Origin of the sequence: Bacillus sp. FSL W8-0848, assembly GCF_038007805.1 — a bacterium.
In the GTDB taxonomy this organism is placed as follows: Bacteria; Bacillota; Bacilli; order Bacillales; family Bacillaceae; genus Bacillus; species Bacillus glycinifermentans.
In genome coordinates this window covers 114,202-170,846 of the sequence record NZ_JBBOYB010000002.1, presented here as the reverse complement: position 1 = coordinate 170,846, position 56,645 = coordinate 114,202, and the positions used below count along the sequence as shown (strand labels likewise).

The following is a 56,645-nucleotide window of genomic DNA, read 5'->3' as shown; positions in this document are numbered from 1 at the left end:
TTTTGAAAAAGGTATAAATCGTCCCTTTTCCGACATTTGCGAGCTTTGCCACAAGATCCATTGTCGTCGCTTTGTATCCGAATTGCGTAAACGATTTTGTGGCCGCATCAATGATCAGTGCTTTCCGATCGATGGTCATGTTTTCTCACCCCAAAAATGACTATTTGAACATTTCGGTCATTAAGTACAGAATGTAATTTAACATATCCAAATGTAAAATGCAATGATTTAAATTATATTTTTTCCATTTTCAGACTCCGATTATGTGAAGCCGCAATATAAGCCAAAATAAAAAAGCCGCCGTTTTGATTGGCAGCTTTTTGCGTTTTTTATTCAAATAAATGGGCAAGCACGTCCTTTACGGCCTGTTTGCCTTGGTCGATGCAATCCGGGATTCCGACGCCTTCGAAAGAAGCGCCCGTCACAAAAATGCCGGGATATGACGCTTGAAGGCCTTCTCTTACTTCTTTGATTCGTTTTTTGTGGCCGACGTGATACTGCGGCATGGCTTCGTTCCATCTCGTGATACAGGTCATTTCCGGCTCGCCTTCGATTTTCATGATCCGCTTCAAGTCCTCGAGCACAATTCTGACCATTTCATTGTCAGACTGCTCGACGACGGATTCATCCCCCGCTTTTCCGACATATGCCCTAAGCAGAACTTTGCCTTCCGGCGTCGTATGGGGCCATTTTTTGTTCGTCCACGTGCAGGCGGTAATGGAAAAATCGCTGTTTCTTGAGATCACAAAACCCGTGCCTTCATGCTCCATTTTAACGGCATCCTCAGGAAAGCCGAGCGCTACATTGGCGACAGACGTTGAGACCATCTCCCGCATGCCTTTAAGCCAATCCTCGTCTGGAAACATCGCCGAAATCGCTTTATGAGGAGCCGCGATGACGGCAGCATCGGCATGAAGAACAATGCCGTTGTCAAGCTTGAAGCTGTAATGCTGACCGCGTTCAATGCCGACGGCCTTGGTGCCTTTGTAGATTTTCGTCAGCTCGAGCTGTTTTTCCAGCTCTTCGACAATCGTCTGCAGGCCGGTTTTCAGCGTCTGAAACTGTCCTTTCTTTTTCACGGGCGCCGCTTGCTTGCTTTTATTGCCGGCCGATTTCTTCATTCCGAGAATGAGGCTTCTATGCTTCTGCTCGGTTTGATAAAACTGCGGGAACGTCGACATCAGGCTGAGGCGGTCGATATCTCCGGCATAAATGCCTGACAGGAGCGGCTCAATCAGGTTTTCAACCACTTCGCTGCCGACGCGCCTTCTGAAAAACTCGCCAAGCGACTGATCGTCCTGCGGTTTGCTGGCCGGCAGCACCAAGTCCATCCCTGCCCTCAGTTTTCCCTGCAAGGAAAACAGCCCGGTCGTCAAAAAAGGGCCGACTTTTGTCGGAACGCCCATGACAGCCCCTTCGGGAATCGGATAGAGCGTTTCATTTACGAGAACATAAGACTGGCCTATCGCATTGTTCACAAGCAGATGCCCCAGCCCCAGATCCTTGACAAGCTGAGGAGCGCTCTGTTTTCGTTCCAAAAACGAGTCCGGTCCCTTCTCAACGATATAGCCGTCTTTATGAACGGTCTGGATCTTTCCGCCTAGTCTCGGGCTCGCTTCAACAAGCGTCACTTCGGCGGGGAGACCGTTCTTCTTGATTTCCCTCTCCAAGTAGAAGGCGGCGGCCAATCCGGTGATCCCGCCGCCGATAATGACAATCTGCTTACGTTCTCCACTCATATAAAATCGCCTTCTTTACTGTTCTTTCTCCAATCGTTTTAATACGACGGACGCCAAAGCATCGATAAACTGCGGTTTCGCATTCGGCATGTCCGGTCTGTAGTAGCTTGCTCCGACATCATCTGTTACGACTCGGCATTCATAGTCATTATCATACAGCACTTCCAAATGGTCGGCTACGAAGCCGACAGGAACGTAAACAAAGGCTTTGTAGCCTTTTTGTTCTGATAAGTCCCGCGTCAGATCCTGTACGTCGGGTCCCAGCCAAGGATCAGGCGTGTTCCCTTCGCTTTGCCAGCCGACGGCATACTCTTTTACCCCGGCTTCTTCGGCGATCAGCCTCGCTGATTCCTCAAGCTGCTCAGGATACGGATCCCCCATGCTGACGATCTTTTCGGGAAGGCTGTGCGCCGAAACGATCAGCACGGCTTTTTCGCGCTCTTCCGGCGGCATTCCGGCATACGTCTTTTTAATCTGATCGGCCCAATACGAAATAAATTTCGGTTCATCATACCAGCTGTTAATGGATGTGATCTTTAAGCCGGCTTTTTCGGCTTCCGTATTCGCCCGTTTGTTATACGACTGAACGCTGAACGTCGAAAAGTGCGGCGCCAGCACAAGGCTGACCGCTTCCGTTATACCGTCGTTGTGCATCTGTTGGACGGCATCCTCAATAAAAGGCTCGATATGCTTCAAGCCGATGTATGCTTTAAAGGTAACGTCATCCTGCAGTTCGTTTAAGCGCTTTTCGAGCTGCTCCGCCTGCTCCACGGTAATTTTTGCAAGAGGGGATATTCCGCCGATCGCTTTATAGCGGTCTTTTAAATCCTGAAGCATGTCAGGCTCCGGCTTTCTGCCTCTTCTGATATGCGTGTAATACCGTTCGATATCCTCTTCCTTGTACGGCGTTCCGTACGCCATCACAAGAAGCCCCATTTTCTTTTTACCCAACATGAACACCTCTTTAAAGATCTAGATCTATACGTATTTTGACAGTTTATATCGAAAACACCAACTGAAATGCTCATGGAATCAGGCTCGATTTTTTTGAGGCGGAATACTCATGAACAAATGCCGTCAATTTTTTCAGCGTTTCAGGGCTGACTTCCGGAAAGATGCCGTGGCCGAGGTTAAAAATAAACCGGTCCGTCTGCATTCCCTCATCGAGTATTTTTTTCGTCCTCTCCTCGATGACTTCCCAAGGCGCAAGCAATATTGACGGGTCGAGATTTCCCTGAAGGGTCTTGGTCAGGCCTTTTTCCCGGGCCTCCTTTATGCTCATCCGCCAGTCGAGTCCGACGACATCGAGGGAAAGATCGTGCCAGTCGCGGACGAGATGGCTCGCGCCCACCCCGAACATGATCAGCGGCACGCCTTCTTTTTTGAGCTCTGTAAACAGTCCATCCATCGCCGGCTTGATATAGCGGCGGTAATCATCGGCGCTGAGCGCTCCGACCCATGAATCAAACACCTGGATCGCTTGTGCACCGGCTTTGATTTGGGCTTTTACGTATACGGCCGCCATCCGGGCAAGCTTCTCCATCAGCTTGCTCCATGCGTCAGGCTGACTGTACATAAACGCTTTCGTTTTATTGTAGTTTTTCGACGGTCCGCCTTCTATCATATAGCTTGCCAATGTAAACGGAGCTCCTGTAAAGCCGATCAGCGGCACGTTAAGCTGCTCCTCCGTCAGCAGCTTAATCGTCTCAAGCACATATGGAATATGCTCTTCCGGCTCAAGCTCGCCGAGCGCTTCGATGTCTTTTGCCGAGGCGATCGGATTGTCGATGACAGGACCGATTCCGTTTTTGATTTCGACATTTACGCCAATTCCCGGAAGCGGTGTCATAATATCCTTATAAAGAATGGCCGCGTCCACCCCGTACTGTTCGACGGGCAGCCTTGTCACATAAGCGCACAGTTCAGGCTGATGGGTAATTTCAAACAATCCGTATTTCTCTTTGAGCGCCCTGTACTCCGGCTGCGACCTGCCGGCCTGCCTCATGTACCATACAGGTACATGGGCGCTTTTTTCTCCGCGGCATGCTTTTAAAAAAGCATCATTAAAAGCCTTGTCGTTTTTCACAATGATTTCCACCTTTCAGACTGCAACCATACGTTCGCAAAATTACTCCTTCAAATATACCGTTTTTTTTACCAACGGTATACTCATGAGACTTAATGTTCAAGAAATTGATGAATTTCGGGCAGCTAATGACCTGAAGGGAAGACTTTTGGCTCAATAAAGTCTGTTCCGTTCCCCTCCTCTTTCGTCTGCGGATTATACGGAACAATCCTGTAGGACGCGTCAGAAAAGAGATTTGCATACGGAATGTCATAGCTTCCTTTCCCCTTGACGGTGTCAACCAGCCTTTCTTTTCCGTTTTTCTTTTCATATATTCTGTATTCGGCCCGTTTATCCTCTTGCTCATGCCATTTTAATGATACCGTAATCAAACCCATCGGCGTGAAGGAATAACCGGCCTCTGCGCTCTCCAAATCTTCGAGATGGATCGGCCTGTCCAGATCCTTGACTCCTTCAGGCTTATTAAAGGTAGCCGGCTTTTGATTGGAACGCTTTAAAATATCCTTATAAAGCCTTGTCGGATACGAGCTTCCGCCTGTTAAATAGTGCTTTTCATCGGTTTTATCATAGCCCATCCAGACGGCCCCGGTAACTTTAGGGGTATAGCCTGCAAACCATGCGTCATTTGTTGCTCCCTCTTTTCCGGTATACGTCGTCGAGCCTGTCTTCCCGGCTATTTCTCCGGAAAATTCGCCCGCTTTGCCCGTTCCGCTCCTGACAACCTCTTGAAGCATTCTCGTCATATACCAGGCCGTTTGCCTGCTGAACACCTTTTCAGGCTTCTTATTATGGCGGTATAAAACGTTCCCGCTTTCATCACGAATCTTTTGGATGAAGTAAGGCTTCTCATACTCTCCCATATTGGCGAACGTCCGATAGGCGCCTGCCACTTCAAGCGGCGACACCCCTTGCTGCAGCCCGCCGAGCCCGAGTGCGAGGCCTTCATCCGGGATGTTCATCCCCAAACGGCTTAAATAAGGCTTGACGGTTTCAATGCCGGTCTCGTGCAATGTCCATACAGCGGGCGCGTTTTTGCTGTATGTCAGAGCATCGACCATCGACACCTTTCCTTCATAATGCCCGTCATAATTTTTAGGTGAATAGCCGTCATATGAAAGCTGCTTATCCTCAAGCAGCGAGTAGGGCTTGAAGAGCTTTTCTTCAAGAGCCGGCCCGTAGACGGCAAGCGGCTTAAACGTCGAACCCGGCTGCCTTGAAGCAACCGCCCTGTTATACCCTTTTGACACATAATTCCTGCCTCCGATCGCCGCGATCACGCCGCCTGTCTTGTTGTCGATAAACACGGCGCTCCCTTCGGCTTTATCGTCTGTACCCGGAAAATAGCCGTCCTGTTTCATCAAGGTGTAGGCGGCTTTTTGGACGGAGGGGTCAAGCGGAACGGTAATCGTGTAACCGCCCCGGAGAAGCTGGTCGCCTGAAATCGAATATCGGTCTTCCGCTTCTTTTATGACAAGGTCGATATAGCTGGCAAGCCAAGGATGTTTTGACGTTTCTTTGACGTGCAGCCCCAATGTGCTCCCTTGAGCCCTGACCGTTTCCTTCGAGCTGATATATCCCTGTTCGTTCATCATGCCGAGGATGACGTTGCGCCGCTCTCTCGATTTTTCCGGATGAAGAATCGGAGAATACGTTGTCGGCGCCTTCGGGAGCGAAGCGAGAACCGCTCCCTCGCTGACCGTTAAATCCTTTACGTCTTTATCAAAAAAATAATTGGCCGCTGCCTGAATGCCATAGACGCCGTGTCCGAAGTAAAGCTGGTTCAGGTACATTTCCAGCAGCTTGTCCTTGCTGTAGTCCCGCTCCAAATTAATGGCGATAATGACTTCTTTCGTTTTTCTTAAAAATGTTTTGTCATTCGTCAAAAAGATGTTTTTCGCGAGCTGCTGGGTAATCGTGCTTCCCCCTTCGACTTTGCTCCCCGCTAAAATATCTCTGTACACAGCCCGGCTCACCGATTTTAAATCGATGCCGTGATGTTCATAGAAGCGCTTGTCTTCAACGGCAATAAACGCATGTTTGACATCGTCCGGCACTTCATCAATCGAGACGGGCCTCCGGTTTTCCGTATACAGGCTTGCAATTTCCTCCCCGTTTTGGTCAACGATCTTTGAAGAAGCGTTGAAAATCAACTTTTTTTCGTCGATGACATAGTCGCCGAGAAATATAATCGTAATATATGCAAGTAAAGCAAAAAGGACAATTGCTGCAATAATGATGATTGGAATGAAAAATCTCTTTCTCATCTATTCACCTCATTCCTTTCTATAGCTAGTATGGGAATTTTTTCTTCAAATTATGTTTTTCAACGTTCGAGCATATGATCGAATAGAATTTTAAATTGTCCTTTTGTTATACTATCAAAAAAGGGGTGAGAAAAAGTGAATTTTTACATTACATACGGAACGCTCGATTTTTTAAAAAAGATTGCCCGGCAGCATGATCTTGAAAACATGCTCTTTATGAAAGGACCGGATTCTGCGGTTCTTTTCCACGAAACTGACGGGAAAAGCGTCTTTCAGGCGCCGCACAGCTACGAGGTCATCGATCAGTCCGGAACATTGGAACAGACCGGTTTTGCCGTTCTTAACAATATCCCTGTCACGCAAGAAGGCCGGCCGCTGTTTGAAACCCGGTTTAAAAACAGAGCCGGAAAAATCGAAAGCCAGCCAGGCTTTAAAGCGCTGAGAGTGCTCAGGCCGAAGGACAGCGATACGTACATCGTCTTGACGCTCTGGGAATCAGAGCAGGCGTTTCAGGACTGGAAAAATTCAACATCATTCAAAGAGGCCCACGACAAACCGCAATCTTCCGCAGGAATCAACCAAAAAGGCACGATCTTTTCCCGTCCGTCCTATATTTCTTCCTATTATTCCGTCGAATGACTGCCTTATCGTCAAAAGCGGTCTAGTTTTAGGGAAGCCGAGCATCGCAGCCGACTTTCACAGGATGTGGCGACGGCGGCGTTCAGCATGACACCTGAGCAATTAGCCGCCATTCCTTGCTTAACATGAAAATCGGCGAGCAGGCCTGACAACGAGTGCGAGAGTTTGTCGACAGCCTTTATTTTCTATAATAAAGAGAAGGCGTAAAAAAATCGAAACTGCTGATTATCTTGTCTAAAAGGAGTATCCGCTTCGTTAAATTGTTCTGTATATTGATATTTTTCACATTGAAAAAGTTAAATCAAAACATTGGTCAACCCTCGCTTGAACAGGCTGGTTTATTTCTATATGGCAGATAGCATCCGTTTAATAAAAATGTGGATTGCAGATGTTTTTCTCTGATGGAATTTCCAAAAATAAAAAACTTGCAGAAAAAAACATATTTTTCTCTACAAGCTGAATTTGCTTCTCCTTAATTTAATCACCATATTTTATTTGTTCATATCCTCTAATACAATTTCATTTAACCTGAAAAGAAATTCTTTATAATAATCCGGCTCATAATGTGCATAACTATTCCCAAATGGATGTTTATGATAACCAATATATTTTGTCTTTCTCATATCAATGATTCTCACATTTGGCAAATGGTATAAGAAGCAGTTCTCAAGCTTATCCCAAATATAATTGTTTCTTTTAATTTCCTTGTGGGGAAACTCAACAATTTTGTTATTAGCGTCTTTATACTTTGTAGTTAAACGCCCCCGGTTCAGGATGATTTTATCTTCAGGGATAATTGACAACAATTTTTCGATGAACTTTTCTAAGCTCTTTTCCCAAAGGTCGAAGTACTCATTAGCATCAGAACTAGAAATCACTTTTTTCCCTTTTAATTTTTTATAAAAAGCAGTCCGTGGAAGCAGATAGTTTAAAGTAATATAAGAGCTATCATTAATCTCAATCACTTCTCTACACGCGTCTACATAAAGATCAATAATTAAGTAATCCGGTTTGGTGTCTTTTAAATTTTCGAAAAAGCTCTTCTCAAAGTCTGATTTCAAATAATTAATATCAGATTCTTTCAACTCACTTTGTATAAAATCATCCTTGTTAAACTCAACAGGATCAGAAACAAGGCTAATAATATTTGAGTGAAATTGAGTATAAGCACATTTATATAACTTTTTATATCCCGGATTGAAATAGTCCATTGTATTAAACGCATTTCTGCTATAACAAGTACCAAGAACCGCGATATTCGTAACATTTTCATTGAATTGTCTATTAACATTAACCCAAATTGAATAGTTGCCAAAACCGTTTGTAAACAAAGCTGCTTTACTGGATACAATTTTGTCTTTATTCTTTGCGAATAAAGGTAAATCTATTTTTTCACCTGCTGTATTTTCACATCTAATAAACAAATCCAAAATGTCCTTTTCTTTAGCAAATTTCAAAGGAAACAGTCACATCAAAAAGATTCCCGCTCATTCCTATTCTCTTTTCAAATACTGTATAGTGTTCAAAGGCTGTTCCAACTTCTCTGCGTTGTTTACTTACAATACTATAATTGGAAAAATCATCGAAAGGAACTGTCCCTTTAATATTCAAATGATTTTTTATTTCAATTACAGAAGTGGCGGCAGCTTTTAACTCTTTTTGTTTTAGATGTAATGTTAAAGTTTCTTTTTCATTTATTAGCGGTTTAATTTGATAAAAACCATCTTTATTAAAAGGAACAGTTGTTGAATCAAGCGGTAAACTTTTTATGGTTACCGGAATAAAAATACTGCTGTGTTCATTTTCCACTTTCACAAAAAAATCCCATAACGCTTCCTCTAATTTATCAAGGAATACTTCATTGAGATCATGTTCAAATAAAAAAGAATTTATTTTTATATTGGCATCTATGGTCTCAATATAATGAAATATATCCTTGCACTCTCTTTTTCTGTAGCATAAAGTTAAATCAAATTTTCGGATATCTATGTCGTTTGATTTTATTGCTATCTCTCCGCTTATCTTTTCTTCTTTAATAGACATAGATTCTAAGGAGCATTCAACACTTACAGGTCTTACATACAGAGCCAATGTTTTAGAACCTTTCGTAACGTATGGTACAATTTTGAATAAATTATTCAAATCAAAGAAATAATAAAGAAATAATAGTGATATTGTCTTAATAGTGAGTTTGGAAAAGAAACACTAAGTTTTTCAACTCCATCTGTTAAGAAACAATCCCACATTATTTCATCTTTTTGGTAAAGATTTTCTGCATCGATAATGTCATTAATATTTAAGCGAATGTTGATTATCTTGTCATCCTTAACTAACTTAAAAAACTTTCCCTCATATAAGCTTAAACTGCTGCTATCCTGCCTTTTTGCCATAATAACTGTAAGTTTTCCGCACTGAAATCACTATAGATCTCCAATCCCATGTCACCGTTAGCTGCATTAAAAGAAAATGATGTTACTTCTGCTTTCATGTTTTGTTGACCACCCTCTCTATTTTTAATGACTAAGTACTTGTATAGAGGCTTAGAAATGACAATGGATTTTATATCATTCATATTAAGCTCTTTGATTTTTTGAAATTCATTTTATTCACTGAAAAATCCGCTTGGAATGCATACAAAAGAGCTATAATATTTAGTTCAATCTCCTATCCTCTCTGACAATACTACTATTTTTTCACAAGCCGGGGTAGTTTTTTTAAAATCAAATTTTAAATATATACTTTGGTATATATAGAATATGAAAATCCTAGAGAAGTCATAATAGTGTCGAGTCAAATATAATCCTTTGTATCGTTTTAGATGTTTAATTCATGTGGTGCTCATCCCTGTGGCGGCCATCTGCAAGGTCGACCCGTTTGAACTGGCCAGACTTAATATCATTCCCGTCGCAGCAGGGCTGACCGCAACAACGGTTATGGCTTTATTTCTCTTATAAAACCTTACAGACAAGTTGAAACAACGGCTTGAACTGTCATAAAATTTAAAAAATGGGATATCCCTTAGAGGAGGAATCAGTTTGAACGCAGACGCATTAAAGCAGACGATCTGTGAACAGCTTGACAAGCATTACGATGAGATGGTCGCACTGAGACGCCACTTTCACCAGCACCCTGAGCTTTCTTTCCAGGAAAAGGAGACAGCCGCGTATATCGCGGCTTATTATGAAGCCCTCGGCGCTCCGATTCGCACGAATGTCGGCGGAGGCGGCATCCTCGCCTATATCGAAGGCAGACTGCCCGGCCCTATCATCGCTTTAAGAGCAGATTTTGACGCCCTGCCCATCCAGGATGAAAAAGACGTTCCTTACCGGTCGACGGTTCCTGGCGTCATGCACGCCTGCGGCCATGACGGTCATACCGCAGCACTGCTCGTCCTTGCAAAAGTTTTCCATGAAAACAAAAACGATTTAAAAGGAAAGCTTGTCATGATTCATCAGCACGCCGAAGAGTATTCACCAGGCGGAGCAAAGCCGATGATTGAAGACGGCTGCCTCGACGGCGTCGACGTTATTTTCGGCACGCACTTGTGGGCAACAGAGCCCCTCGGTACGGTGCAATACAAAGCAGGTCCCATTATGGCGGCTTCTGACCGCTTTACGATTACGATCAACGGCAAAGGCGGCCACGGCGCTCAGCCTCATAAAACAAAGGATGCGGTATTGATCGGTTCGCAGATCGTCTCGGCCCTTCAGCACATCGTCAGCCGCAGGCTTGATCCGATTCAGCCTGCCGTTGTCTCGACCGGATCATTTGTCGCAGAGAATTCCTTTAATGTCATTGCGGATAAAGCCGTGTTAATCGGCACAGCCCGTTCCTTCAGCGAAGACGTGCGGACGCTTATTGAAAAAGAAATCGAACAGGTCGTCAGCGGGATTTGCGCCATGCACGGAGCAGGCTTTGACTACTCGTATGAAAGGGGCTATCCGGCAGTCTGCAATCATTCCGAGGAAACTGGCTTTTTAGCAGACATCGCCCGGAATACGCAAGGCGTCGAAAAGGTGACAGAAAGCGAACCGCAGATGGGCGGAGAAGATTTCGCCTATTATCTCCAGCATGTAAAAGGCACCTTTTTCTTTACGGGAGCGCGTCCCGAAAATCCGAACCATGCCTTTCCCCACCACCATCCGAAATTCGACATCGATGAAAAAGCAATGCTTATCGCCGCCAAGGTAATGGCAAACGCCGCGGTTTCTTATCAGGAACAAGGAAAAGCTTCCCCGGCAGCGGCCGAGGTTTGAACTAAAAAACAAAAACCGGGGTTAATCCCCCGGTTTAGATGCAGCAGCCGTTCTTTCCTAAACGTGTACATCGAAATGTAAACCAAAGCCTGGATTAATACCCGGCAGTCTCCTTGATCCATCGCAAGTGAAAGACATGTCTCGCCGTTTCTCCGAGATGTCCGAGCAATTTATAATTGGCCGTTCCGCCGACGATGGCGCCCAGCCCTGGGACAAGCTGAAACAATTTGACGAGATCAATATGGTCACGGTACTCCTGCTGGAATGTATGCCAATCGATGTCCCGTTTTTCCGTTTCCCAATTTTCGATGATGCGGAAAATCTCTTTTCGATGCTCTTCCCCCGAAAAGGCAAGCTGGAAGATGTAGAGAAGAAACAGCCGCTCTTCTTTCTGTTTGATGTCATAGCCGTAAATCGACGCCAATTCGAACAGGCATTTCATTTTAATGCCGAGCAGCAGCGGAAAATCCGCCAGCCCGAGAAAGATCCCCCCAGCTCCCGTGCCGATGCCTGATGCAGCCGCGGCCTTTTGGTATTGGGCAACCGCTTTTTGGGCAAGCCCGTCTTTTTCCTTTAAAGAAAGCGGACCCGTTTCCTTTTGGGCCGTCGTCAAATTTGACCCGACTAACGTAGCCTCGACCATTTTTTTTATGCCCTCGGTGACCGCTTTGTGCACCTTGCCGGGAATGCGGGCGTTAATCTTAGCCTGCACGCCTTTTGACATTCGTTCTGCCATAGATGACTTTCGCAAAAACCTCATTTTCCAGCGGTAGGCCTCATCCAAATACAGCTGATTTTCGTTCATGTCCTTCACCTCTTCTTTATACATACTGACGGCAAAGGAAAAGGATTCATCTGCGTGTATGTTTCTTCAGCCTGCTTGTGAAATAAGGCTTCATGACGGCAAAAATGAGCAGCGCGGCGCCGAGAAGACCTGCAAGCATCCCTGTCCAGTGCATGCCGATGCCCGCTGCCAGTGACAATAATAGCGACTGAATGCTGAGAACGGTCTGGAGCAGCCCGAAGAAGCTTTTTCGTCTCTCCTCCTGTCTGACGGGATAGAGCTCCTGCAATGACAAATGCGAAAAATGATCAAACAACGGCGTCAGCTGGATGCCCGTGATAAAAACGGTAAAGACGACGAGGACCGCTGACACCCAGTCATTCGTTGAGAAATAAGCGATGATCAGTCCAAAAATGACAGTCAGCCTGAGAACGATCCCGAAATAATCGTTTGACCTGATAAAGGCCCTCGCATACATGTACGCATACGTCTTTTTCTGTTCATACGGGATCAATCCAAGAATCCAGTCAAGATACGCCCTCCTCTTCGCCTGCTTTCTGAGGTGCGGGACATCCGTAAACAGGTTGGCCAGCCTGTAAAACCGCTGCTTCCTTCTGATTTCGTCTTCGATATGCAGCTCCCATTTAAACGATTTTTTCTTTTCAGCAGCCGAAAAATACACGACGAGCGCAAGCATGATCGCGTATACGGCAAGCGCAAAACCGTAAGACGCTTCTAACGCAAAATACAAGGCAAGCGCATTCAGCAGAAAGCGGACGATTTGATCCGTGATCCGCACGTTTTTTTCGCCGAAATACGTCATCCGCCATTGCATCGCCATGTTCCACGCTTTTAATATAAGCAATTGAACCAAAATTAGCGCATAAGCTGCAAATGTCCTTCCGCTTGCTTCGAAGTACAGCGGCGCCAAAACTAGCGCTGCCGCAATGAGCGGAAACAGCTGCGTCATAAAACTGAACCTGAAGGCTTGTTTTAAATAAGGACCCATTTTTGCTTCAAGCGGCAGCAAAAACACAAGGTCCGCTTCTTTGATCAGCGTCCTGACATAGGAACTTGTCAGAACGAGCGAAAACAAGACGGCCATCACCCAGTATGCGGGAAATCCTTCCGGCATCTCTTTCAGCCATTTGCTGTACCAGCTTGCTGCACCGGCGATAAAAAAAATCATGACGATGACGAGATGGTCGTTCAGCATATATTTCAAGTAAGATCTTGTCTCTTTTATATACTCCTCAATTCTCGCCTTCCAAATACTTTGAATGCTATTCATAGCTCTCTTCCTTCGTCAGCTCAAGATACAGATCGTCAAGGCTTGCATCTTTCATGGAAAACTGCTCTCTGAGCTCTTCAAGCGTTCCCTTTGCCCGCACTTGGCCGTTGTGCAAAATAATAAATGAATCGCAATACCGTTCAGCGGTTGCCAAAATGTGCGTCGACATCAAGACGGCAGCACCGTTATTCTTCGCTTCGTTCATCCTCTCAAGCAAGGCGTTAATGGCGAGCGGGTCCAGTCCGAGAAAAGGCTCGTCGATGATATAAAGCTCAGGCTCGACTAAAAAAGCGCACATGATCATGACCTTCTGCTTCATTCCCTTTGAAAAATGAGCCGGGAACCATTTCAGCCTCTTTTCCATTCTGAACTCTTTTAACAGGGGAGAAAGCCGTTTTTCAAACGTTTCTTTTGACAGCCCGTACGCCATCGCGGTCAGTTCCAAATGCTCCTTGAGCGTCAGCTCTTCATATAAAATCGGCGTTTCCGGAATAAACGTAAACTGTGAACGATAGCTTTCCGGATCCTCGATAAATGTTTTCCCGTTTAGCTCAACGGATCCTTTGTGAGGCTCCATCAGGCCGATAATATGGCGAATCGTCGTGCTTTTTCCGGCTCCGTTCAAGCCGATCAAGCCGACGATCTGCTTTCGGTCGATCTCAAATGATACATCCCTGAGCACAGGGTTTCTTGTATACCCGCCGGTCAGATCTTTTACAGAGAGTAGTGACATACGTTCGTTCCTTTCTTGCATTTTTCTTAATAGTACCAAAAATAAGGAGGTATTTGAAACGTTTTCCCTTCCGTTCTTCGCGCATAAACGAAAACGATCCGGGACAATCTAATGGATGAAGAAGGGGAAGCTGATCATCTGGCGAATGAGGTGTTTGTCAAAGACAGGATCTTCGAAAGTCAGTTTGAAAAGAATTTGAAGCATGTCAAGGCTTAGAAGTTTCTTACATTCACCGAATTGAGAAAGCATCCGCTTTATATGGCATTGACATATAAAAAAGGTGTGATGATCAAATGAGGTGTTTGGGACAGGAAATGTATAGGCGTTTCAAGTCTTCATTTTAATGAAAATGGGGTGCTTGCAAAAGGCATTGTGTAACATTTCTTATTAAAGCCAACCTTCTTCCGGCAGGGTGAACGCGGGAGCCGTTCATCCTGTTTTCGTGTTTCCGTCATAATTGTGGTAATATTATGCTTATACATAACCTTTCCAAAGCGGAAAAAGGAGGAAAAGTATGAGCGATTGCATTTTTTGTAAAATCATTAACGGGGAAATACCTTGCGCAAAAGTGTTTGAAAATGAGCACGTCATGGCTTTTCTCGATATCAGCCAGGTTACAAAAGGACATACCCTTGTTATTCCAAAGGTCCACAAAACGAACATATACGAAATGACCCCTGATGTTTCAAGAGATTTTTTTGAAGCGGTTCCGAAAATCGCCCAGGCCATTAAAGAAGAGTATGAGCCGATCGGTTTAAACCTTCTGAATAACAACGGCGAAAAAGCGGGACAGTCGGTTTTCCATTATCACATGCACATCATCCCCCGCTACGGGAAGGGCGACGGCTTCGGAGCCGTCTGGAAAACGCATGCGGACGACTATACCCCGGAAGATCTGCAAACGATCGCTTCTTCCATCGGCAAACATCTATAATATTGAAAAGGGCACCGGCTTAAGCGCAGGTGCCCTTTTGCTGTAACGCTGCGTCAAAAAAAATTCACATTTACAGCAGCCCCTTTTCCCCCGAGAATCAGCGCCTGTCCCGCTTTTCGCACTATTCAAATTTTTGTGTATCATGAGATTCTTTTATGATAGGATTGTTTTATATTTTTATTCATAAACAGGGAGCGATTGTGATGATACGTACAACAAACTTTAATGCAGGACCCGCAGCACTGCCCTTAGAGGTGTTACAAAAGGCGCAAAACGAATTTCTTGATTTCAAAGGGGCGGGAATGTCCGTTATGGAGCTGTCCCACCGCAGCAAAGAATACGACGCCGTTCATCAACATGCAAAATCTCTTTTAAAGGAGCTTATGGAAATACCCGACGATTATGAGATCCTGTTTCTTCAAGGCGGTGCAAGCCTTCAGTTTTCAATGATTCCGATGAACTTCCTTTCCAAGGAGAAAACGGCTTATTTCGCCATGACAGGCGCATGGTCCGAAAAAGCGCTTGCTGAAGCAAAGCTTTTCGGAAACACTTCGATTATTGCGTCAAGCGAAGCTGACACATACAACCACATTCCTGACGTATCAAACATTCCGGCTGACGGAGTTTATCTCCACCTGACGTCAAACAACACGATTTTCGGGACGCAGTGGAGAGAGTTCCCAGACTCCCCTATTCCGGTTGTTGCCGATATGTCGAGCGATATTTTAAGCAGAAAAATCGACGTTTCAAAGTTTGACATCATCTATGCCGGCGCACAAAAAAACCTTGGCCCTTCAGGGGTTACCGTCGTGATCATCAAAAAAGAGTGGCTCACAAAGGAAAACGAACAGGTGCCGAAGATCTTAAAATATTCAACGCATGCAAAAGCGAATTCGCTCTACAACACGCCGCCGACTTTCGCGATTTACATGTTGTCCCTTGTGCTTGAATGGCTGAAAGAAAAAGGCGGGCTTGAAGCCATCGAAAAGCGCAACAGCGAGAAAGCCCGGATTTTGTACAGCGCGATCGACGAAAGCAACGGATTTTACCGCGGGCATGCAAAACCGGACAGCCGTTCCAACATGAATGTCACCTTTACGCTGAAAAATGATGAGCTGACGAAGTCGTTTATCGAACAAGCGAAGGAGGAAAAAATGTCCGGACTCGGCGGACACCGTTCAGTCGGCGGCTGCCGCGCGTCGATCTACAACGCGGTTTCTATTGAAGATTGCGAAAAGCTCGCCGCCTTTATGAAAAAGTTCCGGGAAGCTCATTAAACTGCAAGATCCTGTTTTTGGAAGATAAAAAACACTATCACCTTCATTCAGAAGTTTGATATACTACTATAAAGCTTTCGCAATAAATGACGAGCATATTATTGGAAAGCGGGTACTTTTAGCCTGAGACGAGGAGAGAATAGATATGAAAACAAAAGAATTGGTTGCACTGGCCCTTTTTGTCGCCATCGGAGCGGCTCTGCACGCAGTGATTCCGCCGTTTTTTTACGGTATGAAGCCCGATATGATGCTGATTATGATGTTTATGGGAATCCTTTTGTTTCCAAAGCTGCAAAACGTACTTGTCATCGGAATTGTGACCGGCATCATTTCCGCTTTAACCACTGCGTTTCCGGGAGGACAGCTGCCAAATATTATCGATAAACCGATTACGTCTCTAATCTTCTTCGGCGCTTTTCTCGCTGTAAGAAAACTGGGCAGCAGAACGCTGACAGCCGCCGGTTTGACTGCCGTGGGAACGCTCATTTCGGGAACGGTTTTCCTGACGTCGGCCCTCTTGATCGTCGGCCTTCCGGGAAATCAGGGATTGATGACACTGTTCTTCGCCGTCGTTTTGCCGACGGCCGTGATCAGCACGATCGCCATGTTCGTGATCTATCCGATCGTACAGGCGATCCTGAAGCGGTCAAGGCTGACCGAAGAAGTAAAATAATGCAAAAAACCTCTTTAAAAAAGGATTGTTTCTTTTTTGAAGAGGTTTTTTTCGCATATATGGTCAAAAAAAGGAGGATACGCCCGATATTTTATATAAGAAGCTTGATCAAAAAAAGGAACAGGAGCAACAAGCCCGCGGCTCCGGCGCAAAAATAAGCTTTTTGTTTCAGTACGCGTTTCGGCGGATAAGATGCACGAAATCCGAGAAGCCTGAGATAATAAAAGGAGCCGGCGGAAAAAACGGCGGTTAAAATCGTTAAAAAAGCGATGATGACAGACAACCCTCTCCCTCCTTTTTTAAAAAGTATGCTAAAATAAAGCAAGCTATGCAGAAGTTTTCCCGGGATTATCCCTCGCGGAAAGCCCCTAAGCAATCATTATCAAACGATGAAAAGGCTGTCCAAAGCCTGATCTTTCAAAAATATAACCGGGGTGATGTATATGTCAAAAGGACGATCTTTAGCAGCAGGACTGATTGTAGGCGGAGTTATCGGAGGCGTTGCGGCACTGCTTTCCGCGCCTACTTCAGGAAAAGAATTAAGAAGGCAGCTTAAAGCGAACTGCGGAAAATTTGAAGACACGGTAAAAAGACTGAAACTTGACGGAATCGCTTTAAAAGAGCAAGTCGTCAAAACAGCGCGGGAAAGTGCAGAGATCATCAAGGATGTCGGCAGTGAGCTGCAATCGTCCATTAAGGAATGGAGAGAGGAAATCAAGCCCCATCAGCAGGATCTCAAAAAAGAACTCGCTGATATTGAAGAGAAGATTCAACAGCTGGAGAAAACCTTACAAAACTAATATATTCAGCGAAAAAAAATAAGCCTTTAAAAAGGGGTGTGAATAATCATTTTCACGCTCTTTTTTCATTAAAATGCTGATTTCACACTGAAAAAAGCGATTTTTTAAAAATTTCGTAAATTTACATCTTTATTAATCTTTATTTTATTGGCATAATAGAATTATAAGATAAAGAGAAGCAGGTGAAGTGAATGAATCGATCGGAAGAGCCCTATACGGTGAAAGAAGCCCTTTTATTCAGCCAAAGAATGGCACAGCTGAGCAAGGCGCTTTGGAAATCGATAGAAAAGGATTGGCAGCAATGGATTAAACCTTATGACTTGAACATTAATGAGCATCATATTTTGTGGATCGCCTACCAGCTGAACGGAGCTTCGATTTCTGAAATCGCCAAGTTTGGCGTAATGCACGTATCCACGGCGTTTAACTTTTCAAAAAAGCTTGAGGAAAGAGGCTACCTCGAGTTCTCAAAAAAATTAAACGATAAACGCAACACATACATTCAGCTGACTCCGAAAGGCGAGGAGGTTTTCCTTAAAATCCTCGAGTCCTATGATCCCTCCCGGAACGCTGTGTTAAAAGGCGCCCAGCCTCTTCATCAGCTGTATGGGAAATTCCCTGAGATCGTCGAAATGATGTCGATCATCCGCCACATTTACGGCGATGATTTCATGGAGATTTTCGAAAGATCATTTTCCAATATCGAAAATCAGTTTACCAGTGACAACGGCAAAATGAAGAAAAAAGATGAAGCAACAGAAAACGGTGAATTGCCGGAGATGGACAAACAGCTTGAGCCCGTTAAAAACTAATCCAGGCCGTACTGCTTCATGATGCCGATAAATTCGCTCATCAGCGGTTTATAAAGACCTTGTTTGTGAAGGGCGAAAATCGTTTCGTGCACTTCGAGTTTTTCATTTAACTGTCCTGCAAAAAGCGCGAGAAGATTGTCGAACATGACAAATCCTTGCGCTTTTTGCGCTTCAAGCTCTTCTGCCAGTTCTTCGCACAGCTTCTCCGTTTCTTTTGCTTCCTCCTCTGATAATCCCCGTTCAATCAGCATTTTATAGTACGGGTATTGATCCATATCCGCATTGTTCAGCAAAAGCTTTATGTAATATTCCAATCGTTCAAGACGATGCTCCATTGAATCCATATTTGTCACTTCTCTCCTTTATTTTATTTTAGCCGATTATCCTTTTTGATGAAAGTTCAACATCGTGATTTCCCTTCTCTCATTTCTTTTGAAAATGACGATTTTTTTTTCGAAAAGGGATTGATTTTTCTCCGGCGGAGGAGTAAATTATTCTGAGGATTTCATATAACAGTTTTAAAAACGGAGGATGCCACACATGAGTTGCTGGAAAACCATCAATCTGTTAAAAGATTATGGAGGCATGCGGATCGCACTCACCGCAGTCAGTTTAATGATTTTGTTTTTTATTCCCGAATATTTGGCCATGCAGCTGATTCATCCTCAAACCGTTCAAAGAGGCGACCATGCGCTTTTGTTCGCAGGCGTTTTAGCTCTTGCGATTATCGCTCATAAAATCCTTCATATCTTCCCGATCGTGGGCAAGAAAAAACTAGAAAAGAAGATATATTGGCTGAAAATGAGAACATGGAGAGAGATCCCGAAAAACACGATGCTTGTCTCCCTTCTCTGCCCGTTTTTGGTTATCACGCCGGTTCTTTTTTATGCAGGGGCCGTCATGCCAAGCTTTTCCCACTATTTTTGCATCATTTCCAGCATTCATTTCGGCTACTGCCTGCCCGATTTTTTGTTCGCCTGGAAATTGATCAAAGCGCCAAAAAATTGCTTTGTCGATCAGGAAGCCGACGATTTTGATATTTTGATACAAAAATAGGCGGCAGGCGGTTGGAAAAACCTTTTTTTCAGTCTATTTTCTATCTTTTTTAATAAATATTTGGTAATGTAATATGGAGCAGAAACAGAGAGGGGGATCTCCTATTATCCTTTTTTATTTCATCCTGTTTGCGATATTTACTGTGTTTAACATAAACAAGCTTACAAATTCTTTATGCCTTGTCAGAGAGATTCCTGAAGAACGGCAGGATAAGGTATTCAGAATGATTAACGTGCTGATTTTGATATTATTGATCTCATCATTCATCGAGATTTCCTTTACGGCATAAAGAAAAAGGATAGCTGCCCGATCAAATCGATCCGGCAGCTATCCTTTTGTTTATTAGCATATCCAAGAAGCACCAATAATAATTAATAAAATGAACAGCACCACCAGCAGCGCAAAGCCGCCAGCAAAACCTCCAACGTAACCGTCGCCCATATTGACACCTCCTCTGCCCCAGTCGTTACGATAGTGTATGCACGAATGTCATGAAACGATTAGGCTCTCCTCACAAAAGAAAAGAACCGCCTGAAAAAAAGCGGTTCTTTTCCTATTTTCCACGATTTTAGTACAGATAAGCTGCACCAACGATGATTAACAAAATAAATAACACGACCAACAAAGCAAAACCGCTTGAGTATCCTCCGCTCATGTTATTGACCTCCTTTTCTTGATCACTACATGTGTATGATCCCAAAGAAAATTTGACTAGACGGATGCCCTCCCCTTGAAAATCTTTTTACAGCATGTCAGAATATGATATGATACAATTCAAAGGAAAGTTTAAACTGTTATGATTAGGAGTGTTTTCATTTATGAAAAAGATTGCTATTGCGGCGATTACGGCGACAAGCGTTCTTGCTTTAAGCGCGTGCAGCAGCGGAGACTCTCAAGTTGTCGCTGAAACGAAGGCCGGAAACGTAACGAAAGAAGAGCTTTATCAAACACTAAAAGAAAATGCTGGGGCAGATGCGCTCAACATGCTTGTTCAGCAAAAAGTGCTCGATAAAAAGTACAAGGTTACTGACAAAGAAATCGACAAAAAGCTGAATGAGTATAAAAAAACCGCGAGCGACCAAATTGACGCGCTCATTAAGCAAAAAGGCGAAGACTACGTCAAAAAACAGATCAAATATGAACTTCTTATGCAAAAAGCCGCAAAAGATAACATAAAAGTAACAGACAAGGAAGTAAAAGAGTATTATGACGGCTTGAAAGGCAAAGTCCATGTAAGCCACATTGTCGTCAAAGAAAAGAAAACGGCTGAAGAAGTTGAGAAAAAGCTGAAAAAAGGCGAAAAATTTGAAGACCTTGCAAAAGAATACTCAACTGACGGAACGGCTGAAAAAGGCGGCGACCTCGGCTGGATCGGCAAAAACGACAATATGGACAAAACGTTCACCAAAGCAGCTTTTGCTTTGAAAACCGGCGAAGTCAGCGGACCTGTGAAAACGCAATTCGGCTATCACATCATTAAGAAAACAGAAGAACGCGGCAAATACGATGACATGAAAAAAGATCTGAAAAAAGAGCTTCTGGCACAAAAAGAAAGCGATACGACCGAACTTCAGACAGTCATGAACAAACTTGTCAAAGATGCCAACATGAAGGTAAAAGACAAAGAGCTGAAAAAACAAGTCGAACAGAATCAGGCGGCAACTACAAGCGGCAACAGCTGATTCAAAAAAAGCTGTCCTCCCCTTTTCGGGGCCGGACAGCTTTTTTATGCGATCGAGTGGTTGTTTTCCGTTTCATGCTGTTCTTGCTTTTTCGAAGACTGCTTCATCCGCCTTTCCCTTTCCTTCTCCATTCGTTCGATGTAAATCCTGCCTTCCTTTTCTATAAAAGCCTGATCGATCTTTTCTTCTTCCTTTGCCGTTGACATCAGCTTATAGGCGCTGAAAACAATGCCGACGATACAAAGGTAGACCCACCACGGAAATAACAGCACGGCTTATCCCCCTTTTTCAAGAACGTGATATACCTGAAATGTATGCAAAAGGGAGACAAGTTATGACGTTATTTATGAAAAACGGGCTTGTAAAAGGAACGATTATCCAAGGCAAAGACGCGTTCTGTATACTCTCCCGGCTTGACCCTTTCAAGCGCCCTGTCCATCATATTGATCTTCGCGTCGAGATTGTCGATGTAGTGGAGAATTTCAGCTTCTTTGACCATCGGCGGCTTCGGGCTTCCCCATTCCGGTTTGCCGTGGTGGCTCAGAATTAAATGCTGAAGAATGAGAATCTCCTCAGAGTCGATTTGCAGCTCTTCTGCAGCCTTTGAAATTTCGGTCACCATGATCGAAATGTGGCCGAGCAGATTCCCTTCAACCGTATATGTCGTTGACACCGGGCCTGAGAGCTCTTTTACCTTCCCGAGATCGTGCAGGATGACGCCTGCATACAGGAGATCGCGGTCAAGAGTCGGATATAAATCGGCGACCGCTTTGGCGAGATTGAGCATTGACACGACATGATAAGCCAGTCCAGACACAAATTCGTGGTGATTTTTGGTCGCCGCCGGAAAATCGATGAATTCCTTTCCGTATTTTTTGACAAGGTGCCTCGTGATCCGCTGGATATTCGGATTTTTCATTTCAAAAATATATTGGGTGATCGTCTCCATCATTTCATTTTTCGGAATCGGCGCGGTTTCCAGAAAATCATCGATCTTCACATTTTCATGCTCTGCCGCAGGTCTAATATTTCTCAGCTTGAGCTGGTTGCGCCCGCGATAATGATGAATGTCGCCGACCACTTTAACGATCGTCTGCGGTCCATAGATCGTTTCGTCATGTTGCTTGGCGTCCCAAAGTTTAGCTTCGATATCGCCTGACTGATCCTGCAGCATCAGTGTTAAAAACGGTTTTCCGTTGCTTGCGATTCCTTTTGTTGACGACTTGATGAGCAAATAACAGTCAACCTGCTCGCCAACCTCGTGCAGCATGATACCTTTTGCCATTCTAAAGCTCCCTCCGTTTTCCTACATAAAATTATTATAGCATAATCCTTTAATTGCTAGTTGCTTCCTTTTCCGCCAAGGAAGAAAGCATCATCACTTCCTCTTCCCGAAATGCATCCTTCACATGCTCATGGCACGTAAAATAGAATATTTGCTGTTCTTTTCCCGAAAGCTGCTTTAACATGTCAATCACCTTCTTGAGCCTTTCTTGATCAAAATGGACAAAACTGTCATCAAGCTGAAACGGAAGATTGATGTCATTTTGATGGGACAAAGCGAGAGCGAATCGTATCGCTAAATAGAGCTGCTCACAGGTCGCCTGTGACAGTTCGTGCGCGTGAAACACGGCTCCGTCCGTTCTCACTACCATCATCGAATCGGGGTTTTCGGAAAAATAAATTTTTTCATAACGTTCGCCTGTTAACGGCTTCAGAAAGGCCTCGGCCGTTTCCAGGAGTTTCGGAAGACGGATCTTTTTATGATCATCCATCCTGTTTTTGACGGCCTGCCTGACGAGCTTGATCGAAGCCCACTTTTTGGCGAGTGCGGCGACCCGCTCTTTTTGCAGCTCCACCTCGTGCGTCAGTTCGGAAACGGTTCCCGATTCTTCCAGCCTCCGCTGCTCTGCAAGAAGCAGCGCAGCTTTTTCTCTCTCTTCTTTGAGCCGCTGTTCTGTCAGGGTTTTTGTTTCTTTCGCCGCTGCAAGCTGATTTTCCAGATCTGCGAGCGTATGGCCGGAGGCAATCCGGACAACATTTTCGTCTTTTTTGCCCAGCTCCGCCTCGATGGATGCCAGCTTTGCTTTTAATTCCTTTTTTTCCTGATCCAGTTTGGCAAGCTCTAAAAATGAGTCCCTATCATTTGCCCCGGCCTTTTGAAACAGCTCGGCGATCCGCGATTTGAAGTATTCCGCTTCCCCTGCCAATTCTTTCATCTGCTCAAGCGTATGCTGAAGCGACAAATCGATTTCCTGCTTTTGGCGCAGGTTTTCTTTTTGCAAATCGAGCTCGTGTTTCAGCCTGAAAATCGATTCCTGCACGCTTCCTTCGGAATGGCCGAGCGATGAGGCAAGATTGTTGAGCCGTTTTTCAAAAGATGCCCTCTTTTCCTCAAAGCGGGCGAGCTCCCTTTCCATTTCCCGCTTTTTCGCGATTTCTTCTTTGAGCTCCTTGATTAAGGCATATGCATCAGACAAAAACGACGGGTCTATCGACAGATTAAGCTCTTTTAAAAAGCGGTCGGTTTGTTCCTGGTAAGGAAACATCTCCTTTTCCCATTCTTCAAATTGTTGAATCGCCCGTTCGTAGTCCGCTTCCTTCTGCCTCAGCTCTGCCTGTTTTGCGACGAGAAAGCGCCTGTTTTGATCGTCCCGCCACAGCTCTTCTCTCAAGGATGTCAGCTCCGGAGCATGATCCGAAGCGTCCCCTTCGAGTCCTTCAAGCTGCTCGCGGATGAATGCTGACGCTGAAGAAGGACCGGCCTTTTTCAAAGAAAAGAGGAACAGAACGGCAGCTACAACGATAAAGCCGCCAAGGAGCCACTGCTGAAAAAACAGAGCCGCCAGACAAGCAGCAAAGGCTGTGAAGACGGCCGAGAATGCTGCCAGTTTCCTTCTCTTCTCCCGCTCTTTTTCTTCCCTCTTAAGCAGGGACAGCTGTCTGATGAGATCCTCCCGCTTCTCCGCCTTTCCTCCCGCAGCTTCCAAACGGCTGACGGTTTTTTCTTTTTGCTTGCGGACATCGTCAGGCATCACTTCTTCCGAGAGTTCAGCATATGCCTGCTCGGCTTCCTCAAGATCGGCCCTCGCCTGTTCAAAGCGATCGTCTAGAACCCGTTTCTGTTCGCGCAATTGAAGGTAAGCGCGGATCGCCTCCTGCAGCTTCCACTCATAATCGTACGTTGTGTCGATGTTAAGGATTTGCGACTCGTCTTCGATTGAAAGGCGCGCCGTTCCTGCCTTCACCCGTTCGTCAGCCTGTTTGAGCTGTTCTGTCAGCGCCGTGATGTTTTCCTTGTAAGATTGGTAAACCGGGTATTCTGACAGAATCTCTTCGATTTGCCCCTCGTGCCGGACATAGGCTTTTAAAGGGAGAAGGGCTGACGACTGCTTTTCCAAGTCGCGTTTCTTTTCTTCCAGCGCCTTCAGCTGGGCCTCTTTTGGATGCAGGTGGGATTCATACTTTTCAAGCTCGAAAAGGCCTGACTTGGGAAAGCGGTCTTCCCCTTCGCCGGCTGCTTCAAGCTGCCCTTTCAGCCGGCGTTCTTCCTTTGTAAGCGGATGAATCTCGATCGCCTGCTCGCATATGGCGATGTTCCGCACAGCATCTTCCAGCAGCTGCTCGTTTTCCTTGATCGCCGCTTCTGCCGTCCTTTTTCCGTTCAGGATGAGATGGTATTCGCCTTCACGCGCCTTCGCTTTTTTCAGTTCCTCTGAAAGCCGTTTTAAATGATCGAGCTCCCGGTTGAGCTCAGGCTTCCGTCCATTCGGCTTAAACAGCTCTTCCTGTGCTTTCGTAAGGCTTGCATCCATGTTTGCAATCGCGTCCGAGCCGAATAAACTTGAAAAAAGCAAAAAGCGGCCGATTTTGTCGCGGTTGAATTTATGAATTTCCTGAAGCCCGAACACATCGAATGAGTAGATCGCTTTATACAGACGCCTGTCCATGTTCGATAACAGGTTCTTTAGAAAGTCCTCCGAGCGGATGCTGCCGTCTTCCAAAAACACGTTGACCCGGTCTGGCTTGCCAGCCGTCCGTTCGATGCGGATATTGCCGAAAGCCGGATGCAACGCTTCAAGCATTCCTCCGTACACGCCGCCTGCTTTCGGTTCATACCGCTTTGTTTTCGGAAAGCCGAACAGCATGCTTTCAATAAAAGACATTAGCGTCGTTTTTCCGGATTCATTCAGCCCGTAGATTAAGTGAAGGTTAGCAGTCGGGAGGCGAAATGTCTGATTGGTAAATTTGCCGTATCCGTATATATGCAGCGTATGAATATTCACCCCGTATCCTCCCTTATCTTTTCATGCTCTTTAGTTCATCAAGCAGCACTTTTTTCGCCTCTTCGCGAATTCCGCAGAGGTCCTCTTCATGAAAACGCGCTCCGTACCTTCTAAAGACGGGGTGCCTCTCCAAATCGCCAAGAACCTGTCCAAAGTCTTGAAAATCATCGATCTCGCGGGTGAGCTCCTGAAAAAACGCATCGCTTTCGATCGCGCTCACACTCCCCACGGTGCGGTCTTCGACAGCGGCAAGCCAGATGAACGACTCACCGTCTTCCTCCTCGCCGCGAAAGACGTCAAGCAGCTCGTCGATGATGCCGGCCGGCCTTTCCGCCAAATAAGGCGGTGTTTCTCCCGTCAGCACCGCTTTGATGCAGACTGCCGTCCCCTTGCTTCTGAAGGGCTGGAGGGCATCCTCCATGCTGCTGATCAAATCCGTCAAATGCCGTGTCTCTGACACGTCGATGGGAAGTGCTTCCCAGAGGACGTCTGACGTCGCTTTAAATTCAAAAGACACCCCGCTCTCGTCCGCCCTGACGAGATAGCAGCCTTTTTCGCCTGTTTCCTTCATATGGCGGGACTGGGTGTTCCCCGGATAAATTACCGCCGGATGTTCGGCGGAAACGACCTGCCGTTTATGTATGTGGCCGAGCGCCCAATAATCCATCTGCCCGTTTTTTAAATCCTGAAGAGAAAAAGGACAGTACGGATCATGGCCGCTTTCTCCTGAAAGCGTGCCGTGGATCATGCCGATATGAAAAGGGGCGCCGTTCGATGATCTTTTCATTTCGGCGGCTTTGTTCGCAAAAACAGATCGCTCCGGATAGCTGTAGCCGTAGATGGTTGCGGCAAGCCTGCCGTTTTTATAAAACGATTTTTCTTCAATGCGGGCCGATGAGAACACGTGAACATTGTCAGGCCACTCGATCGGCGTCCACTCGCCGCCCATGTGATCGTGATTTCCGAAAATTACATAAACCTGAATGCCGCTTTCCTCAAGCTTTAAAAACTGTTTGCGCAAAAAGAGCTGAGCTTTTAAGCTGCGGTTGGCTTCATCGAAGAGATCACCGGCAAGCAGCACGAAATCGGCCTGTTCTCTGACGGCGAGCTTAAACATATTCGCGGCGCTTTCAAATGTGCTGTTTCTAATCCGCCTGTAAACCGGCTTCGGAAGCCCGCTGATGCCGCGAAACGGGCTGTCCAGATGCAGGTCGGCCGCATGAATGAACGTAAGGTTTGTCAATCTTTTGCTCCTTTTCAAAACGTTTCTGCCCCCATTCTATCACGGCTTTCAGGCGAATGCACGTTCTACTGCTCCGCCCGAAAAAGCAGCTTTTCTTGAAAGCTGCTTTTCTCGTTTTCTCATTATTGGTCTTTTGAGAGCCGAAGCGCCTGTTTGATATTTTTCAGTCCGCCTCCGCTTCCGTACATCAAAACTCCGCCTTTATAGACCCTTGCCCCGACAATCGCAAGGATGACGATCGTTGCGGCGGTGATCCCGATGCCCAACGCCGCTTCCCAAAACGGAATATCGAGCATTCCGACTCTGAGGAACATGATCATCGGCGCAAAGAACGGAATAAACGACGTCACCGTAATAAACGTCGAATCAGGTGCACTTAATCCAAACATTGCGATCATAAACCCGGCGACAACAAGCAGGATCATCGGTGAAATCGTCTGCTGAACATCTTCGATCCTGCTGACGACGCTTCCGAGAAACGCTGCAAGCGTCGCATACAGGAAATAGCCGAGCGCCAGGAAAATCACGCCGTACACAAGCGTTGATACAGGAACGCCTGACACGTCCAAAAAGCCTTTAATCAGCTCAGACGCTCCGCCTGCTGCCTCCTGGTTCCCCTTGAGGGAAAGATATCCCGCAAGAAACAAAGCGGCAAGCTGTGTAAGCCCGAGCAAAGCGATGCCGAACAGTTTGGCGAACATCTGCTGGACGGGCGGGACGCTTGAAATTAAGATTTCCATGACGCGGGACGATTTTTCCGTCGCCACTTCAGTCGCAATCATTGAAGCGTACATCACCACGGACATATAAATGACGAACAGCACGATGTAGACAAGGCCTGACGCCTTTTGAAGCTCTTCTTCTGTTTTGGCCCCTTCTTTCAAGGCGACGCTTTTTACTTTAACCGGTGTGAACAGCTTATTCAGCTTGTCAGACGGTACGTTCAGCTCAGCCGTGCCGACGGCGATCTTCGTTTGGGAGAGCGCCTGTTCCATCGTGGAAACGGCAGATGAATCGGCGATATCGAGCGCTTTGTACGTTCCCGTCAGTTCGCCTTTTTGATCTTTTGACAAAATCAAAATGCCGGCAAGCTCATCGCCTCTGACGTCTTTTTCCAGCTCTTTTTCCGGCTTATCCGCTTTTACAAGCTCAAGCTCATCGTCTTTGTCAGCGATTTTAAGCTGCTGGGAAAACGTCTCATACAGTTGATTCGATTGATCAATGACGGCAATTTTATCCGGTTCGCCGCCGTCTTTGTCAAACATCGAAATAATATTGCCCAGGTTGGTGACAACCAGGACGAGCGCAAGCGTAATCGCAGTCGAGATGATAAACGATTTCGTTTTCAGCTTGCTTGTATATGTATGAAACAGTACAATCCAAAACTTATTCATATCGGGCACCAACCTTTTCTATGAAAATATCATGCAAAGAAGGTTCTTCAAGTTCAAATTTCCTGATAAACCCGCGCCCTTGGAGCATTGAAAACAGCTTTTGGGAAACTCCCTCATTTTCGACCTGGAGCCTCACGCCTTCAGAAGTCTCCCTCCATTTTGTAATCCCGTCCGCTTCTTTCAAAAAGGTCAAATCATCGTCCGAATGGATCGTGACGTTCTTTTTGCCGAAGGAACGCTTAATTTCTTTCAGTTTTCCTTGAACGACCGGTTTGCCGCGCTGCAAAATGCAGACGTGCTCGCAAAGCTCTTCGACATGCTCCATTCTGTGGCTCGAAAACACAATCGATGTGCCGCCGTTTTTCAGGGAGATGACGGCATCCTTCAAGAGCTCCACATTGACGGGATCCAGTCCGCTGAACGGCTCATCAAGAATCAACAGTTCAGGCTTGTGGAGCACGGCCGTAATAAACTGGATTTTTTGCTGGTTTCCTTTTGAAAGCTCTTCAACCCGTTTATCCGCATATTCTGTAATGTGGAAGCGCTCGAGCCATTTCTCCATCTCCTTGAGCGCTGCCTGCTTTGTCATACCTTTGAGGCGGCCAAGATATACGAGCTGGTCTTTTACTTTAAGCTTCGGATACAGCCCGCGTTCCTCCGGCAAATAGCCGATTCCGTTGCTGATGCCGTATGTAATCGGTTTTCCTTTCCAGGTAACGGTGCCCTCTGATGCATTCAATAGGCCCAATATCATCCGGAACGTCGTCGTTTTGCCCGCTCCGTTTGCACCGAGCAGTCCGAACATTTGCTTTTCCGGGATATCAAGCGTCAGATCGTCAACAGCTGTAAACGAGCCGAACCTTTTTGTCACATGATCGATTTTAAGCATAGAAAAACTCCTCCTTCCAATTTACAATCATACGTTAGTCATATCACTTTAAAAAGGATTTTTTTGATTTTTATATAAATTTAAGAAAAGCAAACAAATTTTACGAAAGGAGAAACAGAATGGAAGTCTATTATGTAACCGTATTTGCAACTACCGGGGAAACGCTTTTGAACGAACGTTTTGAAGCGGAAAATGAAGAGGAGGCAAAACAAAAAGGAAAAGATCTGCTGAAGGAAAAGCGGTTTTTGGATCATACGCACCGCGTAGTCCATTCGTCCGGTAAAATGATCGTCTTTCACAGCTGACAAAAAAACGGGCGGCAGCATTTGAGGAAAGGGCCCAGATGTTGCCGCCGGAAATGTTTCCTGTAATACGTGATCTCCAAGGTTGACCGCTCCAAGTAAAAAAGACGCATAAGCGATCCGTTTCTGCCGAGCAGCTTCATAAAAAAACACGCCGGACATGCCCGCTGTGAAAAGTATCGTGTTTTTCAGCTGGTCACGCTTTCTGAACGGCAGGTGCCGCGGACGGCCCGTCATAATTCGTAATCATTTTGTCAGCATACAGCCGGGCGGAATGCCCTTCCCCCAAAAAGCCCGCAGAAGTCAGCACAGCAGCCAGCGACAATGTGACGGACAACAGCTTAGCTTTCATACAATGCATCTCCCCTTTGAATTTTTCGTCTTGCCTGAGCGCTCTTTTCATAATAAAAAATGGAATCTTTTAGTCGCTCAATTTGATTATAATATTGGGCGGCATCCAAAGCCAGCTCTTCAACGGCCGCGTAGAGACGTTTTGACTCCAAATAATCAAACCCCTTTTGGACGGCGCCGCGGTCCCCGCCGTCTAAATACAGGCCGCGCAAAATGTTGAGCTTTGCCTCGTGCTCTTCATCGTGAAGGGATGCCGCGCTTTTGATGCCTTTTTCATAGCACTCGGCCGCTTCAGCGTGCCTTGACTGCTTTAAACGGACGTACATCAAGTTATACAATACCTTAGGCACGTATGACGACGTTTCTTTTTCAAATATGGATAAAGCGTTTTCCATATGTTCTGAGGCTTGCTGATACGCTTTAAGATAAAAGTAACAATTCCCCAGATTAAAATGGGCGGATGCCGTCAAATGGCTGTTTCCGATTGTCTCGGCATCCTCAAGCGCATGTTTAAGATTTGTGAGCGCATCGTTGTATTTCATCGATTCGACCAAATTTCCGGCGATGATAAAATCACAATAAATCTTTTTCTCCTTTAATGTTTCATAAGATTGAAAAATATCGGAAGCCATCGTCGCGTAGTTGATGGAAAGGTACCTCTGATTGATATAGTAATAAATTTCGGCGAGCTTATAATAAAATTCGGCTTTTTCAACCTTGTCCTCTAATGCGTTCACTTTTTGTTCGGCCATTTTATAACAGCTGATCGCTTTGACGAATTCCCTTTTCTTAAACTCGTACATTCCTTTAAAAAACCAAAAATAATAATTTAACAGACCTGTCATCTGGTCCTCTTTTTCCTCTAAATCACGAAGATTTTTTTCGATGTTTTCGCTTTTTTTCGGCTTCAGATAGCTGAGCATCAGCTTGTGCCTGAATTCAAGCAGAGAGTAATAAAGCAGCACATCCTGATTTTCTTCCATGTCCTCGAAGTCGCGCAATATTTCGGCTTTCAGCAACTCGCTGGCGGCAACCTGATTTTTCCGAATGGCGCTGTACCAGTCATTCAGCTTTGCTGCAACGTATTCAGATGGAATCTTTTGTTTCAATTTCCTCCCGCCCCCTCGGCTCGAACATCTCGATGTCTAGATTAACTTCATAAATTGATTTTCGCAGCTCACATCCAAGACTAAAAGACTAATATATTTAGAGATGTCAAACATTATACCATACAAATGGCGCGTTTTTTCGCGATTTAAAAATAGGAGGGACGGCTTTCTTCATGCATGCTGATTAAAGTGCGGTTTCCGCTTCTCCAAAAATGCGCGGATCCCTTCCTGATGATCTTTTGTCATCCTCATTCTGAGCTGTGCTGCTTTTTCAAGCGCGAGCGTTTGCTCAAGGCGTCCGGCGTTCAAGGTTCGGTATATTTTTTTCGTCTCGATCATCGCACAAAGCGGCGACTCAAGAAGCTTTTCGAGATGCGCGCCGGCATGCCTGTCAAGATCGCCGCTGAACACGGCATCAACAAGGCGGAGCTTCTGGGCTTCGTCCGCCGTCAATTTTTTGCCGCTCCAAATCAGTTCCTTTGCCGCCGTTTCGCCGACTCTCCGCTCCAAGAAAAAATGGCCCCCGCCGTCCGGGATCAGTCCGATGCCGATAAAATTCATCGCCAGCTTTGCTTCTTTTTCAGCGAGCACATGGTCACAGCCGAGCGCCAGACTCATGCCGAGCCCGGCTGCCGCTCCGTGGACGGCCGCTACCGTGATCTTCGGCATATTGTAGAGCATCATCACAATGTCGTTAATCGTATCGATAACCTCTTCTGCCAAGTTCTCATCCGCGGAAGACAGCATCATCTTAATATCGCCGCCTGCTGAAAACCCTTTTCCGCTTCCTTTGATCAGCATGATCCTGGACGTGCTTTCCTCCGCCAGTATGAAAGTCTCTTTCAGCTCCTTGAGCATGTTTTCGTTCAGGGAATTATACGCCTCAGGCCGATTCAGCACCACCTCAAATACTTCGCCGCTGTCCTTCCATTTAATCAATTCCATGAGACCACCTCCATTGAATGCGTTTCCATCAGGGGATTGCTTAACTATTCCACTTTTTATTTTCAAAACCTTTTTTTCAAGGCAGAATCGGCTGATTTATTCCATTTCAAGATCAACTGATACTGAAATAAGCCTTTTTAGTTGAATGATGGTCTTCATTTTTATATCATGATGGTAGAGAGCATGCGAAGAAAGGAGGGGGAAAGTGATCAAAACCATTTTGACGTTTTTGTTAAGTTTATCCATCTTAACGGTGTCATTCTTCGTTCAGGACGAGATCACCGGCTTCGATCCTGAAGCAAGCAGCCATACGTCTCTCAATTCCTCAAACCCTGAGACCCATGTTTTAAAGCCCCCTCCTTTGGCAAAAAGCTTTCTGAATCAAACAGGGAAGAATGCAAATGTTTTTTCTTCTGCACAAGCCGAAAGCGCAACCCGTTTCAACCCTCAGCTTGAGGTTCGGCACGGTGATTTGCTTTTGGAAAAAACGTGCGCCATCCCTGTGAAATACCAGTCGAATTACCTCTCCTGACTTTTCCTGTTTTGTCTGTATAATGATCAGATCAAAAGGAAAAAGTTATTTTGGAGGGATACGATTGAATATTAAAGAAAATGATCTGCCGGGCATCGGCAAAAAATTTGAAATAGAGACGAGAAATCATGAAAAAATGACGATTGTCGTTCATGACGACGGAAGAAGGGAAATCTACCGTTTTGACGACGAAGATCCCGATGAAATCGTGACCAACATTTCTCTTGATGACGGCGAGGCGAGGCAACTCGCCGCCATCCTCGGCGGAATGGTCTATAAGCCGCAGGCGCTTGAATCGATTGAGATGGCGTTTAACGACCTGATCATCGAATGGTTCAAAGTCGAAAAAGGGGCAAATGCCGTCGGCAAAACCCTCGGTGAAATCGACGTCAGGCAAAACTACGGCGTGACCGTCATCGCAATTATTAAAAAGAATCAGGAAAAATTGTTGAATCCTGGAGCAGACTCTGTTCTTGAAGAAAACGACACGCTCGTCCTGTCCGGTGAAAGAAAAAACCTCAAGAAAATGAAACAGGATTTTCTTTCCCGAAAGGGAGGGTGATGCTCATTGGATCATCTCGTATTTGAAGTCGGCACCGCGCTCCTGCTTGTTGCAATCGCTGCCTTAATCGCGAACCGGATTAAATTCTCGATCATTCCCTTTTTGATTATTCTGGGAATGATCGTCGGCCCGCACGCTCCGAGGATCGGCATCATAGACCTGAGGTTTATCGAAAGCTCAGAGATCATTGCCTTTTTCGGCAGAATGGGCGTCCTGTTTTTGCTCTTTTATCTCGGACTGGAATTTTCGATCGGAAAGCTGATCAAATCCGGACGATCCATCGCTGTCGGGGGAACGATTTATATTCTGATCAATTTCAGCTTAGGCGTCCTGTTCGGGTTCATCGCGGGCTTTGAGTTTCTCGAAGTCCTGATTGTCGCAGGGATCATCACGATTTCTTCGAGCGCAATTGTCGCCAAAGTACTCGTCGACCTAAAGAGGACGGCGAATCCGGAAACCGAGCTGATTCTCGGAATCATTATGTTCGAAGACATTTTCCTCGCCGTTTATTTATCCGTCGTCTCCGGGCTTGTCCTTGGCGATTCGACTTCAGTCGGAAAGGCGCTGCTTTCGATTTTGATCGCCTTCGGCTACATGATTTTGTTCTTTATCGTCGCCAGGAAGCTGCCGAAATTGTTAAATCGGCTGTTTGATATCCGTTCAAACGAAGTCTTTATTATCGTGATTTTTGCGCTGCTCTTCTTTGTCGCAGGCTTTTCGGAAACGATTCACGTTGCCGAAGCGATCGGTGCCCTGCTGCTCGGCCTCGTGTTTTCTGAGACAGAGCATTCCAGCCGGATCGAGCACCTGGTCGTGCCGTTTCGCGATTTCTTCGGTGCGATGTTTTTCTTCAGCTTCGGCTTGAGCATCGACCCGTTTACATTGGGAGATGCGGTATGGCTTTCTCTAGGCGCCGTCATCCTCACCTTGGCCGGAAACTTTATCGCCGGCATGGTCGCAGGCAGAAGAGCCGGGCTTTCCCATAAAGCTTCGTCCAATATCGGCTTAACGATCGTCTCACGCGGCGAGTTTTCGATCATCGTCGCCAATCTCGGGATCGCCGGCGGACTTTCAGCCACATTAAAGCCGTTTGCCGCTTTGTACGTGCTGATACTGGCCATATTGGGACCGCTCCTCACAAAGGAATCGAAACGGATTTTCAATATGCTGAATCATGTGTTTAAATGGAAAAAACCTGAAGCAAAAAAACAGCGAGGGTGACAGAAAGGAGACTCCTGCGGAGTCTCCTCAGATTGTTGACAAAATCATAAAACGGTTTATAGTTTTAGGATTTTGTCATCCTTTCAGCGTGATTGAAAACCCTTGCAGTCTAGGAAGGCCGAGCATCGGAGCGGAGCGAATGTTGGAATTCGTGAGCACCGACGCGCAGGCCTGACAACGAATGCGAGGGTTTGTCGACACGCTGAGGAGACTCCTGCGGAGTCTCCTTTTGCGTTTTCGCGGAAATGCAAGCCATTGGACATTCGCATTTTGAAAAGATATGATCAACTTGTCCAAATTTGATCCGGCTTTTTAGAAATTCCAAAAAAGAAAGGTGGAGAGTCTCGGTCTATGAGCAAATTTCATTCAGATTATACGATCACGATGAAAGATATCGTAAGAGAGGGGCACGACATACTGAGAAAAGCAACCGCCGGCGTCAGCCTTCCTCCATCCGAAGAAGAAAAGGAAGAGCTTTTGGCGATGCTGCAGTTTTTAAAAAACAGCCAGGACCCCGAGACGGCCAAAAGGTACGGTCTTCGCCCCGGCGTGGGATTGTCCGCAAACCAAATCGGCCTTGATAAACGGATGTTTGCCGCGTATTTTACAGACGAGAAGACTAGGCAGCACGAATACATGCTGCTGAATCCAAAAATCGTCAGCCATTCCGTCAAGATGATTTATCTGCCTGAAGGAGAAGGCTGCCTCTCCGTCGACAGGGACGTAAAAGGCTATGTTCCGAGGTATGAGAGAATCAAAGTGAAAGCATACGACATTACCGGAAAAGAAGTGGTGCTCAGGCTGAAAGGATACGCCGCCATCGTGGCCCAGCACGAAATCGACCATTTGAACGGAATCATGTTTTACGACCGGATCAACAGCGAAAACCCGTTCAAGCTTCCGGAAGGTGTAGAGATCGAAAGCGCATGGTAAACAAAAGGGCTTCCGGCGATGCCGGAAGCCTTTCTTATCCCCCGCTTTTGGCGTCTTGTCCAAACAGTTCTGACAAGTAGCGGAGTTTTTCTTCTGTATAGTGTTCAAATCTCTCATTGTACGATTTCGGGTCCTTTGGATTGGCGAAATGTGTGATTTTTCCCGTTTTCGGATCGACAAATTTGCTCGCCGCCCCGCACCCGATGCCGATAATCGTCTGCTTTTCTTCCATAATCATAATGTTATAGATGCTTTCCTGGCCCGGAAGAGAGTACCCGATATTTTCAAGGTTGCCGAGGATGTTTTTTTGTCTGTACAAATAGTAGGGACGGTAGCCGTGCTTTTTCGTCCAGGACACTGCGTCATCCATCATTGCGACGATTTCCTCGCGGTCTGCCACTTTATACTTATGCTTGTTTCTCGTCATTTCCGAAGCGCGTTTGAATGACAGCGTATGGACGGTCAGCGATTCCGGCATTAATTTCTCCGTTTCCGAAAGGGAGTTGCGGAATTCTTTAACGCCTTCCCCCGGGAGGCCGATGATCAAATCCATATTGATATTTGACATTCCGTGTTTGCGCGACAAATGGTATTTTTCGATCGTTTCTTCAACCGTATGATGGCGGCCGATCGCCTTTAATGTCTCGTTTTCATACGACTGCGGGTTGATGCTGATTCTGTCGATGTTCCATTTTTTTAAGACGTCAAGCTTTTCCGGGGTAATCGTATCGGGGCGGCCTGCTTCAACCGTGACTTCGCGGATGTTTTTGACATCGGGAAATGAACGGTGCATTTCCTCATACAACAGATCCATTTCTTCGGCCGTAATGCTTGTCGGCGTGCCGCCGCCAAAATAAACGGTCGTGATCTTGACGCCGTGTTCTTTCAGCCATTCGCCGATTTTCTGCATTTCGTAGTGAAGCCCCCATAAGAAAGAACCGACCCGTCCTGCCTGCCCTCTAATGGCATAGGCAGGAAACGTGCAGTAAGCGCATTTTGTCGGGCAAAACGGAATGCCGATATAAATGCTGACTTCCCTGTCAAGGTCGTATAAATCGGGCACGGCTTTAAGCTGGCGGTCAACGATGTTTTGCATCAGCTCGATCTTTTCGTCATGGATTAAGTAATCTCTTTTCAATTCGGCGTGTGCCGTTTCTTTTGACACCCCGCTTTGCAGTTTTTTGTGCAACAGCTTTGTCGGGCGTACTCCCGTCAGAATCCCCCACTTCTGAACGATCCCGGTATGTTCTTGAAGAACGCTTAAAAATACGTAAGAAACGGTATTTTTCACTTGCTTAAACGCTTCTTTCTCCGGCAACTCAGGGTCCAGTGACTTCGTGTACTCAGCTTTTATATCAGTTCCTTCAATCGCCCCTGCAGCCCGGACCGACGAAACGTCCCGCTCATAATGCAGGGCGATTGAAAGGTCCGGAGCAACTTTTTCGCCAATCGCGACCTCGGACTCTTCAAAAAACAGGTTGGCTATATTCTCGAGCGGCCTCACGAATCTGTCGTCCTGAAGCCCTTCTATATGAATGCGCAATATCATCACCTTTTTCGTTTCAAAACTTTCTTTAGTGTACAAAAATACCTCGCCAAAATCAATCCAGGAACACATCGCCGAAAAAAGCACTGCCGCTGTAAAGAATGCAGGCCAACAATAAAATCCCCGTTTTCTTAGAAAACAGGGATGAACATCCGTTTTACACTTTTCTGATATGAAATTTTTTGAGAAAGTCTTTGCTTTGCTGCTTTCTGAAATATTCTTTTAACATGTAGGCGACGCCTTGTTCATCGTTGGACCGCGTCACCCAGTCGGCTTTTTGCTTGACCTCCTGAGGGGCATTCCCCATGGCGACGCCCATCCCCGCCAGTTCAATCATCGGGAGATCATCGGTATCATGCCCGATCGCGACGACGTCCTCCATTTTAAAGCCGAGGTCTGCCGCAAGCATCGCCAAACCGGATTCTTTTGAAACCCCTTTTTGAACGATCAAGAGCTTTTCCCCGGCCTGGATGACATCTACTGAAGGAAAGGCATTCTCGATCGTATGCGTGATCTCTTTCTTTTCTTCCATCGTGCAGTAAACCTCAATGACCGGCGCGCTGACCGGTTCATCCATCAGCATATCGCTCAAGGAATCGACGAACTGCACGGGGTAAAAAATCGGGTCTGACGGATGGATCATCGTCTTTCCGAGCAGATTTGAGTTTGTTTTTTTCCGGTTGCCGATCGAATATTTTTCGTGCAGAATCCTGATATTGCAGTCATAGCTCTCCAATATTTGAACAAGATTAAACGTCTTTTCCTCAGAAATTCGTTTTTCATAAAAAGGCTCATCAATTTTGTCCGCAATAATTGCACCGCTATGGGTGATCAGCTTTGCATCGAGCTTTAGCGATTTGGCGATTTTTAACGCGGAGCGAAAATGTCTGTTCGTCACAAGCGTTACATAAACGTCTTTCTTCTTAGCGTATTCTATCGCTTCCTTCGTTGCGGGATGAAGCCGTCCGTTTGTCCGAAGCAGCGTTCCGTCTATATTCAGCGCAAGCATTTGTTTTGACACCTGGAGGTCCCCCTTCTTTGATGACTGTACCTGTTATAGAGAATATGTCCCGAAGGGCTCCTTTAGAACAGACCTCAAACTAAAAAAGCCTGTCTGCACAGACTTTTCGTTCGCATCTTTCGGATACGATCATGATTCTCCCTTATTGAAAAACTGCGAATTCAATGCCCCTTTCATTCAATTCGCAAAAGATATAATAAACCCCTTTTGTCTGACCGGCATATGCGCTTATTCTCTGTACCCCTTAGCTTTTGCCGCTTAGTCGTATATGCTCATGATCGTATCCCGGCAAAATGTAAGCACTTACACATTGTATTATCTCAGCAATTTCATCAATTGACAAGTCTTTTTTAAAAATTAATGAAGTTATTTGTTTACTTAATTAAGTATAGTCCGGCGGGCTGGATCGGCTGCACATAAAAAAACCCCCGCTTTTCAATGGAAAGCGGGGGTTTTGATCAGCTTTCAGGATGTCCGTAAAGCTCTTCGAGCGGTTTCATGATGATTTTGTTTAATTCGGCAATCAGCATGCTCATCCGCTGTTCTGCATCCATCAGCTTTGAAATTTTCTCGTGTTGCTGAACAAGTGCCACAGATTTTTGCGCTTGTTCAACTTCTTCCTGGGAGATCATTTCACCATTCATCTGTTTTTGCTGAAGTCTTAGCTGGATATCGCGAAAATTGTCAAACATCCTTTTTGCCGAAGGATCAGCATTTACATCATCGTAAAGGCCCTTCAATTGAGAGTATTCATCGCTTTGGCGCAAGGCTTTTTCCAAATCGTAAGCCGAGTCGTATAAATTGACCGTCATGTTTCATACGCTCCTTTCCTGCCGCATTCTTATGGATATGGCACCACTCCACTATAACAGACTATGGAGCGTTTTTCACAGTTATACTTTCAATTCCGTTTCCATCTTTAAAACAGAATGACAAAAACGGCTTGAATCGCCCCGATGATTCCGCCGAGCAGCCCGCCCAAATACGTAATCATTTTAAATTCGCGCTTGGAAATCGACAGAACCATTTCTTCCAGCCGTTCAACCGGAAAGTTGTCGACCTGCTCCTTAACGATGTCTTCGAGACGAAGCTGTTTCAGCACGTCATCAAGATGGCGGCACGCCGCGTCAAGCAAACGGCCGGTCACCTCCGGCAGGCGCTTTGCTGCATCCGTTTCAAACATGGAGACGTACGACCCCGTTGTTCTTTCGAAAAATGGCGCGAGGGAAAACCTTGTCATGATCTTTTTCTTCACATTCATGATGAGGTTTTCCAGGTTCCATTTTTCATCGGCTTCTTTAAACGAGTACTCTTTCAGCTTGTCCCATTCGTTTTGCAGCAGATCTGTTAAAAGCCGGGCGGTTTCATCGTTTTTCAAAAACTTCAGGATCTCCGGCCGGACGCGGTCAACGAGGCTGCTGTTTCCTAAAAACATCTGCACCATGCTGCCGATCATGCCGCGCTCCTTCAGAAAATCGTCAATCATATTGCCAAGCCGGCTTTTTCCTGCTTCGCTTTCAAAGTAGCTGACAGCCCGCTCTAAAATATAGTCTGACACCATCGGGAGTTTTTCGCTCAGCTTGTCCTGGGCTTCTTTTGGGATCAGGTCTTTCAATGGTTCGTTTTTATATGTCGCCAAATAAGCGGATAGCTTTTCATCCGTCCATTTGTTTACAAATTGATCCGCTTTCTGAGCTGCATTGGTCACCCCGATCGCTTCAAGCGCTTCTGCAACGGTCATCTGTGATTCGCTTGCAGCTGAAATCAGCCGTTCGCCCAGCTGTACCGCCTGTTTCTGGACTGCGTCAGAGGCCAGCTTTTTTTTGATTCCTTCGGTTGTCAGCAGATGGTTGACGACCATTTGTCCCATCTGCCTCGCCAATTCGTCGCGCCGCTTCGGAATCAATCCGGGAGTAAAAGGGATCCTCTTCCCGAATATGTAATGCGCCTTATAAGGGCGAAAAAGCATTTGAATCGCAAAATGATTCGTCACAGCTCCGATCAGAGCGCCGATGACGATCATGAAAATAAAAGTACCGACAACATTCATTCTTTCCACTGCCTTCCGTTTCACCTGACTTGTTACATAGACTGCATTTCTCAACGGCCATCTATGCATATCGTTATTATAGTAGCTGAACAAAAGACGGGCAAATTCGGGAATGATACGGGCGCGACAAAAATAGAATGGGTCAGGTGGATATTTTTGAAAAGCTTCTGTTCGCGAGTGGCAGAGCCCGAACCATGGAATGCGAATCATGATACAGGAGTTCATGTACAGGAGGGTTTTTAACAAGGAGGAATAAGCATGATGACGCTTGGATTTATGTCGCTGTCCCATCAGCATGAAAAAGCCTATGCCGAAGAATTGGCGAAAAAGGCTTCAGATTACGGAATCGGTTTTATCCGGTTTACTCCTTTGGATATTTCCCCGGGATCCATGCTTGTGAAAGCATTGACCTACCACCCGAAATCGGGACAGTGGAACGAGGTTGAACGCGAAATCCCCGAGCTGATCTATGACCGCTGTTTCTACGGCAGAAACCAGCAGTCGAAAAAAGCGAAGCCGATCGTGGAATGGCTGAAAAAATACCCGAAAACAGAATTTCTCGGACTCGGACTTCCCGAAAAATGGACGGTCTACAATGCGTTGAAAGCGGACCCTGTCCTTCAGGCTTACCTGCCGCCGACATCGCTCGCCGCAAGCGCGCAGGCCGTCCTTCGGCGGCTGGCGAAAGAGAAATCGTGCATCTTGAAGCCGGCATACGGCTCCGGAGGCCGGGGAATCATTCACCTTGAGCTTTCCGGGAAAACGGTGAAAGCCGCCTACCAGGTCGGAAAGCATAAGCAAATCAAATCATTTTCAAAACAGGCTTCTTTTGAAACATGGTGCAAAAAAGTCCTTCAGCACCGCTACCTTTTGCAAACGTTTCTCGACATCCAAGATAAAGACGGGTATCCGTGCGACATCAGGCTGTTATTGCAGAAAAACGGCTCCGGCGAATGGGAGACCGTCGGAAAAACGGTGAGACGAAGCTATCAGCACGGACTGCTCACCAACTTGGCCGGAGATTCCGAATCCGTAAGCTTTGACAGCTGGCTGTCAAGTGTTCCGAAAAAACGGCAGGCCGTCCTTCTCGACGATTTAGATACGATCGCAAACGCCGTCCCCCATGCGCTCGAATCAGGGCACGGCCCATTGTTCGAGCTCGGCCTTGATATTTGTTTGACGAAAGACGGGAAGGTCTGGCTCCTCGACGTCAATTCAAAGCCGGGGAAAAAAGCGTTTTTACAGCATTCTCCTGAAAACAGGGAACTTTTATACAACGGGCCCCTCGAATATTGCTCCTTTTTGGCGGCATCGCGGGACAAGAAAGGAGTTGGAAGGAAATGAACGCTAAAACGCTGACGGTCGGGATTCACCAAAACAGCGAAAACATGATGCTGCTTCCGGCTTCTTACAAACAGGAAGGCCTGTTGTACGCCGCTTTCGGAACGACTGTTGAAAGGTGTCATGTTTCCTTTGAGAGCGACTTGAAGCAAACCGTTTTGCTTTCTGAAAACCTGTATAAAAATTTACGGATTCCATACCGCGGAAAAGCGGCATTGCTGTTTCACGACAGCACCGTCTATATCGGCCCTTTAATCGGCATTTTCACCGCCGGCTTCACAAAGTCGGAACTTGCGCCGGTCAGGGGGCGCTCTTTGTTTTTTTCAAAGCTTTTGACGATGGATCTTCCGGCCGGAGGCTACTGCTACATGTTCGGCGCCCACCAGATTCAGTGGGAGGACGGAACGGTGCGCGGCCTTATTTTTCGGGAAAATGGCTGGCAGGAAGTGATCGTTCCCCTCCCAAATGTCGTATATGACAGATTGCCGAATAGGCAATCTGAGGATGAAGACGCCTTGCAGGAAACGAAAGCCCGGCTGATGAACGAGTACCGCATTCCGTGGTTCAATCCCGGCTTCTTTAACAAATGGGACATATACGAATCCTTGCGGGAAGACGAAAGAACGGAACCGCTCCTTCCGTACTCGGTTCTTGCGCCGTCGGCAAAAAAACTCGACGACATGGTCGCCCAATACGGCACGGTCTATGTGAAACCGGCCAACGGCAGCCTTGGAAACGGAATTTTCCAGCTATCCAGACAAGGGGAAAACGGGCTCCTTGCCAGGCATGCGGAGGGTGACAAATCTTATTCATCTGCGGACCTATTTTTGAATGACATACAAAAGCGAAAAGAAGAAATCCCGTATATCGCACAGCAGGGAATTGAACTGATCAGGATTGACGGCCACCCGGCCGATTTCAGAGTCCATACGAACAAAAACAGAAAAGGCACATGGACGGTTACGGCGATCGCCGTCAAAATCGCGGAAAGGGGCGGGATTACAACCCATATGTCAAAGGGCGGCGTCGTGAAAACGCTAGCCCAAATCTATGATGATCCGAAAGAACGGCTTCATATTCTGCAAAAGCTGACAAAAACGGCCCTATTGATCAGCAGTGTAATCGATGAAAAAACGGAAGGCTTTATCGGGGAAATCGGTTTTGATCTTGGAATGGACGAATCGAAAAACGTCTGGATGTTTGAAGCCAACTCCCGGCCCGGGCGGGCAATCTTCGCCCATCCCGGTTTAACATCCGTCAGCCGGCTGACGAAAAGAATGAATTTTGAATACGCTTCTTACTTAACCGAGCAATCGATCCTTTTTCCCGAGAAGCTGTGGCAAAACTCTTAAGCCGCGGAGAACACGACTCTTCGCGGCATTTTTCTATGAAAAGAGCCCTATGATCTTTCCTGTGAATAAGATACAATGATAACAAATCAAACGTCTAGTTAGCAGCTTGGTTCGGCGGATCGTTTTGAAATCGATGAAGGAGCGTGGCACTTTATGATTTCTCACTTTCAATGGAAACCGTTGTTTAAAAAAGAAAAACTGCCCGGCTGGAAAATCTCGTTTTACCATAAAGGAACGCATTATGAAGGGATTTATCATCAATCAGGGGAAATCGAATGGGGAAGCGTCTATCCGCCGCACGATGATGAACCATCGCTTAAAAGCGAAATTCATGAGTTAATGCTCTTCCATATTTACGAGTAAACAGAAAAGGAAGTTTTTCAAATGCTGGAAAAATTAAAAGCTTTGTACGGGGAACGGCTGGTCGCTTCCGGATCGGTTCCAAAACATCAAGCACTCTGGTTTCAAACGGACGACGGAGAGACATTCGGCGTCTTGAAAGAGGCGGTTACCGATCGGGAAAAACGGCTGCTTTTCGCTTTGTTCCGGCCTTTTTATGAACCGCATCCATCGGAATTGACGCCCCGTGAGAAAGAATGGCACCGGTATTTTTTCGAAAATGCCCCGTTGGAAAACCCGCAAAACGCTCAGTTCGTCCAAGGGCATTTTTTCAAAATGAAACATTCCCCCGAAGAAAGATACGCTATAAAGGAAGCGGTCAGCGGATTTTTCGAACGCCCTCTCGTGGTGTGGTACAGCCTTCATGAAGCCTTGATCATTCATGAAGATCCGTCACCGTCCCTTTCCAAACAGCAGCTCACAGAGCTTGCGGACGCGCTGACAAGCGATTTTTTGGCAAATCCCGTCTTTTTCAGCGGCCAGCTTCATCACATCAACGCTTCGCTTCGGGAAAAAATCGGCTTTGAGAAACAGATGTTTCAGCATATTCTGGCGAATCACGATCACGGCAGCGTCTCCTCTTTTTATCAGTTCCTTCCGTCTTTTATGACGGCAAAGCCGGGGAAAATCAAGACGGGGGCGTTTTCGGATCTGGTTAAAGACGCGCTGTCAGACTCTGAGACAGCGCAGACCATCAAGACGTATATGAAGTGCAACCTGAATGCCTCCCTGACGGCGAAGCGGCTGTTTATCCACCGAAACAGCCTGCAGTACAGAATCGACAGATTTATCGACAAAACGGCAATCGATATCAGACAGTTTGAAGAAGCTTGCGCCGTCTACATGATCATGAATGCATTGGCACGCTAAACAGCAAAGTGCACGAATCCAAATTGTGCATCATGTCCATTTACACGAATGATTCAATTTTATAAACTGAAAACAAATAAAAGCGCTTACATAAAAAGGGGGAGAAACATGGCAGAGCTTGTGCTGGACCGGATTTACAAAGTGTACGACAATAAAGTGACAGCTGTGGACAATTTTAATCTTCATATAGAAGACAAAGAATTTATCGTGTTTGTCGGACCTTCAGGCTGCGGAAAATCGACAACGCTCAGAATGATTGCCGGCCTTGAAGAAATTACGGAAGGCGAATTCACCATCGACGGAAAGCGGATGAATGATGTCGCTCCGAAGGACCGCGACATCGCGATGGTGTTCCAGAATTATGCGCTCTATCCGCATATGAACGTCTATGACAATATGGCGTTCGGCTTAAAACTTAGAAAATTTCCGAAGGATGAAATCAAGCGACGGGTTCATGAAGCCGCCAAAATTTTAGGCCTTGAACAGTATTTGGACAGAAAGCCGAAGGCGCTTTCCGGAGGCCAGCGCCAGCGGGTCGCATTGGGACGCGCCATCGTCCGCGACGCCAAAGTGTTTTTGATGGATGAGCCTTTATCAAACCTTGACGCCAAACTGCGGGTTCAGATGCGCGCAGAAATCACCAAGCTCCACCAGCGCCTGCAAACGACGACGATCTATGTCACGCATGACCAGACAGAGGCGATGACGATGGCGACGAGGCTCGTTGTCATGAAAGACGGCGTCATCCAGCAGGTCGGCGCTCCGAAAGAGGTCTATGAAAACCCGGAAAACGTGTTTGTCGGCGGTTTTATCGGCTCTCCGGCAATGAACTTTTTCACCGGCAAGCTCACGGAAAAAACCTTTACATTCGGCGATGTTTCCGTTCTTGTTCCTGAAGGGAAAATGAAAATTTTGCGCGCGAAAGGCTACGTCGGAAAAGAAATCATCATGGGCATCAGGCCTGAGGACATTCATGACGAGCCAGTCTTCATCGAAGCCTCGAAGGAGTCAAAAATCGATGCAGCTATTGAAGTTGCTGAACTGATGGGCGCCGAAACAATGCTTTACTCCCAGGCCGGCGGCCAGCCGTTCATCGCAAGGGTCGATTCGCGGACCGACGTCCAGGCAGGCGATACGCTTGCTCTTGCTTTTGACATGAATAAATCGCACTTCTTTGATAAAGAAACAGAGCTCCGCATCCGCTCCGAAGGATGACGGACAGGAAATAAAGTTGACCGAAGCTTAGCACCCGCTATCCTTCGGTCAATTCAATTTCAACCCTTTCATCGTAAGAACAGTCTTGGCATGTATATAAATGAATACAGCTCGTTTCTTTCTGCATAAAAGAATCAAACTCCATATACGGGCTGTAAGGGCCGTAAAAATCGGTCACTCTCCCGGCATCGGCCATTTCGCTGCCGCACCTCGGGCAAATCCTTGCCTCGGCCAGCATTCCATTGCACACAGGACACATGTGGCATCCTCCTTGCTTTTTCCCTTAGCTTTCCCCTTCCGCTTAAATTTCACCTTTCAACATTTACCAGATTGATTTATGCATGGATTTCGCTCCAATCCATCATAATACGTAGTACAAGGCAGCATTGGGCTCAGCCAGAGAGGCAGCGGCTTTCAGCCGCAAGCTGGTGCAAATCCAGCCGGCCCAACCACACTAATTGATAAAGGAGTTTGAAAAGAATGGCTAACCAAAATTCTTCAAATCAGCTGCTTGTACCCGGAGCCGCTCAAGCGATCGATCAAATGAAAAACGAAATCGCTTCCGAGTTCGGCGTAAACCTTGGCGCTGAAACAACTTCACGCGCAAACGGTTCCGTCGGCGGAGAAATTACAAAACGTCTCGTTGCTCAAGCTCAAGCTTCTATGGGCGGACAACAATAATCATCAACTTCATATCATGGCTAAAGCAGAAGGTGCACTATTGCACCTTCTTTTTGCATGGGAAAATCCCGCACCCGTCTTCTCTGGTTTTCATATGCTGATAGAAAGGAGGAGTCGGCATGCAGCTTGTCGCAAGCATAAACTGGGAACTGCTTCAATTTGTCGGGATTTCCCTCTTGCACGAATATGTCGTCAATATTCGGCCGTTTTATGCGGCTTATCGCTTTCCTTGGACTTTTTCTTTCGGCCGATCTGACGTATGATAGACCAAATGGGAGGGATACGTCATGAAGATTGCGCTTTTTGGAGGTACAGGCCGTGTCGGACGAGCTTTTCTAATCGGCTTGCAGAAGACGGCAGACATTCCGTCTACGCTCTTGTCCGCTCAGAGCATCCAAATCTGCCGAATACATGCTGCCGGACGCTTTCGGGAAACGCAAGAAACCCGGATGACGTTCAAGCTTTAATAAGAGAAGCCGACATCGTTGTCAGCTGTTTAAATACAGATGGAGACGATACATTGACCGTCTCCACCCAAAACATTATACGCGCCATGAATGAACAAAACAAAAAAAGGCTGATCACAATCGGAACCGCCGGAATTTTAAATTCGAGGCAACATCCGTCACTTTACCGCTTTGAATCAGATGAATCAAAAAGGCGCTCAACTCGTGCGGCAAAAGAGCATGCCGACGTGTATGAGCGCCTCGTGAAAACAGATCTGGACTGGACAATCGTCTGCCCGACCTATCTTCCCGATGGTCCGGCAAGTGAAAGGTACCGGGTTGAGCGTGATTTCTTGCCGATCAATGGAAAAGAGATTACAACCGGCGACACCGCCCACTTTCTTTACACGCAACTTGAAAGCGGCCGGTTTATCCGCGCACGGGCCGGACTGGCTTATTGAACGCCGGGGCTCACCCCACAAGCGTTCCCCGGCCTTTTTGGAGCTCATACATTTGATAATATTGCCCTTTTTGTTTCATGAGCTCCTCATGATTGCCCTTTTCGATGATTTGCCCTTTATCAAGCACAAGAATTTGATCAGCGTTTTTGATGGTTGACAGCCTGTGGGCGATGATAAAGGTCGTGCGCCCTTTTTTGACAACGTCAAGCGCCTTTTGGATCACGGCTTCTGTTTCGGTATCGATATTGGCCGTTGCCTCGTCCAGCACGAGAATGGCCGGATCAAAGGCGAGCGCCCTTGCAAATGAAATGAGCTGCCTCTCCCCCGAGGAGAGGGTGCTGCCTTTTTCAATAACCGGCTCGTCAAAGCCTTTAGGCAAATGGGCAAGCAGTTTGTCAGCCCCTACATGCATTAATGCGGCTTCAATCTGCTCTTTTGTGATCTCTTCATTCTCAAGGCTGACATTCGAAGCAATCGTACCGGCAAACAGGTAGGGGTCCTGAAGCACGATGCCCATATGCTGTCTGATGTCCTGCCGCGGCCGATCATAAATGCTTGTTCCATCGATTTTGACATCGCCTTTTTGGATATCGTAAAAGCGGAAAAGAACGTTCATAATCGAGCTTTTGCCTGATCCCGTATGACCGACCAAGGCAACGGTTTCACCCTGTTTCGCCTCGAACGAAATGTTTTTTAATACATATTCACCGTCATCGCCGTACCGAAATGAGACATCCTCGAACACAACATGCCCTTTCACGCTGTCTCCGCTCGTTTCTCCAACATCGACACCCGGTTCATCCAAAAGCCGGAATACACGCTCAGATGATACCCTTGCAAGCTCAAGCTTCGGAAATTGGTTGACGATCCCGGTAATCGGCTCAAACAGCCGGGTCACGTAATCGACAAATGCATAAAGAACGCCGATCGAAATCATCCCTTCTGCATTGAGCGCAGCTCCTCCGAAGTACCAGATTAAAACAGCGATCATGACTTTTTGCAGAACGCCGACAAGGTTATGCGACATCAGCGAATTCAAATTGAGCATTTTGTTTTGATAACGAAAGTGGCTGTCGTTTAATTCTTCAAATTCGCGCATGATGTCCTTTTGGCGGCGGAATGCCTGAATGATCGGCATTCCTTGAATCGCCTCATTCATGTTGGCGTTAATCTCGCTGTTGATCGATCTGAGTTTATGATTGAAGCCTGACGCAAATTTGCGGTAGAAGGCCGCCCAAACCGCAATCAGCGGCAATATGATCAGGCAGGGGGCCGCAAGTCGGGCATCAAGCATGAACAAGGCTGCAAAAATCCCGGCCAGATATATCATGTTGGTCACAAACGTCGACAGGACGGTAACGTACAGGTCGCGGATCGCTTCCGTATCATTCGTTACCCGCGCGACAATCTTGCCGGCCGGCAAATTGTCAAAATAGCGGACAGGCAGCCTTTGAATGTTGGCAAAAACATCCTGGCGCATCTTCTGAATAATGCGGTTGGCGCTCATCTGCAAAAGATAGAATTGCCCGTAATGAAAAAAGATCGAGACGATGAGAAGTCCGAGGTACAGCAATACGAGCGATAAAAGCCCTTTGATTTCAGGTTCATAAAACGAGAAAACTTCAGACGCCGACAGCCGGACGGCCGGAAAGGATTCAGTCTGTCCTCCGCCCGTGATTCGCAATGCTCCGTCCTCTGCCGTCCTTTTTCCATCAAAAGGAACGGCCTCATCTACGAAATAATATGCCATGCCGACTTGGAAAACGCGGACTTCCTTCCGCTTGTTAAGCGTTGAATCTGCTCTGTCCTCCCTGACGTATTCCTTTCCTTTATAGGAAACTGTATACTCGCTCTTTTCCGAGACTTCATACCACGGTTTTTCAATCCCTAAAATATGGTCGTCAATCATTTTTTTTCCGATCATCGGCCCTGTCAGTTCGGCTGCGACGGCCACCGCGAGCATCAAGAGGGCGCAGATCAAAATGCGTTTATAAGAAAGTGCATATTGAAAAAGCCGTTTTCCGGTCTTCATGCCACAGTCCCCCCTTCTTCCCCTGAAGGCAGCTTCTGTGCTTCATGCTGCTCAAAATACCAACCTTTCCCTTCGATCAGCTCTTCATGCGTTCCCCGCTCTAAGATTTTGCCGCCCTCCAGGACAAGGATGAAATCGGCATGCTCGACCGCTGACATACGGTGCGAGGTAATAATGGTTGTTTTTCCTTTCCGATTCTGGCGGATGTTTTCGATAATCGCCGCTTCCGTTTTCGCATCCACCGCTGACAGCGAATCGTCCAAAATTAAAATATGGGGGTTGGCGATCAACGCTCTCGCAATCGAAATCCGCTGCTTTTGTCCGCCTGATAATGCCACTCCCTTCTCGCCGACCATCGTTTCAAGCCCCTCGGATAAAAGCTCGATATCCTTTTCCAAATGGGCGGCCCGAATCACGTCCTCTACCTCCTGTTCTTTTGCCCGTAATCCGCCGAATAAAATGTTCTCTTTTACCGTTTTTGAAAACAGCACATGATCCTGGGGCACGTATCCGATCCAGCTGTACAGCTCATCAAGCGGCAGACGCCCGATCGGCACACCGGAAATGCTGATCGTCCCCTCCCCTTCCGGATACTGTCGCAAAAGCTGTTTGATCAATGTCGTTTTTCCGCTCCCCGTCTTCCCTACGATTCCAACGGTCTGTCCCTTTAAAACCGTGAATGAAATCCCCGAAAGATTGCGCGAGCTTGAGCGTGGGTACGTAAAACTGACCTTGTCAAAGACGATATCTCCGGGTTCTGCAGTTTCAGGATGCGGTGCTTCTTTCACATCAGGCTGATAGCGAAGCGTTTCATTTACCCTGTCGAGCGATGCATTCCCTCTCTGCATAATATTGATCAGCTCGCCAATCGCGAACATCGGCCAGATCAGCATCCCCAAGTATACGTTGAAGGAGACGAGCTCCCCGAGCGTAAGCTGGTTGCGGAATACAAGGTAAGCCCCATACCCCAAACCGATTAAATAGCTGATTCCGACAAGCAGCTTCACCGTCGGCTCGAACAGCGAATCGATCAGCGCGACTTTCATGTTTTTTTGATAAACATCGGCCGTCATGCTGTTAAACCGCCTGACATCGTTTTTCTCCTGAACATATGCCCTGATCACCCGTACACCTGATACGGATTCAAGCACCTGATCATTTAGATCGCCAAACGCTTTCTGCGCCTCTGTAAAACGCTGATGAATTTTTCCTCCGTATATACTGATCGCCGCAGCCATCAACGGAAGGGGAATGATCGATGCAAGCGTCAGCTTCCAGCTGATCAAAAATCCCATCGTAAACAGAATCGTCAGCATAAACATGGTTGAGTCCACAAGCGTCAATATTCCGAAACCCGCCGTCATCGAAATCGCTTTTAAATCGTTTGTCGCCCTCGCCATCAAATCCCCTGTTCGGTTCTTTTCGTAAAACGGGGGCGTCATCTTTAACAAATGCCCCATCAGCTTTGACCGGAGGATTTTTTCGATCAGATTCGCCCCGCCGAACAGCTGATACATCCAGTTGTATGAGAGCGTGTAAACAACGAGCGAGAGCCCGATCAATAAACCGATATAACCGAACATCCGCATCGGCGAAAAAGCGCCTGACTGCATATCGTCAATCGCGTTTCCGAGCAGTTTCGGCGGAAACATCTCAAGTACATTTACGATTAACAACAGGACGATCGCGATCGTATAGCGCCGCCATGCGTTTTTAAAAAACCAGCCGAGCTTCCATAATACAGAAAACATTGATATCCACTCCTTTTTTAGCCGCCTTCAAGCTTTTCCTTACAGTCATTGATCTCGCGTCTAACATGTGGCATAACCCATTCCTCCTTTTGAAATATTCGAAAACCCGGCTGTTTCGGCCGGCTTTTCATCTATATAGAAAAACACTCGCGCTCCGGATCGGAAGACGGAATGTTTTTTCTCTGAAAAAAAAGACACGCCGGTTATGCAGCATGCCTTTTTGACATAAAAAAGGCGCATGTACGAAAGATGAACGTGACATGCGCCTTTCCTCTATTGTTTAAATGGAAAAAGTCAATCAAGAGTCGGAAGGTATAAAGCCGTCACGCTGCGATTCAGTTGTCCGTTATGTGATGCATTGATTTTCCTGATCATGACGTTACCCTCCATTCTTATTAATATTTTCCATCTTATAGCACGGCCTTTTATTTGTCAATTTGATTTTTCATCAATCGGAAGACTTTCGATTCATATTCCCGCAATTTCGTTAGATTTTTGAGAAAGCGGGTAAATGTAAGTAAATCCATTCTGGAAAGGAATGATCAATGTGTTCAAGGCTGACCGGATCATTGTCGCGTTCGACGGAAAAAACGATAGTAAAAAAGCGCTTAAAAAAGCGATCGACCTCTCCAAAAGGCTCGGCGCCGAACTGACGGTCGCTCACGTCCATGAACCGAGGCAAACCATGGTAAACGAACAAAGGCCGGCCGCAGGCACGGCTTACATTTACGGCGGCATTCCAAGCGTTCCCCCTGTCCCGCATGATTCAGACGTTGCCGGAGAACCCGTCATTTATGAGGACAGTGCCGAAGAAGCGATCGCAGCGGCAAAAATCATCTTAAACGAGCATCAGCTTGACGCGGAAATCGAAATTTTGGAAGGCGACCCGGCAAATGCCGTTCTCAAACACGCCGAACACATCGGCGCCGATCTCGTCATCACGGGAAGCCGCGACCAAAACCGCTTAAAAAAACTGCTGTTCGGAAGCGTCAGCGATAAGATTACCGCCAAGTCGGAAATCCCGGTGCTGATCGTGAAGTAAGAGAGGCCGGATGTTTTTCCGGCCTCTTTCTCTTAAAATCTTCATTTTTATCAATCCGACCTCCCAAAACGACTGCGATCAACACCCGATTTAATGACGGCATTTACTGCAGAAAAACTCCCCACTCTCCCAGTATGTTCCGAGACTATTAAATCTATTCATTCCTCATATTACACAAGACCCCCCGAACCTTTCCTTTTGGAGCACCCGACACTACCCTGTATCTTCGCCGGACCGGAGTCCTCTTGTCCATGATCTTTAGCGGCCCTACGGCCAAATCCAAATCAAGGAAAATAGGCTTTCACATCAGTAACAATCACCTAACAAGTCTCATAGTTTGATCTTGAAAGTGCCCGGGGTATTTCGTTCATTTTCTAGTTTTTTTGTGTTCTGATGTTTTTGAAAAACTGTTTTTAATATGGGGAGGATTATATCAATGCAACATTTTCATGACGAACTGCAATCATTGGGAATGGATCATTTCCATGTGGATGGGATGACGGCCTTGGATCCTGGACGTCACCATGAGAATATGAATGCGAAACACTGTGCAAGCTGCTGGAGTCACGGAAGCTGTGCGAGTTGCTGGAGCTGCGGAAGCTGTGCGAGCTGTTGGAGTTGTTCGAGCTGCTGGAGCTGTTCAAGCTGTTGGAGCTGTTCAAGCTGCTGGAGCTGTGCGAGCTGTTCAAGCTGCTGGAGCTGTGCGAGCTGTTGGAGCTGCGCCGGTCATTGCTGCGGAAGCTGCTGGCACGGTGGCATGTATTAGAAGGAGACTGCCCCTGCCGATATGCCGCAGGGGTTCCTTTATCATAATGGACGAACAAAATTACATATAATGGTATGCCTTGTTTTCAGATCATCATAAGGAGGAGCAACATGACAAATCTGACCGCTTCCGCCCGCCTGAAAGTGAAACAAGATACATGTTTTCTACCGGATCCGGCGGGCGGCGTGTATATCAGAAACAATGCCGGATCGTTTCGCATGAAGGGCGCTTCAATCTATCAGTGGATCGACAAATTGCTGCCGATGTTCAACGGTGAACACACATTGGAAGAATTGACGAATGAACTATCGGCCCCATACCGTGACAGGGTGTTTGAAATCGGAAGCACGCTGTGCGCCAACGGATTTGTCCGGGATGTCAGCCGGGATCAACCTCATCAATTAGATGGGTACGTCCTACAAACGTTTGCTTCACAAATCGAATTTATCGAAAGCTTCGAGGATTCCGGCGCTTACCGCTTCCAATTGTGCCGCAAAGCAGGCATATTGGCGCTGGGCTCGGGCTCTTTTCTCGCTTCATTGGTCAGATCATTGTCTGATTCCGGTTTCGCCAACATATACGTTCTCTTTACAGAGGAATGTCCTGATCATCAAGCCGCTATAGAGGAGCTCAAAGAGCATGCAAGCAAAACGGGCGGCGATGTAGTCGACCTGACAGGTGGACTACATTGGCGGGAAGCCGTGCGTTCGGCGGATTGGATATCGTATGCTGCAGAAATCGACGATCCACAGGAGTTTATTGCGCTTCAAACCGTTTGCAGGCAAGAAAAGAAACCTTTTTTTCCGGCGGTATGTTTAAAACAGGTCGGGCTTGCGGGGCCTTTTGTGCATGAGGATGATGATGGATGCTTTGCATCGGCATGGCGGCGGATACACCGATCAGCGCTTCATGAAGACCGCATGCTTGACCCCTTTTCGACCGAAGGAAAAGAGATATTGGCGAATGTAATTGCGTTTGAATTGTTTAAAACGGTTGCCGGACTCGCTTCTTTAACGAAGCGCAATCAATGTTACGTTCTCGATTTTGCGACGCTTGAGGGCTCTTGGCACCCGTTTCTCCCTCATCCTCTCGTCAGACCCGCCGGCGCCGCGGCCGAAAAGGTTCAAGACCTTGAAGAAAGGGTCAGGGAATGTAGTAACGAGCCGCAAGAAAAAGGACGGCTGTTTCAATTGTTCAATCAGCTGACATCGGCAACGTCGGGGATTTTTCATCTGTGGGAGGAAAAACACTTAAAGCAGCTTCCGCTGTCACAATGCTTTGTTCAAGTCGCAAACCCGCTGTCGGAAGGACCTGCCGAGCTTTTGGCCGGGACGGTTTGCGCCGGTTTTACGCATGAGGAAGCGCGCCGGGAAGCCGGACTTACCGGCATTGAAATGTACGGGGCGAAGCTGGCGGACTTCTATATCCGTGAAGACGGCTTTCTAGGCGTCGGGACGGGAGAAACGGTAGCCGAAGGCGTGTTGAGGGGATTGCAGAAATGGCTTGATCACGAGCTGAAGATGCGCCGAATATCCGGAAAAGAAACGGTCGCTCCTTTATCCTTAAACGCCGTCAAGGATAGTCGCGCCGAATTTTATTTCAACGCGCTGTCCCTCATCCACGATGAACCGCTGGTCGGCTTGGGGCAGGACATCTCAGGCTTTCCCGTTGCATGGGCAAACACAGGAGGCCGCTGGTACCACAGCGCCGGATTAAACATCACGCTGGCGCTCACAAAAGCACTCGAACGGGCGCTTACAGACACACAGCCGCTCGAAGAAGACGCTGCCATGTTAACAGAAGCCAAGAAGAACTTCGACATCCCTGTTTATGAAGGTTTGCAGAAAACGCTGCATTCGGCCATGCACACTATCGGACAGAACGGTTTACAGCTGACGGTTTACGATTTGCCGATAGAGCCTTTTTTCAAAAAAGCACTCGCAGGCGTTTTTGCTGTCCGGGTAAAAAAGGAGGAGGTCTGATGGAACACACCATTTTGATTGTGGGCGAAGGAATGATTGCAGAGGATGTGTCAGATCGGCTGTCCGGGGAATATGAAGTACACTGCCAGCCGGATTTTGAGGCCGGGGTGCCGGAAGAGACCCGGCTCGTTCTTGTTGTGCATGATACCTGGCGCCCGTCGTTATATCGCGAGGCCGAGGAAATCTTAAGGCCGGCCGGCATTCCGTGGCTTCGCGGCTTTATTTCATTCGGTGAAGGCGTCATCGGCCCTCTCGTTTATCCAGGAGGTTCCGGCTGTGCGGCATGTGCCGATATGAGACGGTTCATAGCCGGCCCGGACAGCAACGAAATGCGGGTGCTGGAACAGATTATCACAGACTTTCGCCGCAACCCGTGGGCATCCAGAGCAGGATGCCGGCACATCGCCCGCTTAATCTGTACAGAGATCAAGACCTTTATGGAACACGGTCCGGACGGTTTGGAACAAAAGATACGGCTGATCAATTTACTAACGCTTGAATCGACCTCCCACTTTTACATGCCTGAACCGCTGTGCGAAGTCTGCGGAAGCTGTCCAGACGATACGGCGGAAAATGCCCGCATCTCGCTTCAGCCGTCCCCCAAACCGGATCCGGACAACTATCGTTCGCGCCCGGCTGAGGATTTAAAGGACGCGCTGAGAGCCGAATTTCTCGATTCTCGAACAGGGATCTTCAACGGCAAAATGTATGACGCCATTTTGCCGTTTGCCGATATGATTGTCAACATGCCGTTATGGATCGGAAATGAAGGCGTCGGAGGGCGGACACATTCTTATGAGGAGAGCGAATTAACTGCGGTATTAGAAGGCTTGGAGCGATATTCGGGAATTAAACCGCGCGGCAAGCGGACGATGACGTTTGATTGCTACCGCAATGTAAAGGATCAGGCGCTTGATCCGAGAAAGACCGGTCTGCATGATGAAGGGCAATATGAACAGCCTGATTTCCCCTTCAGGCCATTTGATCAAGACCGGCCGCTCCATTGGGTATGGGGCTATTCATTTTCAGAGAAGCGGCCGATTTTGGTTCCGGAGTCGCTCGCCTATTACAGTCTCGGCAGGGACGACAGCTTCGTTTATGAAACGTCAAACGGATGTTCAATGGGCGGTACGCTTGAAGAAGCGATTTTCCATGCCATATTGGAAGTCGTTGAACGGGATTCCTTTTTGCTGACATGGTATGCAAGGCTCCCTCTCCGTGAGATCGACCTTCGCTCGTGTGAAGATACGGAATTGAGAGTCATGGCTGAACGGGTGCGGGCAGTGGCCGGATACGATCTTCATGTCTATAATTCGACGATGGAGCACGGCATTCCAAGCATTTGGGCGGTTGCCAAAAACAGAAAGAGGGAGGGTTTGAATCTTCTTTGCACGGCTGGCGCACATCCCAATCCTGTAAAAGCCGTCAAAAGCGCGCTTCATGAACTGGCGGGAATGATGCTGAAGTACGATTCGCAGCTTGAAGCCGAAAGGGGCAAATATGAGGAGATGCTGCAGGACCCTTTTTTAGTTCAGAACATGGAAGAACACAGCATGCTGTACGGTTTACCCGAAGCCGAGGAACGCCTCCGTTTTTTGCTGGATCAGCATCAGAGGCCGCAAACCTTTCAAGAAGCATTTAACCAAGTGGCCAAAAACCGCGATATCAAAGAGGATCTTGAGGAATTCCTTGACATATTCCGCCGGCTGAACCTTGAGGTGATTGTTGTTGATCAAACATCGCCGATCACGAAGCGCAACGGTTTGTATTGCGTGAAAGTGCTCATTCCGGGGATGCTGCCGATGACGTTCGGACACCGCCTCATCCGCTTGGCGGGACTTGAAAGGGTGCTGACGGTGCCGGTGAAACTAGGCTATACGAAAGAGGCGCTGACACCCGGCGAGCTGAATCCGCACCCTCATCCGTTTCCGTAACATTTGCCATTTTTGACCGTTTTGCTTTATCATAAAGCAGAACTTTTTTAGGCGGTGGTTATGTGAAACAGGAATACAAACGGCCCGTTATGTTCGCTGCGGCCGTTTTCTTTGTCTTTTGCTGCGTCTATTCCGGCGCAAAGCTGATCGCTTTTTACTCCGCGGAGTACCCGAAGTGGATCGGAAACAGCCGGGATGGAAATTGGCAGGCCGTGATAAAAAAAAGCGGCGGCGCCCCAGGTTTCAGCGGAAATTCATATTGGACCGGGGTCGCGCCTCTCTTCGCGAGACGTATTTGGAAAGATTGGTTGTTACATTTGATGATGAAGTCGCCCTCAGTTCAGGCATCGAAACGCCGATGATCGATTATTCAGGCGGCACGTTTCCTGACGGAGGCTTAAAGGAAGACTCGGTTTCCTTTTAAGAGGCTGAACTTAAAGGGCGTCATATCACTGTTCAATTGACATGGAGACAGGGAACGCAGGCGGCTCATGCCGAGTTTGCGCTTGATAAGCAAACGCTGTTTCACTAAAATGCAGGCGGAATGACATTACATTCCGCCGATCGTGATTTTGCTTCTCATCGTCAGCTCCTCATTCGGCCCCAAAGCCCGAAAACCGGTGACATCAGCGGGCAGATCAAGGTTCGGGGCGTTTGTCATCCACGTATACGGCTCCAGACAAAGCAAGTCTTCCTGATCCGTTTTCCCGTTATAGACGACCCAATGTTTAAAATGCCTGTCCCCCGCATAGCTGACGCGAATCCCGGCCAGGCGGTCGCGGATTTCGGCCGTGCTGTTTCCTTGTTGGTCATGTTCGGCTGCCAATATATCGTCAAGCCGGTCTCCTGCTGCCGATCTGCCTTCTTTAAATTCGTCCGTCACGCTGAATTCCCCCGTCGGAAGCAGCCGGTCCGACAAATCCCATTTTTTCGAAGCCGGGAGCGAAAACACGCATTGCGTCT

58 protein-coding genes and 4 pseudogenes (2 of these 62 only partly in view) are annotated in these 56,645 nt (G+C 46.9%); 30 read left to right on the top strand and 32 right to left on the bottom strand.

Annotated features, from left to right (window positions below; genetic code table 11):
- The 5 genes from NSQ39_RS21640 to NSQ39_RS21620 form a co-directional block, all read right to left on the bottom strand.
- Positions 1 to 139 carry the start of a TetR/AcrR family transcriptional regulator gene (locus NSQ39_RS21640; protein WP_341017363.1) on the bottom strand. 434 nt of this gene lie to the left of the window's left edge, so 139 of the gene's 573 nt are visible here — the first part of the coding sequence; it begins with the start codon at positions 137 to 139; the stop codon falls past the left edge of the window.
- A 190-nt stretch (positions 140 to 329) separates the two neighbouring features.
- Positions 330 to 1,739 carry a protoporphyrinogen oxidase gene (gene hemY / locus NSQ39_RS21635; protein ID WP_341017361.1) on the bottom strand — a complete coding sequence of 470 codons (1,410 nt, stop codon included), beginning with the start codon at positions 1,737 to 1,739 and terminating at the stop codon, positions 330 to 332.
- Between the two features lie 15 nt (positions 1,740 to 1,754).
- Positions 1,755 to 2,690, bottom strand: coding sequence for a ferrochelatase (hemH, locus tag NSQ39_RS21630; RefSeq protein ID WP_341017358.1), 936 nt, complete (start codon positions 2,688 to 2,690; stop codon positions 1,755 to 1,757).
- Between the two features lie 73 nt (positions 2,691 to 2,763).
- A complete protein-coding gene (gene hemE, locus NSQ39_RS21625; protein WP_341017356.1) occupies positions 2,764 to 3,825 on the bottom strand; it encodes a uroporphyrinogen decarboxylase in 1,062 nt (353 codons plus the stop codon).
- A 125-nt stretch (positions 3,826 to 3,950) separates the two neighbouring features.
- On the bottom strand, positions 3,951 to 6,089 hold the full coding sequence (locus NSQ39_RS21620) for a transglycosylase domain-containing protein (RefSeq protein ID WP_341017352.1): 2,139 nt from the start codon (positions 6,087 to 6,089) through the stop codon (positions 3,951 to 3,953).
- Positions 6,090 to 6,224: 135 nt separating this feature from the next.
- Between NSQ39_RS21620 and NSQ39_RS21615 the strand changes: the two genes are divergently transcribed.
- Positions 6,225 to 6,728, top strand: coding sequence for an antibiotic biosynthesis monooxygenase family protein (locus NSQ39_RS21615; protein WP_341017349.1), 504 nt, complete (start codon positions 6,225 to 6,227; stop codon positions 6,726 to 6,728).
- Between the two features lie 491 nt (positions 6,729 to 7,219).
- On the opposite strand, the gene NSQ39_RS21610 is transcribed toward NSQ39_RS21615, so the two are convergent.
- From NSQ39_RS21610 to NSQ39_RS21600, 3 genes are all read right to left on the bottom strand, one after another.
- Positions 7,220 to 8,185 (bottom strand): DUF6270 domain-containing protein, encoded by a 966-nt coding sequence (locus NSQ39_RS21610; RefSeq protein WP_175077155.1) that lies wholly within the window; start codon positions 8,183 to 8,185, stop codon positions 7,220 to 7,222.
- Entirely contained in the window at positions 8,172 to 8,819 is a 648-nt protein-coding gene (locus tag NSQ39_RS21605) for a hypothetical protein (RefSeq protein WP_216899311.1), read from the bottom strand. The genes NSQ39_RS21610 and NSQ39_RS21605 overlap by 14 nt, the downstream gene beginning before the upstream one ends.
- A 268-nt stretch (positions 8,820 to 9,087) precedes the next feature.
- Complete coding sequence (locus NSQ39_RS21600) at positions 9,088 to 9,216, bottom strand: hypothetical protein (protein WP_272901893.1); 129 nt, start codon at positions 9,214 to 9,216, stop codon at positions 9,088 to 9,090.
- 334 nt (positions 9,217 to 9,550) lie between these two features.
- On the opposite strand from NSQ39_RS21600, the pseudogene NSQ39_RS21595 reads away from it, so the two are divergent.
- A pseudogene (locus NSQ39_RS21595) lies at positions 9,551 to 9,682 on the top strand (MFS transporter); the annotation flags it as partial.
- Positions 9,683 to 9,823: 141 nt separating this feature from the next.
- The gene (locus NSQ39_RS21590; RefSeq protein WP_373688032.1) at positions 9,824 to 10,984 is read left to right on the top strand and encodes a M20 family metallopeptidase; all 1,161 of its coding nucleotides are present in this window, start codon (positions 9,824 to 9,826) and stop codon (positions 10,982 to 10,984) included.
- A gap of 94 nt (positions 10,985 to 11,078) precedes the next feature.
- On the opposite strand, the gene NSQ39_RS21585 is transcribed toward NSQ39_RS21590, so the two are convergent.
- From NSQ39_RS21585 to NSQ39_RS21575, 3 genes are read right to left on the bottom strand one after another with little or no spacing between them, the layout of a single operon-like run.
- Positions 11,079 to 11,789, bottom strand: a complete 711-nt coding sequence (locus NSQ39_RS21585) for an EcsC family protein (protein WP_175077152.1) — start codon at positions 11,787 to 11,789, stop codon at positions 11,079 to 11,081.
- Positions 11,790 to 11,835: 46 nt separating this feature from the next.
- The gene (locus tag NSQ39_RS21580) at positions 11,836 to 13,059 is read right to left on the bottom strand and encodes an ABC transporter permease (protein ID WP_175077151.1); all 1,224 of its coding nucleotides are present in this window, start codon (positions 13,057 to 13,059) and stop codon (positions 11,836 to 11,838) included.
- The gene (locus tag NSQ39_RS21575; RefSeq protein ID WP_046130842.1) at positions 13,052 to 13,792 is read right to left on the bottom strand and encodes an ABC transporter ATP-binding protein; all 741 of its coding nucleotides are present in this window, start codon (positions 13,790 to 13,792) and stop codon (positions 13,052 to 13,054) included. The genes NSQ39_RS21580 and NSQ39_RS21575 overlap by 8 nt, the downstream gene beginning before the upstream one ends.
- A 514-nt stretch (positions 13,793 to 14,306) precedes the next feature.
- Between NSQ39_RS21575 and NSQ39_RS21570 the strand changes: the two genes are divergently transcribed.
- The 3 genes from NSQ39_RS21570 (at position 14,307) to NSQ39_RS21560 (ending at position 16,676) form a co-directional block, all read left to right on the top strand.
- The gene (locus NSQ39_RS21570; protein WP_046130843.1) at positions 14,307 to 14,726 is read left to right on the top strand and encodes an HIT family protein; all 420 of its coding nucleotides are present in this window, start codon (positions 14,307 to 14,309) and stop codon (positions 14,724 to 14,726) included.
- Between the two features lie 203 nt (positions 14,727 to 14,929).
- Complete coding sequence (gene serC / locus NSQ39_RS21565) at positions 14,930 to 16,003, top strand: 3-phosphoserine/phosphohydroxythreonine transaminase (protein ID WP_046130854.1); 1,074 nt, start codon at positions 14,930 to 14,932, stop codon at positions 16,001 to 16,003.
- A gap of 145 nt (positions 16,004 to 16,148) precedes the next feature.
- Complete coding sequence (locus NSQ39_RS21560) at positions 16,149 to 16,676, top strand: tryptophan transporter (protein ID WP_046130844.1); 528 nt, start codon at positions 16,149 to 16,151, stop codon at positions 16,674 to 16,676.
- Between the two features lie 91 nt (positions 16,677 to 16,767).
- On the opposite strand, the gene NSQ39_RS21555 is transcribed toward NSQ39_RS21560, so the two are convergent.
- Positions 16,768 to 16,959, bottom strand: coding sequence for a hypothetical protein (locus NSQ39_RS21555; RefSeq protein WP_046130845.1), 192 nt, complete (start codon positions 16,957 to 16,959; stop codon positions 16,768 to 16,770).
- A 160-nt stretch (positions 16,960 to 17,119) separates the two neighbouring features.
- On the opposite strand from NSQ39_RS21555, the gene NSQ39_RS21550 reads away from it, so the two are divergent.
- Positions 17,120 to 17,476 (top strand): YtxH domain-containing protein, encoded by a 357-nt coding sequence (locus NSQ39_RS21550; protein WP_046130846.1) that lies wholly within the window; start codon positions 17,120 to 17,122, stop codon positions 17,474 to 17,476.
- Between the two features lie 191 nt (positions 17,477 to 17,667).
- Entirely contained in the window at positions 17,668 to 18,288 is a 621-nt protein-coding gene (locus NSQ39_RS21545) for an HTH-type transcriptional regulator Hpr (RefSeq protein ID WP_046130847.1), read from the top strand.
- Here the strand turns inward: NSQ39_RS21545 and NSQ39_RS21540 are convergent.
- A complete protein-coding gene (locus NSQ39_RS21540; protein ID WP_046130848.1) occupies positions 18,285 to 18,632 on the bottom strand; it encodes a YhaI family protein in 348 nt (115 codons plus the stop codon). The two genes, NSQ39_RS21545 and NSQ39_RS21540, sit on opposite strands and share 4 nt — an antisense overlap.
- 196 nt (positions 18,633 to 18,828) lie before the next feature.
- Here NSQ39_RS21540 and NSQ39_RS21535 point away from each other — a divergent pair, with 196 nt between their 5' ends.
- Positions 18,829 to 19,344 (top strand): DUF3267 domain-containing protein, encoded by a 516-nt coding sequence (locus tag NSQ39_RS21535; protein WP_046130849.1) that lies wholly within the window; start codon positions 18,829 to 18,831, stop codon positions 19,342 to 19,344.
- A 73-nt stretch (positions 19,345 to 19,417) separates the two neighbouring features.
- Complete coding sequence (locus NSQ39_RS21530) at positions 19,418 to 19,633, top strand: hypothetical protein (RefSeq protein ID WP_046130850.1); 216 nt, start codon at positions 19,418 to 19,420, stop codon at positions 19,631 to 19,633.
- A gap of 53 nt (positions 19,634 to 19,686) precedes the next feature.
- Here the strand turns inward: NSQ39_RS21530 and NSQ39_RS21525 are convergent, their stop codons facing one another.
- On the bottom strand, positions 19,687 to 19,785 hold the full coding sequence (locus NSQ39_RS21525) for a YjcZ family sporulation protein (RefSeq protein WP_081605348.1): 99 nt from the start codon (positions 19,783 to 19,785) through the stop codon (positions 19,687 to 19,689).
- A 127-nt stretch (positions 19,786 to 19,912) separates the two neighbouring features.
- Positions 19,913 to 19,999 carry a YjcZ family sporulation protein gene (locus NSQ39_RS21520; protein WP_003180245.1) on the bottom strand — a complete coding sequence of 29 codons (87 nt, stop codon included), beginning with the start codon at positions 19,997 to 19,999 and terminating at the stop codon, positions 19,913 to 19,915.
- Between the two features lie 163 nt (positions 20,000 to 20,162).
- On the opposite strand from NSQ39_RS21520, the gene NSQ39_RS21515 reads away from it, so the two are divergent.
- Entirely contained in the window at positions 20,163 to 21,026 is an 864-nt protein-coding gene (locus NSQ39_RS21515; RefSeq protein ID WP_046129511.1) for a peptidylprolyl isomerase, read from the top strand.
- A gap of 44 nt (positions 21,027 to 21,070) precedes the next feature.
- Here NSQ39_RS21515 and NSQ39_RS21510 read toward each other — a convergent pair whose 3' ends face one another.
- The 6 genes from NSQ39_RS21510 to NSQ39_RS21485 all read right to left on the bottom strand — a co-directional run bounded on the left by NSQ39_RS21510 (position 21,071) and on the right by NSQ39_RS21485 (position 28,838).
- On the bottom strand, positions 21,071 to 21,298 hold the full coding sequence (locus NSQ39_RS21510) for a sporulation YhaL family protein (protein ID WP_046129510.1): 228 nt from the start codon (positions 21,296 to 21,298) through the stop codon (positions 21,071 to 21,073).
- A 68-nt stretch (positions 21,299 to 21,366) separates the two neighbouring features.
- Positions 21,367 to 22,311, bottom strand: coding sequence for a 3'-5' exoribonuclease YhaM (gene yhaM / locus NSQ39_RS21505; protein ID WP_046129509.1), 945 nt, complete (start codon positions 22,309 to 22,311; stop codon positions 21,367 to 21,369).
- A gap of 49 nt (positions 22,312 to 22,360) precedes the next feature.
- Positions 22,361 to 25,312, bottom strand: coding sequence for an AAA family ATPase (locus tag NSQ39_RS21500; RefSeq protein ID WP_175077150.1), 2,952 nt, complete (start codon positions 25,310 to 25,312; stop codon positions 22,361 to 22,363).
- A gap of 13 nt (positions 25,313 to 25,325) precedes the next feature.
- Positions 25,326 to 26,555, bottom strand: a complete 1,230-nt coding sequence (locus NSQ39_RS21495) for a metallophosphoesterase family protein (protein WP_175077149.1) — start codon at positions 26,553 to 26,555, stop codon at positions 25,326 to 25,328.
- Positions 26,556 to 26,677: 122 nt separating this feature from the next.
- Positions 26,678 to 27,949: an ABC transporter permease gene (locus tag NSQ39_RS21490; protein WP_046129507.1), complete on the bottom strand. Its 1,272-nt coding sequence runs from the start codon at positions 27,947 to 27,949 to the stop codon at positions 26,678 to 26,680.
- Positions 27,942 to 28,838 (bottom strand): ABC transporter ATP-binding protein, encoded by an 897-nt coding sequence (locus NSQ39_RS21485; protein ID WP_046129506.1) that lies wholly within the window; start codon positions 28,836 to 28,838, stop codon positions 27,942 to 27,944. The genes NSQ39_RS21490 and NSQ39_RS21485 overlap by 8 nt, the downstream gene beginning before the upstream one ends.
- Before the next feature lie 119 nt (positions 28,839 to 28,957).
- Between NSQ39_RS21485 and NSQ39_RS21480 the strand changes: the two genes are divergently transcribed.
- Positions 28,958 to 29,143, top strand: a complete 186-nt coding sequence (locus NSQ39_RS21480; RefSeq protein WP_046129505.1) for a YhzD family protein — start codon at positions 28,958 to 28,960, stop codon at positions 29,141 to 29,143.
- 193 nt (positions 29,144 to 29,336) lie between these two features.
- Here NSQ39_RS21480 and NSQ39_RS21475 read toward each other — a convergent pair whose 3' ends face one another.
- From NSQ39_RS21475 to NSQ39_RS21465, 3 genes are all read right to left on the bottom strand, one after another.
- Positions 29,337 to 29,492 carry a hypothetical protein gene (locus NSQ39_RS21475; RefSeq protein ID WP_157759327.1) on the bottom strand — a complete coding sequence of 52 codons (156 nt, stop codon included), beginning with the start codon at positions 29,490 to 29,492 and terminating at the stop codon, positions 29,337 to 29,339.
- Complete coding sequence (locus tag NSQ39_RS21470; protein ID WP_046129504.1) at positions 29,482 to 30,600, bottom strand: Rap family tetratricopeptide repeat protein; 1,119 nt, start codon at positions 30,598 to 30,600, stop codon at positions 29,482 to 29,484. Before NSQ39_RS21470 ends, NSQ39_RS21475 begins: the two co-directional genes overlap by 11 nt.
- A 171-nt stretch (positions 30,601 to 30,771) precedes the next feature.
- Positions 30,772 to 31,545 (bottom strand): enoyl-CoA hydratase, encoded by a 774-nt coding sequence (locus NSQ39_RS21465; RefSeq protein ID WP_046129503.1) that lies wholly within the window; start codon positions 31,543 to 31,545, stop codon positions 30,772 to 30,774.
- Between the two features lie 205 nt (positions 31,546 to 31,750).
- On the opposite strand from NSQ39_RS21465, the gene NSQ39_RS21460 reads away from it, so the two are divergent.
- The 4 genes from NSQ39_RS21460 (at position 31,751) to def (ending at position 34,793) form a co-directional block, all read left to right on the top strand.
- Entirely contained in the window at positions 31,751 to 32,077 is a 327-nt protein-coding gene (locus NSQ39_RS21460) for a hypothetical protein (protein WP_046129502.1), read from the top strand.
- 64 nt (positions 32,078 to 32,141) lie between these two features.
- On the top strand, positions 32,142 to 32,639 hold the full coding sequence (locus NSQ39_RS21455; RefSeq protein WP_046129501.1) for a cation:proton antiporter regulatory subunit: 498 nt from the start codon (positions 32,142 to 32,144) through the stop codon (positions 32,637 to 32,639).
- Between the two features lie 6 nt (positions 32,640 to 32,645).
- Complete coding sequence (locus NSQ39_RS21450; RefSeq protein WP_046129500.1) at positions 32,646 to 33,860, top strand: cation:proton antiporter; 1,215 nt, start codon at positions 32,646 to 32,648, stop codon at positions 33,858 to 33,860.
- 351 nt (positions 33,861 to 34,211) lie between these two features.
- The gene (gene def, locus NSQ39_RS21445) at positions 34,212 to 34,793 is read left to right on the top strand and encodes a peptide deformylase (protein WP_046129760.1); all 582 of its coding nucleotides are present in this window, start codon (positions 34,212 to 34,214) and stop codon (positions 34,791 to 34,793) included.
- Positions 34,794 to 34,827: 34 nt separating this feature from the next.
- On the opposite strand, the gene NSQ39_RS21440 is transcribed toward def, so the two are convergent.
- From NSQ39_RS21440 to NSQ39_RS21425, 4 genes are all read right to left on the bottom strand, one after another.
- On the bottom strand, positions 34,828 to 36,336 hold the full coding sequence (locus tag NSQ39_RS21440) for a coproporphyrinogen III oxidase (RefSeq protein WP_175077165.1): 1,509 nt from the start codon (positions 36,334 to 36,336) through the stop codon (positions 34,828 to 34,830).
- 160 nt (positions 36,337 to 36,496) lie between these two features.
- On the bottom strand, positions 36,497 to 37,360 hold the full coding sequence (locus tag NSQ39_RS21435; protein ID WP_046129759.1) for a Cof-type HAD-IIB family hydrolase: 864 nt from the start codon (positions 37,358 to 37,360) through the stop codon (positions 36,497 to 36,499).
- Between the two features lie 458 nt (positions 37,361 to 37,818).
- A complete protein-coding gene (locus NSQ39_RS21430) occupies positions 37,819 to 38,172 on the bottom strand; it encodes a YlbF family regulator (RefSeq protein WP_046129758.1) in 354 nt (117 codons plus the stop codon).
- A gap of 107 nt (positions 38,173 to 38,279) precedes the next feature.
- Complete coding sequence (locus NSQ39_RS21425; RefSeq protein ID WP_046129773.1) at positions 38,280 to 39,410, bottom strand: DUF445 domain-containing protein; 1,131 nt, start codon at positions 39,408 to 39,410, stop codon at positions 38,280 to 38,282.
- A gap of 258 nt (positions 39,411 to 39,668) precedes the next feature.
- Between NSQ39_RS21425 and NSQ39_RS21420 the strand changes: the two genes are divergently transcribed.
- From NSQ39_RS21420 to NSQ39_RS21400, 5 genes are all read left to right on the top strand, one after another.
- Positions 39,669 to 40,754 (top strand): YheC/YheD family endospore coat-associated protein, encoded by a 1,086-nt coding sequence (locus NSQ39_RS21420; protein ID WP_046129757.1) that lies wholly within the window; start codon positions 39,669 to 39,671, stop codon positions 40,752 to 40,754.
- The gene (locus tag NSQ39_RS21415; RefSeq protein ID WP_046129756.1) at positions 40,751 to 42,103 is read left to right on the top strand and encodes a YheC/YheD family endospore coat-associated protein; all 1,353 of its coding nucleotides are present in this window, start codon (positions 40,751 to 40,753) and stop codon (positions 42,101 to 42,103) included. The genes NSQ39_RS21420 and NSQ39_RS21415 overlap by 4 nt, the downstream gene beginning before the upstream one ends.
- Positions 42,104 to 42,256: 153 nt before the next feature.
- Positions 42,257 to 42,466 carry a YheE family protein gene (locus tag NSQ39_RS21410; RefSeq protein ID WP_046129755.1) on the top strand — a complete coding sequence of 70 codons (210 nt, stop codon included), beginning with the start codon at positions 42,257 to 42,259 and terminating at the stop codon, positions 42,464 to 42,466.
- A gap of 21 nt (positions 42,467 to 42,487) precedes the next feature.
- A complete protein-coding gene (locus tag NSQ39_RS21405) occupies positions 42,488 to 43,372 on the top strand; it encodes a helix-turn-helix domain-containing protein (RefSeq protein ID WP_046129754.1) in 885 nt (294 codons plus the stop codon).
- A gap of 108 nt (positions 43,373 to 43,480) precedes the next feature.
- On the top strand, positions 43,481 to 44,587 hold the full coding sequence (locus NSQ39_RS21400) for an ABC transporter ATP-binding protein (protein ID WP_046129753.1): 1,107 nt from the start codon (positions 43,481 to 43,483) through the stop codon (positions 44,585 to 44,587).
- A gap of 37 nt (positions 44,588 to 44,624) precedes the next feature.
- Here the strand turns inward: NSQ39_RS21400 and NSQ39_RS21395 are convergent, their stop codons facing one another.
- Positions 44,625 to 44,846, bottom strand: coding sequence for a hypothetical protein (locus NSQ39_RS21395; protein ID WP_175077148.1), 222 nt, complete (start codon positions 44,844 to 44,846; stop codon positions 44,625 to 44,627).
- A gap of 221 nt (positions 44,847 to 45,067) precedes the next feature.
- On the opposite strand from NSQ39_RS21395, the gene NSQ39_RS21390 reads away from it, so the two are divergent.
- The 3 genes and pseudogenes from NSQ39_RS21390 (at position 45,068) to NSQ39_RS21380 (ending at position 46,175) form a co-directional block, all read left to right on the top strand.
- Positions 45,068 to 45,268, top strand: coding sequence for an alpha/beta-type small acid-soluble spore protein (locus NSQ39_RS21390; RefSeq protein ID WP_046129751.1), 201 nt, complete (start codon positions 45,068 to 45,070; stop codon positions 45,266 to 45,268).
- Positions 45,269 to 45,387: 119 nt separating this feature from the next.
- The gene (locus NSQ39_RS21385; RefSeq protein WP_164918138.1) at positions 45,388 to 45,531 is read left to right on the top strand and encodes a hypothetical protein; all 144 of its coding nucleotides are present in this window, start codon (positions 45,388 to 45,390) and stop codon (positions 45,529 to 45,531) included.
- A gap of 24 nt (positions 45,532 to 45,555) precedes the next feature.
- Positions 45,556 to 46,175, top strand: a pseudogene (locus NSQ39_RS21380) (NAD(P)-dependent oxidoreductase).
- A gap of 10 nt (positions 46,176 to 46,185) precedes the next feature.
- On the opposite strand, the gene NSQ39_RS21375 reads toward NSQ39_RS21380, so the two are convergent.
- Together NSQ39_RS21375 and NSQ39_RS21370 are read right to left on the bottom strand one after the other, a co-directional pair.
- Complete coding sequence (locus NSQ39_RS21375) at positions 46,186 to 48,207, bottom strand: ABC transporter ATP-binding protein (protein ID WP_175077147.1); 2,022 nt, start codon at positions 48,205 to 48,207, stop codon at positions 46,186 to 46,188.
- Positions 48,204 to 49,958, bottom strand: coding sequence for an ABC transporter ATP-binding protein (locus tag NSQ39_RS21370; protein ID WP_341017321.1), 1,755 nt, complete (start codon positions 49,956 to 49,958; stop codon positions 48,204 to 48,206). The genes NSQ39_RS21375 and NSQ39_RS21370 overlap by 4 nt, the downstream gene beginning before the upstream one ends.
- A 547-nt stretch (positions 49,959 to 50,505) precedes the next feature.
- Between NSQ39_RS21370 and NSQ39_RS21365 the strand changes: the two genes are divergently transcribed.
- From NSQ39_RS21365 to NSQ39_RS23155, 6 genes and pseudogenes are all read left to right on the top strand, one after another.
- The gene (locus tag NSQ39_RS21365; RefSeq protein ID WP_046129746.1) at positions 50,506 to 51,000 is read left to right on the top strand and encodes a universal stress protein; all 495 of its coding nucleotides are present in this window, start codon (positions 50,506 to 50,508) and stop codon (positions 50,998 to 51,000) included.
- A 418-nt stretch (positions 51,001 to 51,418) separates the two neighbouring features.
- Positions 51,419 to 51,613, top strand: a pseudogene (locus NSQ39_RS23160) (heterocycloanthracin/sonorensin family bacteriocin); the annotation flags it as partial.
- Positions 51,613 to 51,813, top strand: a complete 201-nt coding sequence (locus NSQ39_RS21360) for a hypothetical protein (RefSeq protein WP_341017319.1) — start codon at positions 51,613 to 51,615, stop codon at positions 51,811 to 51,813. The pseudogene NSQ39_RS23160 and the gene NSQ39_RS21360, both read left to right, overlap by 1 nt.
- 63 nt (positions 51,814 to 51,876) lie before the next feature.
- A complete protein-coding gene (locus tag NSQ39_RS21355; protein ID WP_046129744.1) occupies positions 51,877 to 53,748 on the top strand; it encodes a putative thiazole-containing bacteriocin maturation protein in 1,872 nt (623 codons plus the stop codon).
- Entirely contained in the window at positions 53,748 to 55,682 is a 1,935-nt protein-coding gene (locus NSQ39_RS21350) for a TOMM precursor leader peptide-binding protein (protein ID WP_175077137.1), read from the top strand. Before NSQ39_RS21355 ends, NSQ39_RS21350 begins: the two co-directional genes overlap by 1 nt.
- An 89-nt stretch (positions 55,683 to 55,771) precedes the next feature.
- Positions 55,772 to 56,214, top strand: a pseudogene (locus NSQ39_RS23155) (DUF4944 domain-containing protein).
- Between the two features lie 18 nt (positions 56,215 to 56,232).
- On the opposite strand, the gene NSQ39_RS21335 reads toward NSQ39_RS23155, so the two are convergent.
- A protein-coding gene (locus NSQ39_RS21335; protein ID WP_175077136.1) for an aldose 1-epimerase crosses the window boundary here: on the bottom strand, positions 56,233 to 56,645 show its end. The gene runs 568 nt beyond the window's last position; only the last 413 of its 981 coding nucleotides appear in the window; the start codon falls outside the window, past its right edge; its stop codon occupies positions 56,233 to 56,235.

Bases quoted from the DNA above. Each gene is read 5' to 3' on its own strand.
- NSQ39_RS21540 (WP_046130848.1), bottom strand. From the start codon at position 18,632: ATGGATTCAATGGAGCATCGTCTTGAACGATTGGAATATTACATAAAG.
- NSQ39_RS21570 (WP_046130843.1), top strand. From the start codon at position 14,307: ATGAGCGATTGCATTTTTTGTAAAATCATTAACGGGGAAATACCTTGC.
- NSQ39_RS21480 (WP_046129505.1), top strand. From the start codon at position 28,958: ATGGAAGTCTATTATGTAACCGTATTTGCAACTACCGGGGAAACGCTT.
- NSQ39_RS21535 (WP_046130849.1), top strand. From the start codon at position 18,829: ATGAGTTGCTGGAAAACCATCAATCTGTTAAAAGATTATGGAGGCATG.
- NSQ39_RS21530 (WP_046130850.1), top strand. From the start codon at position 19,418: ATGGAGCAGAAACAGAGAGGGGGATCTCCTATTATCCTTTTTTATTTC.
- NSQ39_RS21355 (WP_046129744.1), top strand. From the start codon at position 51,877: ATGACAAATCTGACCGCTTCCGCCCGCCTGAAAGTGAAACAAGATACA.
- NSQ39_RS21515 (WP_046129511.1), top strand. From the start codon at position 20,163: ATGAAAAAGATTGCTATTGCGGCGATTACGGCGACAAGCGTTCTTGCT.
- NSQ39_RS21560 (WP_046130844.1), top strand. From the start codon at position 16,149: ATGAAAACAAAAGAATTGGTTGCACTGGCCCTTTTTGTCGCCATCGGA.
- NSQ39_RS21400 (WP_046129753.1), top strand. From the start codon at position 43,481: ATGGCAGAGCTTGTGCTGGACCGGATTTACAAAGTGTACGACAATAAA.
- yhaM (WP_046129509.1), bottom strand. From the start codon at position 22,311: ATGGCAAAAGGTATCATGCTGCACGAGGTTGGCGAGCAGGTTGACTGT.
- NSQ39_RS21350 (WP_175077137.1), top strand. From the start codon at position 53,748: ATGGAACACACCATTTTGATTGTGGGCGAAGGAATGATTGCAGAGGAT.
- NSQ39_RS21590 (WP_373688032.1), top strand. From the start codon at position 9,824: ATGGTCGCACTGAGACGCCACTTTCACCAGCACCCTGAGCTTTCTTTC.
- NSQ39_RS21465 (WP_046129503.1), bottom strand. From the start codon at position 31,545: ATGGAATTGATTAAATGGAAGGACAGCGGCGAAGTATTTGAGGTGGTG.
- NSQ39_RS21490 (WP_046129507.1), bottom strand. From the start codon at position 27,949: ATGAATAAGTTTTGGATTGTACTGTTTCATACATATACAAGCAAGCTG.
- NSQ39_RS21475 (WP_157759327.1), bottom strand. From the start codon at position 29,492: ATGAAAGCTAAGCTGTTGTCCGTCACATTGTCGCTGGCTGCTGTGCTG.
- NSQ39_RS21415 (WP_046129756.1), top strand. From the start codon at position 40,751: ATGAACGCTAAAACGCTGACGGTCGGGATTCACCAAAACAGCGAAAAC.
- hemY (WP_341017361.1), bottom strand. From the start codon at position 1,739: ATGAGTGGAGAACGTAAGCAGATTGTCATTATCGGCGGCGGGATCACC.
- NSQ39_RS21575 (WP_046130842.1), bottom strand. From the start codon at position 13,792: ATGTCACTACTCTCTGTAAAAGATCTGACCGGCGGGTATACAAGAAAC.
- NSQ39_RS21545 (WP_046130847.1), top strand. From the start codon at position 17,668: ATGAATCGATCGGAAGAGCCCTATACGGTGAAAGAAGCCCTTTTATTC.
- NSQ39_RS21600 (WP_272901893.1), bottom strand. From the start codon at position 9,216: ATGAAAGCAGAAGTAACATCATTTTCTTTTAATGCAGCTAACGGTGAC.
- NSQ39_RS21525 (WP_081605348.1), bottom strand. From the start codon at position 19,785: ATGGGCGACGGTTACGTTGGAGGTTTTGCTGGCGGCTTTGCGCTGCTG.
- NSQ39_RS21520 (WP_003180245.1), bottom strand. From the start codon at position 19,999: ATGAGCGGAGGATACTCAAGCGGTTTTGCTTTGTTGGTCGTGTTATTT.
- def (WP_046129760.1), top strand. From the start codon at position 34,212: ATGAGCAAATTTCATTCAGATTATACGATCACGATGAAAGATATCGTA.
- NSQ39_RS21385 (WP_164918138.1), top strand. From the start codon at position 45,388: ATGCAGCTTGTCGCAAGCATAAACTGGGAACTGCTTCAATTTGTCGGG.
- NSQ39_RS21620 (WP_341017352.1), bottom strand. From the start codon at position 6,089: ATGAGAAAGAGATTTTTCATTCCAATCATCATTATTGCAGCAATTGTC.
- NSQ39_RS21550 (WP_046130846.1), top strand. From the start codon at position 17,120: ATGTCAAAAGGACGATCTTTAGCAGCAGGACTGATTGTAGGCGGAGTT.
- NSQ39_RS21585 (WP_175077152.1), bottom strand. From the start codon at position 11,789: ATGAACGAAAATCAGCTGTATTTGGATGAGGCCTACCGCTGGAAAATG.
- NSQ39_RS21395 (WP_175077148.1), bottom strand. From the start codon at position 44,846: ATGTGTCCTGTGTGCAATGGAATGCTGGCCGAGGCAAGGATTTGCCCG.
- NSQ39_RS21485 (WP_046129506.1), bottom strand. From the start codon at position 28,838: ATGCTTAAAATCGATCATGTGACAAAAAGGTTCGGCTCGTTTACAGCT.
- NSQ39_RS21580 (WP_175077151.1), bottom strand. From the start codon at position 13,059: ATGAATAGCATTCAAAGTATTTGGAAGGCGAGAATTGAGGAGTATATA.
- NSQ39_RS21370 (WP_341017321.1), bottom strand. From the start codon at position 49,958: ATGTTTTCTGTATTATGGAAGCTCGGCTGGTTTTTTAAAAACGCATGG.
- NSQ39_RS21375 (WP_175077147.1), bottom strand. From the start codon at position 48,207: ATGAAGACCGGAAAACGGCTTTTTCAATATGCACTTTCTTATAAACGC.
- NSQ39_RS21405 (WP_046129754.1), top strand. From the start codon at position 42,488: ATGCTGGAAAAATTAAAAGCTTTGTACGGGGAACGGCTGGTCGCTTCC.
- NSQ39_RS21430 (WP_046129758.1), bottom strand. From the start codon at position 38,172: ATGACGGTCAATTTATACGACTCGGCTTACGATTTGGAAAAAGCCTTG.
- NSQ39_RS21425 (WP_046129773.1), bottom strand. From the start codon at position 39,410: ATGAATGTTGTCGGTACTTTTATTTTCATGATCGTCATCGGCGCTCTG.
- NSQ39_RS21420 (WP_046129757.1), top strand. From the start codon at position 39,669: ATGATGACGCTTGGATTTATGTCGCTGTCCCATCAGCATGAAAAAGCC.
- serC (WP_046130854.1), top strand. From the start codon at position 14,930: ATGATACGTACAACAAACTTTAATGCAGGACCCGCAGCACTGCCCTTA.
- NSQ39_RS21410 (WP_046129755.1), top strand. From the start codon at position 42,257: ATGATTTCTCACTTTCAATGGAAACCGTTGTTTAAAAAAGAAAAACTG.
- NSQ39_RS21390 (WP_046129751.1), top strand. From the start codon at position 45,068: ATGGCTAACCAAAATTCTTCAAATCAGCTGCTTGTACCCGGAGCCGCT.